Consider the following 40902-nt stretch of genomic DNA (forward strand, 5'->3'; position numbering starts at 1 on the left):
CCTGACCGCTCAGGCTGAGGCGCGAATGGTTCAGCTCGCGACAATGGCCGACCTGTTACTGGCGGTCCTGGCCCCTGTTGGTGGTGGCGTCTGGACCACGCGGCCCATCCAGACACCGCCCGCCCCCTGGCCGAGCACCTGAAGGCCACGTTCGCCTTGCTGGACCGGCTATAGCCGCCCGCATCTTGCTCTTAACCTGGTCATGACAAAGAGGGTTTGCACGATCAGGTGATATCACCCGAACCGATCACACCCTGGGCCACTCGGCGGAACGCGCGTGTGGCTCTGCGCGTTCCGCGCAAGTCCGGCTTAAGCGGCCTTGGCGTAGGTGAAGCCGCTTCGCTGCAGTTCAACTAGGTACGCCACCACGCTGGGGACCAGGACCACCCCCGGAATGAGGTTATTGGTCAGATCAGCGGCGATGGTGTCGGCGTTTGATCCTTGCCTGGCGAGTCCGCGTGCGATCGCATGGATAGAATCGTGACAAGCGATCATGACCACGCCGCGCCTCTGCAGCGAGATGATGCTGTTGTTGCCGGGGCCGTAAAAGCCGTTCACGTTTTGGTGATCATCGGCAGGAGATACGTCCGGTGGTACAATAATAAAATCATTGCGTGCGAACCTGCCGCCAGTGTTCCCGGCAAGACCATACTTGTCCCAGATGCTTTGATTGAAAAGCGCGAGGTGGGCGGTGCCGTGGGTGGCCGAGACCGCGAGAAAGTCGGTATTGCCGTGGGCGAACTGTTGCCCATTGAGCGATTCACGAATGAGGTTGGGCCAGGCGGCGGCAATGTCGCTGCTTTCCCACACCTGTTTAGGACCACCGCGGTAATCGAGCAGAAGAGCTGAAGCTTCGTGGTCCCATAGCTCCATGCGATCCAGCATGAAGGGAACCGTGGTGAAGTCGCGGCGGCGAGGCGCGGCAGCAAGACGCCGCGTCAGGTCGGCGATATGGGTCATTCCCGGCGCTGACGTCGGGGCCGCCGACACAGTGGCCGCGTGCAATGCGGCCACTGCGCCGACACCGGCGCCAAACGTGAGAAACGCGGAACGTCGGTTCACATCCGGCATGATCGACGTTCACTCAATAAGTGTAGACATTGGCGGCCCGGTTCACCAGCGCCTCAAGCGCCTTGCCCATGGCGGTCAGCGTTGCCGGATCCTCAACCCCGTAGCGGGTGACTAGCGCGTCAAGGTCGGGATGCCCGATCCAGGTCCGGCCCATCTCGTCCTGCCAGACGAGGACGCGGAGCGGCAACTCGATGCCAAGTGACTGTTGCTTCTGCATCAACTTGGTGCCCATCTTCGGGTTGCCGAAAACAATCACGGTTGTCGGTCGCAGCTTTTCGCTAACGCCCTCGGCGTTCGCAGCATGGTCAAAGGTGGCGAAAACCGGAACCTTCGCTTCCGCAAGAATGGCCTTGACGCGCTGGATTGTCTCCGCCGGACCGTACTTGCTCTCCTGGGCAACGATGCTTCGGCGATAGATGTCGGGGCCGAGATCATCCTTGTACGCGGTGGCGATATCGCGGGCCAAAACGGTCAAATCAACCCCCTCCTTGTTGGTCAGAAGGGTGACGCACACCAGTTCGGATGATTCCGTGAAGCGGCTGAGGTACGAGCTGAAGCCGGGCGAATTGCCCTTGATTTCCATGAATCCCGGATGATGGGTGAACTCCCATCCCGCCATCGCCGGCACCACGGTGCCGTTGGCGAGCCTGGTGGGTTTATAAATGACGTCGCGGTCGGCCGCGTCCTTGATGAGCGTGGAGCCGGCGAGGCCGATGTCCCACTTGCTGATATCTTCGGCTGACGACCAGAGATCGCCGAACCCGAAGAGATTGGCCGAGGCCTCGGGCTTCAGCGCCACCATTTGCCCGTTGGCGGAACGGTAGCCCGTCGCGGGCTCCACCGGGTTGATATAACGTGCATCGGACTTGAATTTCTGGTGCTGATTGTCGTCGGTCGGAATCGGGTCGGGTCTATCAACCGCAGCTTTGGTCGCGAGGTCGCTCGCGAACATGGTGGCGGGCAGCCCTTCGACCTCGATCTGGAATTTCCACACGAAGTCATGGAACGACATGCCGCTGGCCTTCTCGACTGCCATAGCGAGCAGGGTGGAATCCGTGGCGCTGAGCCGGACTTCCGTACCACTCTTGAACAGCATGGGCTTGCCCGCTGCCAGGGCGAGCAGTTCATCCGGCGTGTAGCTACGGCTGTCGTCCAGCAGGTCACGGTAATCCGGGATGCCGGAACTGTGTTGCATCAGCTCAAGCAGGGTCACCCTGCGCCAATTGCCTGGAAGGTCGTCGATGAACTTGCCAATCGTATCGGTCAGCTGGAGCTTGCCTTGCTCTTTGAGCTGCATGATCGCCACGGCGGTGAAGGCTTGGGTGATGGGCCCGATATTCCACATCGTGCGGGTGGACGCGAGTTCGTCATGGTCAAGGCTGGTCTTGCCATAGCCGGCGGATCGCGGAATGTAGGGCGCCTGGACGATCGCCATAGTCAGGCCGGGGAGCCCATTCCTGGCGATGAAGTCGGCAATCAACTGATCGATATATTCACCACGATCCTGCAGGTTGGCGCTGCCGCGCACGATAGGCAGCTTGGGCGCGGCCTGGGCTGATGCCGAGGTGGCCTGGGCAAGACAGCCGGTGGCGAATGCCAAAGCCGCCGCGGCGCGCGAAAACATCATAGTCAGTCCTCTGATCGGTTGGGGCCCGCACGGGGCAAAAGGTGCGGCTAGGACCCAATTCCTCGCGTATTTCGCGGAATTTTCATAAATCCAAACGCTCGACGATTTTGACTGGGGTATATTTACGCAACAACCCATACATAGAATCTTTATTTATATACTGCGGTATATGATTTGTCTGTGTCGCTCAATTCGCGGCGTTTTTCCGCTTTTTGTTATTTAATCGTTCAAGAAGCCGGGGCCGGCATTTGATCAAAGAAGGCGGCTATGACGGCGCTGAAATGGTAGGCGCATCGGATGTCCTTTTTTGTCGGGTACGTGACATTTAGGACGGATGTCGGTCGGGGTAAAACCATCTCATTCCCCGCCGACGGCGACCGCCATAAGGCAAGGGTCAAGCTAAATGGCCGCCCAGCGGCCGCCTTTTCCTGGAGTAACATCATGCAAATGACCGGAAATACCATCTTTATCACCGGCGCCACCTCCGGCATTGGCCGGGGCCTGGCAGAGGCATTCCACAAGCTCGGTAACCAAGTCATCATCGCCGGCCGCCGCCAGGCGCTGCTGGACGAGGTCACTGCCGCCAATCCCGGCATGGCCGGAATCCGGATGGACATCACCGATCCGGCCAGCATCACGGCGACGGCGGCCACCCTGGTCCGCGACTATCCGGCATTGAATGTTCTGGTGAACAACGCTGGTATCATGCCGTTCGACGATGCCGCCATGGTGGTGGACGATGCGGTCAGTCAGGCCATCCTGACCACCAACCTGCTGGGGCCGATCCGGATGACATCCGCGCTGATCGAGCACCTGAAGCGGCAGGCGCGCGCCACCGTCATCAACAACACGTCGGTCCTGGCCTATGTGCCGCTGGCTTTCACCGCCGTCTATTCCGCCAGTAAGGCGGCGCTGCATTCCTACACGCTGTCGCAGCGGTTCATGTTGCGCGAGACGTCGGTGAGGGTGCAGGAAATCGCTCCGCCTTGGGTCAACACCGACCTGATCAAGAAAAGCGACGATCCCCGCGCCATGCCGCTGGACGCTTTCATCGATCAGACCATGGCTGGTCTGGCGACTGAGGTCGAAGAAGTCGTGGTCGACGCAGCACGCGACTTCCGCAACAATCCCGGCCCGGGCGAGCATGCGCTGGTGAATGGTTTCAACGCCATGCTGGCCGCCAATCCCATACCCGTCTGACCTTCATAAACTCCGCAGCATGGACATCAGGATGCCGACCTTGGCCCGATGGGGCGCCGGGTCGGCATCCAGATTGACATCCATGCAGGTGCCTATGAAGAAAGCGGCGATCATGTCCGCCGTCACCCGGGCATCCAGCGCCGGTTGGGCTGCGGCCACGTTGCGGGCGATGGCGTCCGCCCGGCGCCGGTTGTAGGCACGGATGATGTCGGCCGCGCGGCTGGGCAGACAGTCAACCTCGCCTGTGACGTTGACGGCGAAGCAGCCGGGCTGGGCGGCCATGACGAACGGCGCTTCAGCCAGGAAGCGTTCGATGTTGGCCCATCCCAGCGGCTGCTGGTCCAGCAGGCGTAGGGCAGGGCCGGTATCGAGATAGCGCTGCAAGGCGGCGAGGAACAGGTCTTCCTTGCCCTCGAATTCCGTATACAGCCCTGATTTGTTGACGCCGGTGGCGCGTTCCAATTCCTGCACGTTGGTGCCGGCATAGCCCCGGCGCCAGAAGACGGGAACAGCCCGATCCAGGACGGCGTCGCGGGTGAATTTTCTCGGTCTAGCCATGGCGAAAACATAGGGTTTTGCACCGGGTGGTTCAATATGTATGCACCTGAGGGAATAGAACCGATCAGTTCAAAATCCCATTGACTCGTTGATGCTCCAGGAATATGAACCAAATGGTTCTAAATTGATGGCTCTTGACATAAAGGCAACGCCATGCATTTCGCGCTTTCAAGCAAGGCTGGTTTCCGTGTCGCGGCGGGTGTGGTGGCTCACACCCTGTGGACCAGCGCGGCACCGGCCATGGTTTATCCGCTGTATGCCGGGCGCTGGCATCTGACACCGAGCGTGACGACCGGCATCTTCGCCGTCTATCCGGTTACCGTGGTCGCGGTTTTGGTTCTGTTCGGCAACCTGTCGGACCAGGTAGGCCGTCGGCTGGCCATGCTGTACGGCGTGGCCGCTTCGGCCGCTGGGGTGCTGTTATTCGCGCTGGCCAACAACGTGGTGATGCTTCTTGCCGGACGCGCATTGATGGGCATCGGGGTCGGCCTGTCGGCTGGACCGTCGGCCGCCGCGCTGGTGGATTTCGCCGAGGACGGAGCAGGTGTGGTCAAGGCCGGGGCCGCCACCTTGGCCTCCCAGGCTGCGGGCCTCGCCGCCGCGCTGCTGGTGGGCGGCGCCTTGGTGCAGTATGCGCCAGCCCCGATGCGTCTGAGCTTTTGGTTGCTGTTCGCTCTGCTGCTGATGTTGTTGGCCGGTATATTTCTGCTGCCCCGTCAAGCCTCCAATCCCGGAAGCGTTTCCGGATGGCGTCCGGCCTTGCCGCGGGTGCCGCCCGGCCTTAGGAAACCTTTCGGTTTCGCCGCGTTCACGGTGATGACGGCCTATTTCCACGGTGTCCTGATCGCTTCGCTTGGCTCGCAGGTAGCAAGGGATTTGGTCCGGTCCGATAACGCTCTGGTCAATGGGGCCGCTCTGGCGTTATTCGCCATCACCTTGGGGGTGGTTGGCTTACTCGCCCGGCGCTTGCGTCCGGATATTGCCATTGCGATGGGGGCCGTCGCGTCCCTGGCGGGCATGGCGTTCCTGGCCTTCGCGGTTTTGGCGCACAGCCTGACCAGCTTTCTGGCGGCAACCGTAGCCTCAGGCATGGGGTACGCCTGGATGGTCTATGGCGGCTTGGCGATGATTAACGCCGTGGCGTCACAGGCCGTGCGCGGCGGGATGACGTCCGCCGTCTTTCTGCTGGCGTATCTGTTCACTGGCCTGGCAGCCCTGGGCCTTGGCCATCTCGCTACCATCGCGACCCTGGGTCTCGCCATCTTGACCGGTGCGGGGCTCATGGCGGGGCTCTGCGTCGTGGTTGTGGTCCTGACGGTCTTGCCTCGGCGCATGTCACCTGGCCGCCCCAATATCCCACTATCGTGAGTATTTTGAACTAAATAGTTCAAATCTTGTGAAATCCTTCAAAAAATTGGAGACGCGACATGACTCTCAAGATCCATCCCATCAACCTGGGCGACCTGACGATGGACGCCTCCGGCTTGGTGCTCTTCCGCTCGCCCGGTGTGAAAACGACCATTCCCTTCCTGGGCTTCCTGATCACCGGCGGGCAAGAACCTATCTTGGTGGACAGCGGCCCCCGTGATCCCCAAGCGTTCGCGGCGTTCGGCGTGGACTGCGTGCGCACGCCGGAGATGACCATTGATCATCATCTGGCGCAGCACGGCCTGCGCCGTAAGGACATTCGGCACATCGTTCATACCCATGCCCACCTGGACCATGTGGGGGCCGACGACCAGTTCCCTATGACCACCACCGTGGCCTTGGCACGGCGGGAGCTCGAGTTTGCGGCCTCCGGCGTCATGGGGCCGGGCATGTACACCGCTGAGGACACCAAACACCTGATCGACCGGTTGCACACGCGGGGGGCGCTGCGCCTGTTCGACGTGGACGGTTCGTTTGAAGAGGAAATTATCCCCGGAGTAGCCGTCCGGCTGTCCGGTGGCCACACGCCGGGTTCCATTTCAGTTCTGGTGGAAACGGATGAGGGCATGGTCAACATCGCCGGGGATATCGCTTACAATATCGATGACCAGTTGGTGAATCCCCTGCTGGACCAGGCATCGCACGAGCCGACCATCACGGCCAACCGGGCCATGTCCAGCCTGGAGGAAAAGCGTGCTTTGAAGCGCGCGCTATCCGATTGCCGTTTTCTGTTGGTAGGGCATGACCATCCGGCGCTGGTGTCCGGCGGCCGTATCGTTGGCCGCTATACCGGCGCGATCAGTAACCCCCAGGCCGATGTGACCAAAGCCGTCAACTACCGTGCAATTGATGCCGGAGGCGCGACGGCCGCCTGAAGCGGCGGGCGGGGGGCCATCCACCACCGGCGGCGTGGCCCTCCCGTTTGTAAATCGGCGAACCTATTCCCGGGGCCGTAAGGACGGTGCGGGCCGTATATACCAATCGACGCGTTGAAACCTACTGGAATCTTGATGCACGTATACTCGAGTATGAGGGTGAATCTCTAACCGCCTGGGGCATGTTGTCCGCTGCCGTGTTGAACACTGAGCAGGGGCTCTTCTCTGGGGTAGAGGCAAGCTGGAAGGGGACGTCTCATGGTCGGGGGGCGAGGGCCCTTGCCCACCAGCATTGAGGCTTGGGCTCCGGCTATGGCACCTTGCGGTAAGATTCTGGGGGTATTTTGACATGTTGTGTCCGGCACCGAATGAGGCGTCCCATATGAAGCCGCTGGTCGTGGTGGTCGATGACGATGAGGGCTTGCGCGGCGCCGTGGTCGACTTGTTCCAGTCGGTTGGCCTGGACGTGGCGAGTTACAGCTCCGCCGCCGCCTTCCTGGCCGCCGGCGTCCCTGATAGGCCCAGCTGCCTGGTGCTGGATGTCCGCATGCCCGAGGAAAGCGGGCTGGAGCTGCAGGCGCGTTTGAAGTCGGCAAACAAGTGCCTGCCCATTGTTTTCATCACCGCTCATGCCGATGTGTCCATGTCCGTTCGTGCGATGAGGCAGGGGGCGATCAACTTCCTACCCAAGCCTTTCCGGGACCAGGATCTAATAGACGCGGTTTGGGAAGCGTTGAGGGTTGATCGGGACCGCTGGACGCGCGACCATCGCCTGATGGAGCTGCGACGCTTGGCCAACGACCTGACGCCGCGCGAAGTGGAAATCCTGAAAGCCGTCGATCGGGGCTTGCTGAATAAGCAAATCGCGCATGAGTTGGGCATCGCTGAGATTACGGTGAAAATGCATCGCAGCAGCGCCTTCCGAAAGCTGCGCGCCACGAATTCGTCCGACTTCATTCAGAAAGTGAAAGCGCTGGAACTGGGTTGAGCGTGTTTCCGGCATGAACAGAGGTGTTGGAAACATGCTAACGGTCTATCTCGGTGTGTAATTCTAGGCTCAGCCGACATCACCTGAGCCGATCAGGCTCTGGCGGGGCGTCGCTTCCTGGTCGTGGGGCAGGGTGAAACGGAAGACGGTGCCAAGATTGTCGACGCTCACCACCGTCAGGTCTCCGCCGTGACTGTTGACGATGGATTTGCAGATGACCAGGCCCAAGCCCATGCCATCAGCCTTGGTGGAAAAGAAGGGCTCGAATATGCGTCCGATGATGTCTTGAGCGATACCCGGACCGTTGTCGCGGACTTGGACCTCGACGGCCCTATCATGCGGCTTGTCGGTTACGGTCACGGTCAGGAGACGGTCCTTGGTCCCGGCGTTGACCATGGCCTGCATGGCGTTGAGCGCCAAGTTTATGACCACCTGCTTCACTTCCACCTCATCCACTCGAATGGGGGGCAGGCTTGGTTCCAGCGCGGTGCATACCTTGACGTTGAACCGGTGAGCCTCGCTCTGGATCAGTTCCAATGCGTCGCGAATTAGGGCGTCTATACTGGCTGTATTGCGCTTTGGCGCCTTGCGCAAAAATGTCTTGATGCGGCCGACGACATCGTTGGCCCGCTGGGCATTCTGGCGGATCTGATATAGGCCATTAAGGGCTCTGTCCACGCTGGGCTCCTCTCGGACCAGCCAGCGTTCCGCCGCCGACGCCGACGCGGAGATGGCCGCCAGCGGCTGGGCAACATCATGTGCGATGGAGGCGCTCAACTCACCGACGGTCGAGACGCGCGCCGCGTGCGCCAGATCAACGCGGGCGTCCATCAACGCTTCCTGAGCCCGCTTCTGATCGGTGACGTCGAAGGCGTAGAATAGAATGCGGCTGGCGTCGCCGGACGGGGGCAAGGTGGCGCGCCAGATTATTGGCACCACCCGCCCATCCAGGGTGTGCAGCACGCGCTCACCTTGGGCCGTTAGGTTGCCTTCCATTAGCGTCTGATAGACGCGAACGTTGCTTTCCAGGCTGGCGGGCAGCAGCTGGGGGGCGATTTCCATGAACTGCGCCTTGCTGCTGGCGCCGAATAGGCGCAGCACCGCTTCGTTCGCATCCACGAAGCGGTGGCTTTTCCTGTACTCCAGCACCAACTCCGGGTTAGCCGCGAGGTAAGCGCCGACATCGGTTACCCCTTGCGCCTTTAAGATTGCCAGGGTGGACTGAACGCCGGACCAGTCCTCAATTAGGATGGGCAAGGGGGAGGCATCGAAATAGATGCGCTTGAACGTCTGGCTTCGCCAATGGGTTTTAAGCCACAGCCCGATCAGGAGGCAGAGTATCGCGGCGTTTGCCAGGGTGATGAGTAAATCGTAAGTCATCGTGGGGTCGAAGATCGAAGCAAGGCCTTACGACGTCACCGGGCTTAAATCCGCTGGTGCGTGAGAGCGGGTCTCGGGCAGGGCAGCCATGGCGATCAGCCCGATCAGGCTGGTGATGATGAGGTAATAGGCCGGCGACAGGGGGTCGCCGGTTCGTTGCATTAGCCATGTTATGATGAACTGCGTCGTTCCGCCGAACAAGGAAATGGTAAGGCTATAGACCATGGCCAAGCCGCCCGCGCGTACCCGGTGGGGTAGAAGTTCGGTTATGGCGGTCAAGCTGGCAGCACCGCTGATGGCGCCAAGCGCCGCCAGCAGGCCCGACGCCAGCAGTGTCGTAGTGGCACCAGGCTGCCGGACCATCAAGGCGAAGCAGGGATAGGCCAACAGGGCCAGGGCCAGCCGGGGCAGGAGCATGACCGGACGCCTTCCCATCCGGTCTGCCAGCCAGCCACCAATGAGCGCGAAGACCAGAACGCATCCACCCACCATGGCTGTGACGGCGATTGATGCCGCCGGCGGCATCCCAAGAATGGTAAGCGCATATGTCGTCATATAGTTGCTGGTGAAGGTGGTGACCGTGCCGCACAACAGCACCGGGATGGCGATCAGCAGGATGTGGCGGTGGCGGGCCAGATCCCGTGCCAAGGCGATCGTGCTGGCGGGCTCCGGGGCGGCCATGGGCAGGCACCGGCGCAAAAACAGCCCCGCAGGTAGGATGGCCAAGCCCGGCAATAGAAGCAGGCGCCAGCCCCATTCGTCCATGGCGGCCGGTGGCAGGCATAGGATGAGCTCCAGGCCCAGGAGGCCGGCAACCAACGTGGCTCCGCCCTGGCTGGCCAGTTGCCAAGCTGTGTAGAGGCCGCGACGTCGCGCCGGCGCCAATTCCAGCAGGAGGGCGGTGGATGCCCCCACCTCTCCGCCCAGGGCGAATCCCTGAAGCAGACGCGCCAAGACGATCAGTACGGGACCGGCCATGCCGATGCGGTCGTATCCTGGCGTCAGGCCGAGAATCAACAAGCCTGCGGCCATCAGGCAGATGGTCAGGATCAGTGCCGGTCCGCGTCCCCGGCTGTCGGCATAAATCCCAATGATGATGCCGCCGATGGGGCGCGCCAGGAATCCAACGCCGAAAACAGCCGTGGAAAGCAGCAGCGCCGCCCAAGCCTCATCGGCTGGGAAGAAGGCCCGGCCGATGCTGACGGCGACGAAGGCATAGGTAGTGAAGTCATAGAATTCCAGGGCATTGCCCAGGACTAGGCCGATGACGAGCTTCAGTCGTAAAGGGGGGAGGTTCTCATGCCTTTTCGCAGCCGTTTGCACCCTGCATCGTCCTTCCGCCGTTTACCGGACCAGGAGCCGGAGTTCGCACAATCTATCGGCTCCGGCGGTATTGGACCTTAGCCTTCCAGAGGGGGGAGGCATGCCAAACCCAGACCTTGGTATAAGGTATGATCGACCTGGTATGGGACGACATGAGCGAGGGTACGATTCCATAAATCGCCCTGTAACCCCACGATGGCGTCCGTCTTCTGCGACGGGAGCTGAGCTATGAACCGTTACTCGCCGACCACCAGGGAAATTCAGGCAGAGAAACTTGTGGCTTTGGCGATCAACGCCAAGGAGGCTCTGGATTTCGATCTGTGTGCCGTCCGCGAATATCTTGAGGAAATGGCGAACGTACTTGGTGTCCGCGACCTTGCCAAGGAAGGCGCGCAACTCATATCCGTTACGCTCGATCCGAAAGCGTCCGCGCATAAGGGAGGTTTGACGCCCTGGCAGCTGCGGCAGGTGATGGATCACATCGAGAGGAACTTGGGGGGAAGCATCACCTTAAAAGAGCTCTCCGAGGTTAGCCGTCTCAGCTATTCCTACTTCGCCCGCGCATTCAAGGCGACAACGGGTGAAACACCCCGGGATTTTGTTGTGAGAAAACGGGTGCATCGCGCGCAAGTACTGATGTTGTCCACCGACGATCCACTCAGTTCCGTCGCTTGCTCCTGTGGCTTCAGTGATCAGGCTCATTTCTCCCGGCTTTTTCGCCGGACTGTGGGTGAAACACCGTTACGTTGGCGGCGAATTTGGAAAATTGACCGGAACATGGCGGCGATGGCGCGCTGATGGAGAGCCAAGGTTGTTCCGCCTGGAGCGAGACGCCGCGAGAATAAGTGGGTAAGGGAAAAATCTTGGTGTCCCCGAGGCTCGCCGCCGGGGGGACATGGTGTTAAAACCTGCATTCAGCTTGGGATGGAAAGGGAGGTCAACGCCGCGCCGTCGGCGGCCTCCGCGGATCAGGCCAGGTTTAGGATTTTAAATGGCGGCCGGGATGACCTCTGAGAGAGTAGTGGCGGTGGTGGACGACGACGCGTCCGTTCGCGCGAGCCTGGAGGATTTGTTGCAATCCTTCGGCTTCGGCACCCAGGTGTTTTCCTCTGCCGAAGATCTGTTCCAATCCGATCTGGGACGGTTCGACTGCGTCGTCTCTGATATTCAGATGCCGGGCATGTCCGGGCTGGAGATCCAGCCCCTCATGCGCAATCGACACTGCACCTGCCCGGTGATCCTGCTGACAGCCTTTCCCAGCGAACAGGTGCGCGCGCGCGCGCGCGACGCCGGCGTCCATGATTTTTTTGAAAAGCCGTGCAATCCTGACGTACTCATCGCGAGTGTTGAACGGGCTGTCGCGCGGCAGCGTTGATCGGGCACTTCCAAGCGTCGTTCCCGTTTAGGCGACGGGCAGCGTGAACTCGAAGACTGCGCCGCCGTGCTCTCCGTTACGGGCCCTCAAGGTACCGCCCAAGGCCTCAATGGCGGATCGGCAGATCTGCAGGCCTATGCCCATGCCGCCTGGCTTGGTGGTGAAAAAGGGCTGAAATAGTTTTGCCAGGTTCTCCTCCGCGATGCCGGGCCCCTTATCGGCCACGGCCACCTGGATGAACCCCTCGCCAACGGACTGTGCCGTCACCGTGATCGATCGATCCCCCCGCGGCAGGTCGACCATGGCCTCCATCCCGTTCAGCACCAAGTTCACCAGCACCTGCTGTAATTCCACCCGGTCGGCGGCGACAGGCTGCAATCCGGGGGCACAGGTGATGGTCATGGTGGTGCCGCGCGCGGCCAAGTCGCCTTCAAGCAGGCTTTGGGTCTCAAATGCGAGCTTGATCAGGTCCAGCGGCCCGATATCGCGCTTCCCTTTCACCAGCTGGTCGCGGGTCCGCTGCACGATATCGGCCAGCCGTTGGCCGTTGACCTCCAGACGCCGCAGCACCCGCAGCAGACCTTCAGTGTTGGGCGGGTCAGCCTGTAGCCATCGCACGCCCGTGCCCACGTCGGTCATGATGGCGGCGATGGGTTGGTTCAACTCATGCGCCAACGAGGTGGATAGCGCGTCCACCGTGGCGATGCGGTTGGACTGTGCCCGTTCCGATTGTGCTGCCATGCGCTGCGCTTCGATCCGTTCCCGTTCTGTAAGGTCGATATGGCTTGAAACCTGAATCGTCTCCGAAATGAGGCGGACTGTATAGAATACGGGGACGCGGCGATCATCCTTCCCAATCAGGATGGTACGGCCCTCGATGTTGGACCAGCCATGGAAGGCGGCCTCCAACTGATTGGTCAGCACCTGCATCGCGTTTTCGGCGTTTTGCCGCGGCGGCTTGGCGGCTAGTTCCGCCCTGTCCCCATAGCCCAGCAGCCGGGCCAGTGCCTCATTCACCTCGATCGTCCTAACGGCGTTGACGCAGCGGTCCAGAAATTCCGGATGGGCCGTCACGTAACCGCGGAAGTCGGTGACGCCCTTGCTCTTAAGCCCGTCCAGCAGCGCCTTGGCCTCGCCGATGTCCTGTTCGCAGAAGCTGATGTTGCTGACCTCGAACAGGCGACGATAGCGCGCCTCGCTGCGCGCCAGATCATGACTGCGCTCTTCCACCCGCTGCTGCAAGGTGACGTTTAGCTGGCGAAGGGCTTCCACCGCCGCGTATTCGCAATCGATGTCGATGATGCCGCCATACCAGCGCCGCACCTCTCCTGAGTCGGAAAGGCTGGGGCGGCCGGTGGATGACATCCAGCGGTAATTGCCATCGGCGTGGCGCAAACGGAACCGCACCAGGAAGGGCTGGCGGGTGGCGCGGGCTTGCGCCCATGTCGCTTGTACGGCGGGCAAATCTTCAGGGTGCACAAAGCGGGTGAAATCGACAGCGCGCGGATCGTCAACGTTCGCGCCGGTGAGGGCGGAGAAGCGCTTATTCACCAGGTCGGGCAGGCCGGTCGGACCAGTGCGCCAGATGATCTTAGGCACGGCCAGCAACAGCTGCTCCAACTCCTGCCGGCTATCCGTCAAGGCCAGGCGGGTGGCATGCAGCTTTCGGCGAGCAGCCAGCAAAGAGAGACCGACGGCAGCCGCCAACAGCCAAGTCGTCACAAGCACGAAAAGGCCGCCGCCGCTCAAACCGTCCATACCGCCTGCTGGCTCCATGTTAACGCTACCTTCCGTATTCTTTTTGCATGACGGCAGGTTCCGTGGGAAGCGGCGCCAGCCATTTTGTGGGAAATCCGTTGTTGACGGGGATGTGGGCGCCAGTGATAGCGCCGGAGTCATTGTTGATCGGAACCGTCCAGCCCGAGGGCTGAGGCCTCGGCCGGGGTCGACGTCGCCGTTCTGCTAGCATGGGGGAGGTATCCACCGGGACATGCATAGACGTTGACACCGTGCCGCCTATCAGGGGCCTGCTATTGCCGGCTGAATGGCCGAACGCTTCCACCATATCCCTGCACCTGCCGTCCGCCTTCACAGCGAAGTGGGCGTGCAAACGTCAGGGCGGATCGGCGGCCCCGGATAATCAGTGATCAGCCGGCGGCCCCGGTCAACCCCATGATATTTTTCCCTTCCATAATCATTCCGACGTTGAACGGGCGTCCGGCTTTGCGCAAGCAGCCACTCCACCGGCCGACGATATGTCGGTCGTTTCATGCAAATCATAGCGTTCTGGACAAGCCCGGCGGCGCCCGTGGGGACAGTGTCGGCCATTCGCAAGGCACCCCTTTATTCCGGAGTCAACGACATGTCCGACGCAGCCCAAGCTGAATTGAATCCGCTGTATGCCGATCCGGAAAACCCGGCCCTTCCCCCAACTCCCGTCACCCTTGATCTGCGCCGGGCGGCGCTGGTGATCACCGATCCGCAGGTCGATTTCCTGAGCCCGCACGGCACCGCTTGGGGCGCTTTCGGCGCGAACATCACCGAACTCGGTACCGTACCCAACCTGGGCCGGCTGATGGTGGCGGCCAAGGCCGTGAATTTGCCGGTGGTGATCTCCCCGCATTATTATTATCCGCACGACCACAAGTGGGACTTTGCCGCTCCGGGCGAGGCGCTGATGCACAAGCTGCGCATGTTCGACCGGCGCGATCCCCTGTCCCTGGAAGGGTTTGTCGGTTCCGGCGCCGATTGGATGCCGGAATACAAGGGCCTGATTGAGGACGGGCACACGGTTGTATGCTCCCCCCACAAGATAGCGGGTCCGCAGACCAACGATGTGCTGTTCCAGCTGCGCAAGCGGCGGGTGGATCAGGTCATTCTGGCGGGTATGGCCGCCAATTTCTGCGTGGAATCCCATTTGCGTGATTTCGTTGAACATGGCTTCGAAGTGGTGGTCGTGCGCGACGCCACTGCCGCCAGCAAGGTGCCGGAGGGTGACGGGTATCTGGCCGCGCTGACCAACTTCCGCTGGTTGGCCAGCGGTCTTTGGACGACCGATGAGACGATTGCCCGTCTGAACGCGGCCGCGACGACGGCATGAGCCACCGAGCCAGCCCGTTGCTGGCTCGGGTGCCGCTGGCCTATGGTTCGGCGGCATTAGTGACGATGGCGGCCCCACACGTGACATCCGGCAAGACCCCTTTGGAGACATCCACCCTGGAATGGGACGATTTGCGGCTGTTCCTGGCCATCGCCCGCGCTGGGACCTTGAGTGCCGCAGCCCCCCGCCTGAATCTGACCCAGCCCACGGCGGGGCGGCGGCTGAAGGCCCTGGAAGGGCGGTTGGGCGTGACCCTGTTCCAGCGCACCCCGGGCGGCTTCCGACTGACCGACGATGGCGAGGTCATGTTGCAGTACGCCGACCGTGTTGAGGCTGAAGTGCTGGCCCTGGAACGGCGCCTGGTGGGCGAAGGCCGCACGCTGGAAGGGCTGTTGCGGTTGTCGTCATCGGAATGGTTCGGGCGGCGCATCCTGGCGCCGGCCTTGGCCGGCTTTTCCCTCCAGCATCCCAAGGTGACAGTGGAGTTGGTGGTGGATTCCCGCCTGTTCGACCTGAACCGCCGCGATGCCGACCTGCTGTTCCGCTTCCTGCCGTTCGATGGGCCGGACATCGTGCAGCGGCGTTTCATGACCGTGCCCTATGCCCTCTATGCCGCCCCCGTTTACCTGGAACGACGAGGGATGCCGACGGCATCGGGCGGCGGTGCCGACCACTGCTTAATCGCCATGGACAGCCAGTTGAGCACTCAAGCCGACGTCGCCTGGTTGCGCCGCCATTTCCCCGAGGCGGGCTTCACCTTGCGCAGCAACAGCCGCGATGTCCAGGTGGCCGCATGCGAGGGGGGCGCCGGTTTGGCCGTGCTGCCTCGCGCGGTGGCCGACGGCCGTGGATTGGTGGAAGTCGACATTGGCGAGGAACCGCCCGCGCGTGAGGTCTGGCTGGGTTACCACCGTGACCTGCGCCGGCTCGCCCGTCTCCGGGCTCTGCTGGACCATCTGGACCGCGCCGTCGCCATAGCCGGCGGTTAACGACACGGTCCAGCCGTCTAGCCGTCCTGCCTCAGGCGACGCGTCGCAGCAGTTCCAGCCGCAGTGGCGCGCCCAGCAATTCATCAAAGCGCGCCGCGAGGGAGGTGAAGGCTGAGGCCTTGGCATGGATGTCCAAGGCGGTCTGGTTGGCCCAGACCTCATACATCACCACGGTACGGGGATCGTCGCGGCTGATGTGGGCGGCGTAGGTGATGCAGCCCGGCTCCGATAGCACATGGGGCACGATGGCGGTGATGGCGTCGGTCAAGGCCTGTTCCTGCCCGGGTTTGGCCGTGAGATAGGCCACAAGCTGGATCTGATCAGGGGGAATGGAGGGTGTCGTGGACATGGCTTATCTCACTTCAGCAGGACGGGGCCGGCATCGATGCGGATGCGCAGCAGTTCATAAGGCTGACGGCGTTTGTCCACGCCCTCATTGAATCCGGCTTGGCGATACAATTGATTAGCCGTGAAGTAGAGGTAGCCGTCTGTTCCCACGGACAGGGTGTCCGGCCATAGGATGGCGGGATCCTTCGCTATGGTCTGCCAATGGGCGCCAGCTTTACCCTTACCGCCGCTTGGGACGACATCCTCGAAGCGCCGGATCGTCCCGTGTTCGTAATCGCCGGCGTACAGGCGGCCCTTGTCATCCTCGGCCAGGCCGTCGGACGGGGCCTTGGGGCCCAGGTCGCGGATGGCGGCGGCGATGGTGGCGTCGGTCACCGACGGGTCCCGCAGCAGCGCGGTGGGCACGGCGTAGAAGTGACGGCTGGACAGGGCGCAGTAATATAGCGTCGCCCCGTCGGCGGAAATGGCGATGCCATCCGTCGCTACCAGCCAGGGGCTGGGCGTCTGCCCCTTGGGACGGCTCATGAGCACCTTGCCCTCAACGGTAGGCTTGAACCCTGGGTCCGGCATGGTGGTCGGGTGGCCGGACAGGCGGCGCAACGCCTTGCCGGTGGCCAAATCCACCACGATCAGCCCGCCTGGCCCCTTTACCGAGCTGTCGGTGATGTAGGCGACGCCGGCTGAGCCTTGGCGCAGATCGAAACGGACGTCGTTCAGGTACGTTGTCGGCAACACCGTCTCGTCGCCCAGCACAATGGTGCGGACCACTTGGTCGGTCGCCAGATCCACGGCCACCAGCTTCGCGCCGCCAGGAATGGGGGCGGCGAAGCCGGGGGCGCCCGTGTCCAGGATCCACAGGCGATTGGCGCCGTCGGCCACCACGCTCTGCACGCTGATCAGGTGCTGATCAGCGTGCGCCGTGTCGGCTTGGTTGAAAGCGGTGTCCGGATAGGGGCTGACCTTGCCATCCTTCAGTTCCGCCACGGCAAACGGGCTTTTGTCGCCCCATTGAGGATAGTTCAGGAAGATGCGGCCACTGGGGGCGACGGTGACGCCCGTGGGCATGGCGCCCGTCAACGCGGCCACATGCTCCACCGGCAGCAGGGCGGGCGCATCCTTAGGCGGCGTTGCCAGGGCCGGCAGGGCCGCGCTCAGCATCGTCGTGGCCAGTGTCAGCGCCGTGATTGTCGATCTCATCGTGGGTTTTCCCTTCCGTCAGTCGCTCAGAAGCCGGACAGCACCGTCTTGCCGATGGCGGTGCCGCTTTCCACGATGGCGTGGACCGCCTTCAGGTTGGTGGCGTTGATGGGGCTGAGTTCCTCGGCCAGCGTGGTCTTCAGCACGCCCACGTCCACCAGGTGGGCCACCTCCTGCAGCAGCTTGTGCTGCTCGATCATGTCGGCGGTCCGATATAGCGACCGGGTAAACATCAGTTCCCAGGCGACGGTGATGGACTTGCGCTTCAGCGGTACGATGTCGAAGGACTTCGGGTCGTCGATCAAGGCCAGATGGCCCTGGGCGGCGATGATCTTGGGCAGGACGGGCAACTGCTTGTCCGTGGCGGTTAGGCCGGCGACATATTCCACTTCCGGAATGCCGATGCGGGCCAATTCCTCGTCCAGCGGCTTGTGGTGGTCGATAACGTAATGGGCGCCCATGTCCTTCACCCAGGTGATGGTCTCAGGGCGCGAGGCGGTGGCTATGACGGTCAGTCCGGTCAAGCGGCGCGCCAACTGGATCAGGATGGACCCGACGCCGCCGGCCCCATTGATGACCAAAAGGGAACCGGTGCCCCCCTTTTTGCCGTAAGGGACGCGCAGGCGGTCGAACAAGAGTTCCCATGCGGTCAGCGAGGTCAGAGGCAGCGCCGCAGCCTGGGCCCAGGACAGGGAACGGGGCTTGTGCGCCACGATGCGCTCATCCACCGCGTGGAGTTCAGCGTTGGTGCCGGGGCGGCTGAGGTCGCCGGCGTAGTACACCTCGTCCCCCACCTGGAACAGCGTGACTTCCGCGCCAATCGCCTCGACGATGCCGGCGGCGTCCCATCCCAGGATACGGGCTTGGCCTTCCGCGGGCGTGGCGCCGGTGCGAACCTTGGTGTCCACCGGATTGACGGAAACCGCCTTGACGCGAACCAGCACGTCGCGCGGCCCCGGCGTGGGCTCGGGCAAATCCAGATCGACCAGGGCGTCGTGGCGGCCGATGACGCCGGGGGTGAAGTAGCCGATGGCTTTCATGAAGTGCATCCTTGATTGGGGACCTGTCCCCGATGGGTTGGCATGGACGCAGCATGATTTATGCGTTGGTGCGCTGGCCATGGTGTCTGGAGCACGATCATCATGCGTAAATGCATAATGTGTCAGACGTTGCCCGGGTTACGTAGCGCATCATCCAGGGCGCTGACCCTGGCATTGCCCAGGTATAGAGACGACAGTTCCGCCAGAGCGGCCGTCCCCACCTTAGCCTCAGCATCCTTACGGATGATCAAGGTGGCGGCGTCGCGTCCGCCAAGCAGGCCTTTCGGTTCCACCAGGGCGCGGATGCGATGGCGATGGTGCAGCCACTGCGGGTGCCAAAGCGGGACTACGACCCAGCGTCCCTGCGCCACGGCGCTGCTGTAGCGGCCGAAACACTCTTCCTCGGTCCCTGTTTGAAAGTGATAGCCGGCGGCGGTCAGCCCGTACTCAACCATGATGGCCTGGGAGAAACGGCTGATTCCTGCGCCGGGATTGATGCCTTGGATCAATCGCTCCATGCGGTCCAAGGCTGGTGGGCGCATCAGGTCCTCCACGCTGGCGACTGCGCTTTCCGGGACATAATCGGGTACGCCCCAGATGCAAAACGGTTCGTACAAAATGGCGACCTTGCGCACAGCATTCTCGAATGGGGCCAGGTAGGCGCCATGGCTGGCAGGCAGCCAGGCGGAAACCAGGATATCGATGGCGCCGGCACCTAGGCGCCGGAACATCTCTTCATGCGAGGCGGCGGAGCGTTCGACCGGCAGGCCGTGGTCGTGCAGTATCCGCTCGACCTCCAGGGCGGAAGCATCGTGGAAGCTGAGGTCGATATGACCGACCCGGATGGCAGTTGGCATTGGATGCACGCTTATTTGATGGGCAGGGCGGGCGAGAGCGGGCACGGAAGGCTTCGCCCGACCCTGCCATCGTGTTGACGTTACTGGACCTTAAAGAGGGCCAGTTCGAGCTCAGGTAGGCCTCAGTTGACGTTGAGTTGGGCTTGGGCAAGCGCGCCACTCAGATTGGCGACACACCGGTCGAAAGCTTCAGAACCAGGTTTAAGGCCGGCTTCGCTGCATGCGGTCTGACAGTGTTCGTTATGAACTTTCTTGGTTGCCGTCAGGGTTTCCCGCAAACTGGCCACACACGCGGCATAGACGCTGTCGTTGGGGCCGACGTTCAACGCCTCCCGGCACGCGCGATCAATTGAAGGATGGACCGTTACCTCTTGCGGGGTGTCCGCCGCCATTGCAAATGCGGGCTCGAAGCATAAGGCATTAATAGTTGCGATTGCCGCCAGATAGTTTTTCTTCATTTAATTTATCCATGCTCTTTATCAGTTGAAGTTGTAACCGAACAGCGGCGCCAGCACCATGTCATGGCTTCGTTATCATTGGGCACGAAGACAATTTTATGAAGATTGGGCGGACGGTCGATGCCAGCCGCGATAAGATGCCGTCGCGGCATGCAGATTTATTGCATGGACTTGCCCAATTTTCGAAAATTGGCGACGTAGTACGCGGTCTGTGGCGAGCCTATCCTTGGGGTGTCCGTGAAGCACGGAACCGGGTACCGGGCTATTGCGACGGGCGAGGTCGCGCTTCCCCTTGGCTTCGGGCGTCGCCTTGATCCGGTCGGCCATGGCGTGATGTTAATCGGCGTGCAGCTTGGACGCCGATCGGCGCGGTATCCATTTGATTCTATTGAGGTCGGCGGGGTCAATTGATTGCGCCGATTTACAGTGCTGTCGGCCTGGCTGTGGTCGAGGAAGACGCGGCGGTCCATGTCGGTCTCGACGGACTTGGCCCAGCGCTCGGCGTCCTTCTTTTTCTCGAAGGTCTTGGAGACGGGCTTGTGGCCGACGCGACGGACCTTGGCCTGGTAGCCGATGACCTGGCCTTCGCGATTCTCTCGGGGGGTGATGGTAGCCATGGCGGGCGAGCGTCCTCGCGTTGTTCCGCGAGATGAACTGTCCCGTAACTGTCCCGCAAAGTTCAGCTAAAGCGCCGGAAGTATGGCGTCCCCTAGGGGAGGTTTCGCCGGCCGAGGCCCAAGGTATTGACCGCCTTGGCTATTAGGGCGCCAGATTTTGTGGATCGGCGTGTGTCACGACTGTATGCCACATCAGGCACCCATCGCAAGCGCTGCACCGCCGGGCCGAGGGCTCCGGGCGCTGGCAACTCGCCTCAAGCCAAACCATCTCCAAAAATCCAGGTGCGCTTCACGTCCATTCCCCGGCCACCCTTTCCATTCTGCGCTCGCGGTGGTGGGCATCACTTTCCTGGGCATCGGCCTGGACTGTTCGCTCAAGCTGCGGGCGCAGCTTGAGCCGGTGGAAGCGCTGGATGGGGCGGGGCTGGTGGGTTCGTGCTCAACTGGGCGCTGATCTTCTGGGGCCGCGTGCCCAGCCAGACCCAGGGCTTGGTTCGCCTGTTGCTCAGCGCCATCTTCGCGGTCGAGGTGGTGGCTACAATCGTGGCCTTGGGCCTGCCGTTCACCCAGCCCGGCGGTGGTGGTGGCAGCGTCCTGGTGACCGTCTTCACCCTGGCGACCGCCCTCTGCCAGATTTCCACCATCATCTGGCTACTGCGCCACCGCAAGGAATAGCGCGTCACAGCGGGGCGGTCTCTTGCGCCAGGGGGTAGTACAGGGTCACGCGGTTCACGCCGTCCTCGTTGCGGAAGCGGGCGTCGCTGAAGCAGTGGCGCACCAGGGAAAAGCCGCGGCCGGACAGGGCCATGACGTCGCTCATGTCGCCCGCCCGCTCGAACGCCGACTGGGTGTCGGACGGCATGGGCAGGCCGTTGTCTTCGACCTCCACCACCAGCTGGCCTTCCCGAATGTCCGCCTTCAGGGTGACGTGCCCGTCGGGCAGGCCGCCGGCGGCGTATTTGATGGCGTTGTTCACCACCTCCGCGAGGCCGATTTCCAGCAGGATCCAGTCCGCCTGGATGGCCTGGCCGGCCGCATCGACCAGCAATTGGGTGAGGAAGCCGACATCCTCCAGGCGACTCCGGATCGAGACGTGCAGGATCGATCCGGCGTCCATGGAGGCTGGCTCACTGGGCAGGGGTGGCGAGAGCGGTGGCGACGTCGGGGTATATGGCGAAGACGCGATCCATACGAGTCAGCGAGAACATGGTCTTGACCGATGGCTGCAGGCCGCAGATGCCCGGGCGGCCCGGCAGTTTCAGGTGCTTGACGATGGAAATGAGGGCACCCAGGCCGCTGGAGTCGATGAACGACACGCCCGTCATGTCGATCAGCACCGGCCCCGGCGACAGTTCCTGCGCCAGGAAGGTATCCTTGAACCGAACGGCGATTGCGGCGTCCAGGCGGCCGGCGTCGATGGTCAGGACGTTGGTACCGTTTGCTTGCGTGATGGTAAGCATGCTGCTCCGACCTCAACTATGAATTTCAAATGCCAGTACGCTTACATCATCGTCGAAACCAGTACCGCCACGCCAGGCGTAAAGGGCCTCACGCACTGCGTCGCTGACCTGGTCGATGGGCAGCTCCCGTACTTCATCCAGCAATTTATGCAGGCGCGCCTCGCCGTAGAACTCCCCGTCAGGGGAGGCGCATTCCGTCACGCCGTCGGAATGCAGCACCACTCGAGTGCCGGGTGCCAGCGACACGATGGTGTCATCGTAGTCCATGCCGTCCAGCAGCCCCACGGGGAATCCGCCGGAGCCCACGGCGTGGGGTGCCCCGTTCCGCGGCACCACCACCGGGTGGGGGTGGCCGGCCTGGCAGAAACGCAGCTGACCGGTGTCCTGGTCCAGCACGCCGCAGATCATGGTGAAGTGGTCCACGATCTCGCTGTCGGGCACGAAGCGGCGGTTGAGTTCCGACACGACGGAGTGGGGCGCGTGCGGCCGGCCGTGGTGCTGGCGCCCGTCACCGTTGACGAAGGCGTCGGCGTTCAGCAGGCGGTTCAGCGTCACCGACATCAGGGCGGCGCGGGCGCCGTGGCCCGCGACGTCCACCATGTAAAAGCCGATGGAGCCGTCCGGCAGCTCGAAGAAATTGTACATGTCGCCGGAGATGTCGGCCGATGGCACCAGGCAGGAGGCGAAATGCGCCCGCCCCATGGTCTTCAGCGGTTCCGGCAGCAGGCGGCGCTGGGCGCGGGCGGCGGCGTCCATATCCTCCTGCAGCTTGGTGTAGGTTTCCGTCAGCCGTTCATTAGTCCGCGTCAGCAGCTCATTGTTCTGCATCAGGCGGCTTTGCAGGGCCAGCAGGCGTTTGGTCACCCCCAGCCGGGCCGACAGCATGGCCGGGTTGAAGGGCTTGCTGAGGAAATCGTCCGCCCCTGCCTCCATCGCCGCCAGGAAGTCCGCCTGCCGCTGACGCGCGGTCAGCAGCAGGACGTGGATGTATTTGGGCATATGCAGCGCCCGGATCTGGCGGCAGAACTCGACGCCGTCCATGAACGGCATCTCCCAGTCGCTGATCACCAGGTCGATGCGCGGGGCGTTGCGGATGATGGACAACCCTTCCGCCCCGTCGCTGGCCTGCAGAACCTCGAAGCCCTGGGCCATGGTGATGACGCTGACCAGGTCCCGCATGACCGGATCGTCGTCGACGATAAGCACGCGTGGTGTTTCTGGCATCTCTCAGTCCGATGTGGTCAGAACCCGGTGTGGATGGTCGTGTCGTGGTGGACGGTGGTGTCCACCGTCGATGACCCGCTGAAGGGATCGGCCACGGCGCTGTCCAGCCCCGAAGACGAGGTAGAGCTGTCAAAGGTGGTGTCCAGGCCCGTGCTCAAGGTTGTACTGAGTGCCGTCAACGTGTCTCCCACCGTGCCCACCGTGTGGCTGAGGTCGAAGTGACCCAACGCCATGTGCGCGCCGCCCTGGTCGTACAGGTCGATGCTGATGGCCCGCGTGCCGTTGTCGGCGCCGGCGTTCAGGTTCAAGGCCTGAAGGACGGACTGGTAGGTGCTGGCATCGGCGTCGCCGGCGAGCGTCAGGCTATGGTGCACGCTGTCGAAGCCGCCGCCAACCACCTCGATATTGGTACTGGCGATCATGGTGCGGCCGTCCGCCGTCGTGTCCAGTTGCAGGCCGGCCAGCGACAGGCTGTCGCCCGTGTGGAAGGCCAGCGGGTCCAGTGACACGATGGCGTGCGAGACCGTCTGGCCGCTGACCGCCGACAGGCTGAGGCCGGAGGCGAGCAGCCCGTCGGTCGCCAGGTTATGGCTATCAGCCACCGCCACGTGCAGCAGGCTGGTGGTGCTGGCCGTGTTGCCGTTGGCCTCCTGCGCCGTGGCCGTCACGGTCAGGGCCAGCGTGCCCGTCTCGGTGCCCGAGGGCACCAGCGACACATGCGCCAGGTCGGACGACTGCAGCGTCCAGGTGCCGTCATGGTTGTCCGTCCCCGCCGTCAGCATGGCGCCCACGGGCAGGCCGCCCACGGTGACATGCAGGTTTTCCGACCCGTCCGTATCCACCAGGGCAGACTGGATGTTCAGGGCGATGGGGCCGTTGTTGCTGCCGCTGGTGTCCGTCGTCTGCAGGGTAGGGGCGTCGGCCACCGCCATGACGGCGATGTGGACGTCGCCGCTGGTGGTGGAGATGACGCCGGCCCCGGTGGTGGCGGTGGCCGCGACGTGCGCCGTGATGGCGCTGGCGTCATTGTGACCCGGGGTCAGGGTCAGGCCCGCCAGGTCGTCGGTGGTCAGCGTCCAGCTGCCGTCGGCGTTGTGGGTGCCGTGGTTCAGCACGGCGTCGCTGGCCAGGCCGGTGACCGTCACCGACACATGGCCGTTGGCGTCCAGGTTGTCGGTCGATACGCCCAGGGTCAGGGCCACCGCCGTATCCTCCGTCGTCGCCGTATCCAGGGCCGCCAGATGGACGCCGGCGGCGGCCGGGGTCACATGCAGGGTGACGGTGCTGGTGGTGTCCGCCGCGCTGCCCGTGCTGGTTTCCAGCGCGTGGGCCGTGACCGTCAGGTTCACGTCACTGGTCACGGTGCTGGGCAGGGTGACCTTCAGGCCGGCCAGCTGTGCCGCCGTCAGGATCCAAGTGCCATCGCCGTTGTTCAGGCCCGCCGACAGCACCGCACCCGTGGGCACGTTGCCGATGGTGACGGACAGGCGCTCCGACCCGTCGGTGTCGACCAACGCCCCGGCGATGTTCAGGGCCGTGGCCGCCCCGGCCGTCACCGCCACCGGCGTGGTGGGCAGGGTCAGGGTGGGGGCGTCGGCCACCGCCGTGACCGTCAGGGCCAGGGTGCCGGTGGTGGTAGCCGTGGCCGCCGTGCCGTCCTGCGCCGTGGCGCTGACCGTCAGGTTCAGCGTGCCGCTGTAGCCGGTGGGCGGCGTCACCGTCAGGCCGGTGAGGTCAGCAGTGGTCAGGGAATAGACCCCGCCGCCCAGGCTGGTGCCATGGTTCAGGGTGGCGCCGGCGGGCAGGCCCGATACCAGGATGGTGGTGAAGTGTTCCGACCCGTCGGTATCGCCCAGGGCCGCGCCGACATGCAGGGCGATCGGCGTATGCTCCGCTCCCGTCGACGGCGTGATGGTCAGTATGGGCTGCTGCGTAACCGGGGTGACGGTCACCGACAGGCTCTTCGACGTGCTGGTGTAGTTGCCCTCCAACTCCGAGGAGATGGCCACCACCTGCAGGTTCAGCGTGCCGCTGTAGTTGGTGGGCGGGGTGAGGGTCAGGTTGGCCACTTCCGACGCCTTCAGGTCCCAGTCGCCGGTCAGGGCGTTATAGTGACCTGCGCTGAGGGTGGCGCCGGCCGGCAAGCCCTTGATGGCATAGGACAGGGTTTCCGACCCGTCGGTGTCCGTCAGCGCCCCGGTAATGGTCAGCGGGATGCTATGGTTCTCCGTCACGCTGGCGGAGCCGGTAACGGTGAGGGTGGGGGCGTCGGCCACGGCGTCGACCCGCACGTTCAGCAGGCCGATCTGGGTGGTGATGCCCAGCACCTTGACCGAAAGGCCCAGCTGGAAGTCGCTGGCATCATTGGTGGGCGGGGTGATCTTCAAGGTGCTCAGCAGGCCGCTGGCCACCGTCCAGGTACCGTCGCTGTTCTTCGTGCCGCCCGACAGGGTGGCGCCGGCAGGTACGCCAGCGATGGTGACGCTGGCCGCCCCCAGCAGGTTCAGGCTGACCAGGCTGGTGCCCAGGGTGATGGCCGTGTCCTCCAACCCGTGTACGGGGGTCAGCAGCAGGCCGGTCAGCGCCCCCACCACTTCAGAGGCCACCGTGACCGCCAGCGGCTGGGTGGCGGAGACGGCGACGGAACCGTTCGCGTCGCGCGCCACTTCCGTCACCGTCAGGTTCATGGTGCCGCTGTAGCTGATGGGCGGGGTGACGGTCAGACCGGTGATCTGGCTGGGCAGCACCGTCCAGGTGCCGTCGCCGTTGTTGATGCCGGCGGACAGGTGGGCGCCGTTGGGAACGCCGCCGATGATGTAGGACTGCTGCTGCGTCCCCACCGTGTCCAGCAGCGAGCCCACGACGTTGAGGCCCAGCGCGGTGTGGTACAGCCCACTGACGGCCGAGGTGACGACCGAGCCGACATTGGCCACGGCCGCGACCTGCACGCCCAGGGTGCCGCCCACCGTTTCCGCCTGTGCGCCGACGCCGACACCGTAGGAGACGTTGAGGTTGAAACTGCCGCTGTAGCTGGAGGGCGTGGTGATGGTCAGCCCCGTCAGCTGAGAAGGCGTCAGCAGATAACTGCCGTCCAGCTGCAGGATGCCGTGATTCAGTGAGGCGCCGGCGGGCAGGCCGCTGACAACGACGGAGTTGAGGTCGCTCACCGACGCGGCGGCGGACAGCCCCGTGGTGAGGTCCAGCGCCGTGGCCGTCCCCTGCACCCCCACGGCCGCACCCAAGCTGACCGAGACGTCGCTGTGCAGCAGGTTGGGCACGCCCAAGGACCCAAGAACGGTGACGCCCAGGGTGCCGCTGACGCTGGCCGTGCTGCCGCTACCGGTCTCCGTGGCGATGGCGTTGACGGTCAGGTTCAGCATGCCGCTGTAGTTGTGCGGCGGAGTCAGCGTCAGACCAGACAGGTCGCTGGGTGACAGCGACCATACCGTTGTGCCGTTGGCTAGGACGGCCGTTAATTGGCCGTGGTTCAGCGTGCCGCCGGCCGGGACGCCCGATACGGTGACCGACAGCTGCTCCGACCCGTCGGTGTCGCCCAGGACCGGGGCCACTACCAGGGGAATGGTGGCGTTGGCTACGCCCAGGGCCGGGGTCATTACCAGGGTGGGTGTATCGGCCACGCCGGCCACCGTCACCGGCAGGATCAGGCTGGTGGCGGCGTCGTTCAGGTTGCTGGTCTCGGTCCCGTGCGCCGTGACCGTGAGGTTGAAGGTGCCGCTGTAGTTGGTAGGCGGCGTCACCGTCAGGCCGGACAGCTGGGCCGGGGTGAGGAGGTAGCTGCCGTCCAGTTGCAGTATGCCGTGGTTCAGCGTGGCGCCCAGCGGCAGGCCGCTGACGACGATGCTCATGACCTCTGACCCGTCGGTGTCGGTCAGGCTACCCATGATGGTCAGCGGGACGGCGCGGTCCTCCAGTCCGTTGGCGGGCAGGACGGCCAGGTGGGGCGTGTCGGCCACGGCTGTGACTGTCACCGGCAGGACGGCGCTGGTGGTGCTCTCCACCGAGCCCAGGGCCGCGTGAGCGGTGACGCCCAGGCTGAGCGTGCCGCTGTAGTTGGTTGGCGGGGTCAAGGTCAGGCCGGACAGCTGGGCGCCGGTCAGGGTCCAGCTGCCATCGGCGTTGTGGATGCCGGCGGAAAGGGTGGCGCCCGCCGGCACGCCGGTCAGGGTGACGGACAGCGTCTCACCCGCCACCGACGCCACCAGGGAGGTGGCGATGGTCAGGGCGACGGGACGATCCTCCAGTCCCACGGCGGCGGCGACCGCCAGGGTGGGCGCCTGGGTCGTGGCCAGCACGGTGACCGACAGGCTGCCGGTGGCATCGGCACTGGTGCCATTGACTGAAGTGTGGGCGTCGACCGACAGGGTCAGGGTACCGGTGTAGTTGGCGGGCGGAGTGATGGTCAGCCCCGCCAGCTGCGCCGGGGTCAGCAGGTAGCTGCCGTCCAGTTGCAGGACGCCGTGGTTAAGCGTGGCGCCCAGGGGCAGGCCGCTGATGGTCACTGCCAGGGTCTCGCCCGTGATCGCCTCCGGCAGGCTGGTGGCCAGGTTCAGGCTGATGGGCTGGTTCTCCAGGCCCAGCGACGTGCCCAGGTTCAGATTGGGCACATCGGCCACCGGCAGGACGGTGACGCCCATGCTGGCGCTGGCCGCTGCGTCGGTGCCGTTCAGACCGGCGTGGGCGGTGACGGCCAGGTTCAAGGTGCCGTGGTAGTTGGCGGGCGGGGTCAGGGTCAGGCCGGACAGTTGCGCGCCGGTCAGGGTCCAGCTGCCATCGGCGTTGTGGGTGCCGGCCGACAGGGTGGCGCCGGCGGGCACGCCGGTGACGACCACGGACAGCGTCTCGCCCACCACGGGGGCCAGCAGGCCGGCCCCCAGGGTCAGGGCGATGGCGTGGTTCTCCAGGCCCAGGGCGGGAAGGACGGTCACGGTCGGAATGTCGGCCACCTGCAGGACATTCACCGCCAGGTTGGCGCTGGCCGTGGCGTCGGTGCCGTTCAGGCCGGCATGGGCGGTGACAGTCAGGTTCAGGGTGCCGTGGTAGTTGGCGGGCGGGGTCAGGGTCAGGCCGGATAGTTGGGCGCTGGTCAGGGTCCAGCTGCCATCGGCGTTGTGGGTGCCGGCCGACAGGGTAGCGCCGACGGGCACGCCGGTGACGACCACGGATAGCGTCTCGCCCACCACGGGGGCGGCCAGGCCGGCGGTCAGGCTCAGGGCCACGGGCTGGTTCTCCAGGCCCACGGCCGGCAGGGTGACCAGGGTCGGGATGTCCGCCACCTGCAGCACGGTGACGGCTACGGTGGCGCTGGCTGTGGCGTCGGTGCCGTTGAGGCCGGCATGCGCCGTGACGCCCAGGTTCAGGGTGCCGTGATAATTGGCCGGCGGCGTGATGCTGAGGCCCGTCAGTTGGGCGCCGGTCAAGGTCCAGGTGCCGTCGGCGTTGTGGGTACCGGCGGACAGGGTGGCGCCCACCGGCACGCCGGTGACGACCACGGACAGCGTCTCGCCCACCACGGGGGTGGCGAGGCCGGCGGTCAGGCTGAGGGCCACCGGCTGGTTCTCCAGGCCCACGGCCGGCAAGGTGACCAGGGTCGGGATATCCGCCACCTGCAGGACGTTGACCGACAGGTGCGCGCTGGCCGCGGCGTCGGTGCCGTTCAGGCCGGCGTGGGCGGTGACGGTCAGGTCCAGGGTGCCGTGGTAGTTGGCCGGTGGCGTCAGGGTCAGGCCGGTCAACTGGGCGCCGGTCAGGGTCCAGCTGCCATCGGCGTTATGGGTGCCGGCGGACAGCGTCGCGCCCACGGGCACGCCGGTGACGACCACGGACAGCGTCTCCCCCGCCACGGGCGCGGCCAGGCCGGCGGTCAGGCTGAGGGCCACAGGCTGGTTCTCCAGCCCCACGGCCGGCAGCACCGCCAGGGTGGGAACGTCGGCGATCTGCAGGATGTTGACGGCCACGTTGGCGCTGGCCACCGCGTCGGTGCCGTTCAGGCTGGCATGGGCGGCGACGGTCAGGTTCAAGGTGCCGTGATAGTCGTGCGGCGGGGTGATGCTGAGGCCCGTCAGTTGGGCGGCCGTAAGGGTCCAGGTGCCGTCGCTGTTGTGCGTGCCGGCGGACAGCGTGGCGCCCACGGGCACGCCGCTGATCACCACCGACAGGGCCTCTCCCACCACTGGGGTGGCGAGGCCGGCGGTGATATTGAGGGCCACCGGCTGGTTCTCCAGGCCCACCACGGGCAGGGTCACCAGGTTGGGGACGTCGGCCACGGGCAGGACGGTGACGGCCAGGTTGGCGCTGGCCGTGGCGTCCGTGCCGTTCAGGCCGGCGTGGGCCGTGACGGTCAGGTTCAGGCTGCCGCTGTAGTCGTGCGGCGGGGTCAGGGTCAGGCCGGTCAGCTGGGCCCCGGTCAGGGTCCAGGTGCCGTCGGCGTTGTGGGTGCCGGCGGATAGGGTGGCGCCCAGGGGCAGGCCGCTGACGACCACGGACAGGCTCTCGCCCGCCACCGGGGCGGCAAGGCCGGCGGTGAGGTTCAGCGCCACAGGCTGGTTTTCCAGCCCGACGGCCGGCAGGACGGCCACGGTCGGGATGTCCGCCACCTGCAGCACATTGACCGACAGGTGGGCGCTGGCCACGGCGTCCGTACCGTTCAGGCCGGCGTGGGCGGTGACGGTCAGGTCCAGGGTGCCGTGGTAGTTGGCTGGCGGGGTCAGGGTCAGGCCGGTCAGCTGGGCCCCGGTCACCGTCCAGGTGCCGTCATGGTTGTTGGTGCCGGCCGACAGGGTGGCGCCGGCGGGCACGCCGCTGACCACCACCGACAGCGTCTCTCCCACCACGGGGCTAACCAACCCGGCGGAAATGTTGAGCGACACCGGCTGGCTTTCAAGGCCCGCCACGGGCAGGACCACCAGGGTGGGTATGGTCGCCACCGGCAGCACGGTGACGGCCAGGTTGGCGCTGATCGCCGCGTCCGTGCCGTTGATGTCGGCGTGGGCGGTGATGCCCAGGGTCAGGCTGCCGGTGTAGTCGGCGGGCGGGGTGAGGGTCAGGCCGGTCAGCTGGCCCCCGGTCAGGGTCCAGGTGCCGTCGCTGTTGTGGGTACCGGCGGACAGGGTGGCGCCAACCGGCACGCCGCTGACGACGACGGACAGGGTTTCGCCCAGGGCCGGGGCCACCAAGCCGGCGCCGATGGTCAGGGCGATGGGCTGGTTCTCCAGCCCCACCGTGGGCAGCACCGCCAGGGTGGGGATGTCGGCCACGGGTAGCACCGTGACGGTCAGGTTTGCGCTCGCCGTCGCTTCCGTGCCGTTCAGGTCGGCGTGGGCGGTCACGGTCAGGTTCAGGGTGCCGTTGTAGTCATGCGGCGGAGTGACGGTCAGGCCCGTCAACTGGGCGCTGGTCAGGGTCCAGGTGCCGTCGCCGTTATGCGTGCCGGCGGACAGGGTGGCGCCGGCGGGCAGGCCGCCCACCACCACGGACAGGGTTTCCCCCGCCAGCGGGGTGGGCAGGCCGGCGGCGATGGTGAGGGCGATGGGCTGGTCTTCCAGGCCGACCACCGGCAGGGCCACCAGGTTGGGCACCTCGGCCACCGGCAGCACCGTCACCGCCAGGTTGGCGCTGACCGAGGCCTGGGCCCCCGCCAGGTCGGCATGGGCGGTGACGCCCAGGGTGATGGTGCCGTGGTAGTCGGCGGGTGGGGTCAGGGTCAGGCCGGTCAGTTGGGCGCCGGTCAGCGTCCAGGTGCCGTCGGCGTTATGGGTGCCGGCGGACAGGGTGGCGCCCACGGGCACGCCGGTGACGACGACCGATAGGGTTTCCCCTACCGCCGGCGTGGCGATGCCGGCGGTGATGGTCAGGGCGATGGGGTGATCCTCCAGCCCCACCACCGGCAGGACCGCCAGGTTGGGAATGTCGGCCACCGGCAGCACCGTCACCGACAGGCTGGCGTTGGTGGTGGCCTCGACACCGGCCAGGGTGGCATGGGCGGTGATGCCCAGGCTGAGCGTGCCGTGATAGTCGGCGGGCGGGGTCAGGGTGATGCCGGACAGCTGGGCGCCGGTCAGGGTCCAGGTGCCGTCGTGGTTGTCGGTACCGGCGGACAGGGTGGCGCCCACCGGCACGCCGCTGACGGTGACGGTCAGCGTCTCACCTGGCGCCGGGGCCGCGATGCCGGCGGCGATGTTCAGGGCGATGGGCTGATGCTCCAGCCCTACCACGGGCAGGACGGCCAGGTTGGGCACGTCGGCCACGGGCACGACGGTGACGGCCAGGCTGGCGCCCACCGACGCCTCCGTCCCGTTCAGGTCGGCATGGGCGGTGACGGTCAGGTTCAGGGTGCCGTGATAGTCGTGCGGCGGTGTCAGGGTCAGGCCGGTCAGCTGTGCCCCGGTCAGTGTCCAGGTGCCGTCATGGTTGTCGGTGCCGGCCGACAGCGTGGCGCCGGCCGGCAGGCCGCCAACCACCACGGACAGGGTCTCTCCCACCGCCGGTGTGGCGATGCCGGCGGTGATGGTCAGGGCGATGGGCTGGTCTTCCAGCCCCACCACCGGCAGGACCACCAGGTTGGGCACGTCGGCCACGGGCAGGACGGTGACGGCCACGGTGGCGCTGGCCGTCGCTTCCGTGCCGTTGACATCGGCGTGGGCGGTGACGGCCAGGCTCAGGGTGCCGTGGTAATCGGCGGGCGGTGTGAGGGTCAGGCCGGTCAACTGGGCCGTGGTCAGGGTCCAGGTGCCGTCATGATTGTCTGTGCCGGCGGACAGCGTGGCGCCCGCCGGCATGCCGGCAATGGTGACGCTCAGCGTTTCCCCCGCCACTGGGGCCACCAGGCCGGCGGCGATGGTGAGGGCGACGGGCTGGTCTTCCAGACCCACCACGGGCAGGACCGCCAGGTTGGGGATGTCTGCCACGGGCAGGACGGTGACGGCGACGGTGGCGCTGGCGGTCGCCTCGGTGCCGTTCACGTCGGCGTGGGCGGTGACGGACAGGTTCAGCGTGCCATGGTAATCGGCGGGCGGGGTGAGGGTCAGGCCGGTCAACTGGGCCGTGGTCAGGGTCCAGGTGCCGTCATGATTATCGGTACCGGCCGACAGCGTGGCGCCGGCCGGCAGGCCGCTGATGGTGACACTCAACGTTTCCCCCGCCACCGGGGCGGTCAGGCCGGCGGCAATGGTCAGGGCGATGGGCTGGTCTTCCAGGCCCACCACGGGCAGGGCCACCAGGTTGGGGATATCCGCCACCGGCAGCACCGTGACAGCCAGCCCGATATTGGCCGAGGCTTCCGTGCCGTTGACGTCGGCGTGGGCTGTCACGGCCAGGTTCAGGGTGCCGCTGTAGTCGGCCGGCGGGGTCAGGGTCAGCCCAGTCAGCTGAGCCCCGGTCAACGTCCAGGTGCCGTCGTGGTTATCTGTGCCGGCGGACAGGGTCGCGCCCGCCGGCACGCCGCTGACCACCACAGACAGGGTCTCGCCCGCCGCCGGACTTGCCAATCCGGCGGTGATGTTCAGGGCGATGGGCTGATCCTCCAGGCCCACCACGGGCAAGGTCACCAAGTTCGGAATATCCGCGACAGGCAGCACGGTCACCGCCAGGTTGGCGCTGGCGGTCGCCTCCGTGCCGTTGACGTCGGCGTGGGCGGTGACGGTCAGGTTCAGGGTGCCGTTGTAGTCGGCGGGCGGGGTGACGGTCAGGCCGCTCAACTGCACCCCGGTCAGGGTCCAGGTGCCGTCATGGTTGTCCGTGCCGGCCGACAGGATGGCGCCGGCGGGCAGGCCGGCCACGGTGACCGTCAGGCTTTCACCCACCGACACCGGCGCCGTCAGGCTGGCGGCGATGTTCAGGGCGATGGGCTGGTCCTCCAGCCCCACCGTGGGCAGCACCACCAGGTTGGGGATGTCGGCCACGGGCAGCACCGTGACCGCCAAATTGGCGCTGGCCGTGGCGTCCGTCCCGTTCAGGTCGGCATGGGCGGTGACGGTCAGGTTCAGGCTGCCATGGTAATCGGCGGGTGGTGTCAGGGTGACACCGGTCAGCTGGGCGCTGGTGAGCGTCCAGGTGCCGTCGTGATTGTCGGTGCCGGCGGACAGGCTGGCACCGGCGGGCAGGCCGGCGACGGTGACGCTCAGCGTCTCCCCCGCCGACACCGGGGCCGCCAGGCCGGCGGTGATGGTCAGGGCGATGGGATGGTCTTCCAGCCCCACCACGGGCAGGACCGCCAGGTTGGGGATATCGGCCACCGGCAACACGGTGACGGCGACAGTGGCGCTGATGGCGGCGTCCGTGCCGTTCACGTCGGCATGCGCCGTGACGCCCAGGGTCAGGGTGCCGTGATAGTCGGCAGGCGGAGTCAGGGTTAGGCCCGTCAGTTGGGCACCCGTCAGGGTCCAGGTGCCGTCGTGGTTGTCGGTACCGGCGGACAGGACGGCGCCGGCCGGCAGGCCGCTCACCGTGACGGTCAGCGTCTCACCCGCCGCAGGGGTCGCCAGGCTGGCGCCGATGGTCAGGGCGATGGGCTGGTCTTCCAGGCCGACGGCCGGCAGGACCACCAGGTTGGGGATGTCAGCCACCGGCAGGACGGTGACGGTCAGGCCGGTGCTCACCGAGGCCGCGGTGCCGTTCACGTCGGCATGCGCCGTGACGCCCAGGGTGATGGTGCCATTGTAGTCGGCGGGCGGGGTGATGGTCAGGCCGGTCAGCTGCACGCCGGTCAGGGTCCAGGTGCCGTCATGGTTATCGGTGCCGGCCGAGAGGACGGCGCCGGTGGGCACGCCGCTGACCACCACCGACAGGGCTTCGCCCGCCACCGGCGCGGCCAGGCCGGCACTGATGTTGAGCGCGATGGGCTGGTCTTCCAGGCCCACCACGGGCAAGGCCACCAGGTTGGGCACGTCGGCGACGGGCAGCACGGTGACGGCGATGGCGGCGTTGGCCGTGGCCTCCGTCCCATTGACGTCGGCGTGGGCGGTGACGGTCAGGTTCAGGGTGCCGCTGTAGTCGGCGGGCGGGGTAATGGTCAGGCCCGTCAGCTGCGCGGCTGTCAGGGTCCAGGTTCCATCATGGTTGTCGGTGCCGGCCGACAGGCTGGCGCCCACCGGCACGCCACCCACCACCACCGACAGGGTTTCGCCCGCCACGGGGGTCGCCAGGCTGGCGCCGATGCTCAGGGCGATGGGCTGGTCCTCCAGCCCCACGGCCGGCAGGGCCACCAGGTTGGGGATATCCGCCACAGGCAGGACGGTAACCGACAGGCTGCCGCTGACCGTTGCCTCGGTGCCGTTCACGTCGGCATGGGCGGTGACGGTCAGGTTCAGGGTGCCGTTATAATCGGCCGGTGGGGTGAGGGTCAGGCCGGTGAGCTGGACACCGGTCAGGGTCCAGGTGCCATCATGGTTGTCGGTGCCGGCCGACAGGACGGCGCCGGTGGGCACGCCGCTGACCACCACCGACAGGGTTTCCCCCGCCGCGGGCGTGGTGAGGCCGGCGGCAATGTTCAGGGCGATAGGCTGGTCTTCCAATCCGACCGCCGGCAACACCACCAGGTTGGGGATGTCCGCCACCGGCAGGACGGTGACGGCGACGGCGGCATTGGCCGTGGCCTCCGTCCCGTTCACGTCGGCATGGGCGGTGACGGTCAGGTTCAGGGTGCCGCTATAGTCGGCGGGCGGGGTGATAGTCAGGCCGGTCAGCTGGACACCGGTCAGGGTCCAGGTGCCGTCGTGGTTGTCGGTGCCGGCGGACAGGGTGGCGCCCACCGGCACGCCGCCCACCACCACCGACAGGGTTTCCCCCGCAGCCGGCGTCGTCAGCCCGGCGGCGATGGTCAGGGCGATGGGCTGGTCCTCCAGCCCCACGGCCGGCAGGGCCACCACGTTAGGGACATCCGCCACAGGCAGGACGGTGACCGCCAGACCACCGCTGACCGTTGCCTCGGTGCCGTTCACGTCGGCATGGGCGGTGACGGTCAGGTTCAGGGTGCCGCTGTAATCGGCGGGCGGGGTGAGTGTCAGGCCGGACAGCTGTGCCCCGGTCAGTGTCCAGGTGCCGTCATGGTTGTCGGTGCCGGCCGACAGGGTGGCGCCCACAGGTACGCCGCTCACCACGACGGACAGGGTCTCCCCCGTCGCCGGCGTCGCCAGGCCCGCGCCGATGGTGAGGGCGATGGGTTGGTCTTCCAGGCCCACCGCCGGCAGGACCACGAGGTTCGGCACGTCGGCCACGGGCAGGACGGTGATGGCCACGGTGGCGCTGGCCGTGGCCTCCGTGCCGTTGACGTCGGCGTGGGCGGTGACGGTCAGGTTCAGCGCGCCGCTGTAATCGGCGGGTGGGGTGATGGTCAGGCCGGTCAGCTGGACGCCGGTCAGGGTCCAGGTACCGTCATGATTGTCCGTACCGGCGGATAGGGTGGCGCCCACGGGCACGCCGCTGATGACAACGGACAGGGTTTCCCCCGCCGCCGGAGACGCCAGGCCGGCGGCGATGGTCAGGGCGATGGGCTGGTCCTCCAGCCCCACGGTGGGCAGCACCACCAGGTTGGGCACGTCGGCCACCGGCAGCACGCTGACCGACACACTGCCCGTCGTGTCGGCGGTGGTGCCGTTGGCGTCGGCATGCGCCGTCACGGTCAGGGTGACGGTCCCGTTGTAGTCCGCCGGCGGCGTCAGGGTCAGGCCCGTCAGCTGGGCGGTGGTCAAGGTCCAGGTGCCGTCGTGGTTGTCGGTGCCGGTGGATAGGGTGGCGCCGGCGGGCACGCCCGCGATGGTGATGGACAGGGTCTCGCCATCGGCCGGGGTATGCAGCCCGGCGGCGATGGTCAGGGCGATGGGCTGGTCCTCCAGGCCCACCGCCGGCAGCGTCACCAGGCTGGGGGCGTCGGCCACCGGCAGGACGGTGACCGACAGGCTGCCGCTGGCGTCGGCGCTGGTGCCGTTGACCTCGGCATGGGCGGTGACGGTCAGGGTGACGGTGCCGTTGTAATCGGCCGGCGGCGTCAGGGTCAGGCCGGTCAACTGGGCGGTGGTCAGGGTCCAGGTGCCGTCGTGGTTGTCGGTACCGGCGGACAGGGTGGCGCCGACCGGCACACCGGCGATGGTGACGGACAGGGTCTCACCCGCCGCGGGGGCCGCCAAGCCGGCGGCGATGCTCAGGGCGATGGGCTGATCTTCCAGCCCGACGGCAGGCAGGACGGCCAGGCTGGGCATATCGGCCACGGGCGTGACGGTAACGGCCAGGCTGGCACTGGTGGTGGCTTCCAGGCCGCCCACGTCGGCATGGGCGGTGACGTTCAGGGCCAGGGTGCCGTTGTAGTCGGCGGGCGGCGTCAAGGTCAGGCCCGTCAGCTGTGCCGCGGTCAGTGTCCAAGTGCCGTCATGGTTGTCGGTGCCGGCGGACAGGGTGGCGCCGGCCGGCAGGCCGCTGATGGTGACGTGCAGCGTCTCCCCCGCCACCGGGGCGGTCAGGCCGGCCGCCAGCGTCAGGGCGATGGGCTGGTCCTCCAGGCCCACGGCGGGCAGGACCACCAGGCTGGGCGCCTCGATGCTGGCACCGGCACCGATGGAGACATCCACGGGCGCCACGGTGACCGCCAGGCTGGCACTGGTGGTGGCCTCCAGGCCGCCCACCTCGGCGTGGGCGGTGACGGACAGGGTCAGCGTGCCGCTGTAATCGGCGGGCGGGGTGATGGTCAGGCCGGTCAGCTGGACGCCGGTCAGGGTCCAGGTGCCGTCGTGGTTGTCGGTACCAGCGGACAGGGTGGCGCCCACGGGAACGCCGGCGATGGTTACGCTCAGCGTCTCGCCATCGGCTGGCGCCACCAAGCCGGCGGCGATGGTGAGGGCGATGGGCTGGTCCTCCAGCCCGATGGCGGGCAGGACCGCCAGGGTGGGGGCGTCGGCCACCGGCAGGACGGTGACCGTCAGGCTGCCGCTGGTCGTGGTCTCCACCCCCGCCACCTCGGCATGGGCGGTGACGCTCAGGGCCAGGGTGCCATTGAAATCGGCCGGTGGTGTCAGGGTCAGGCCGGTGAGCTGGACGCCGGTCAGTGTCCAGGTGCCGTCGTGGTTGTCGGTGCCGGCGGACAAGATGGCGCCCACAGGAACGCCGGCGATGGTGACGCTCAGCGTCTCACCGGCGGCGGGCGCCACCAGGCCGGCACCGATGGTGAGGGCGATGGGCTGGTCCTCCAGCCCGATGGCGGGCAGGACGGCCAGGGTGGGGGCGTGGGCCACGGGGGTGACGGTGACGGCCAGGTTGGCGCTGGTGGTGGCCTCCACCCCCGCCAGCTCGGCATGCGCGGTGACGCCCAGGGTCAGGGTGCCGCTGTAGTCGGCGGGTGGGGTGATGGTCAGGCCCGTGAGCTGCACGGCCGTCAGGGTCCAGGTGCCGTCACCGTTGTCGGTGCCGGCGGACAGGGTGGCGCCGGCCGGCAGGCCGCTGATGGTGACGCTCAACGTCTCCCCCGCCAGCGGGTTGGGCAGGTTGGTGGCGATGGTGAGGGCGATGGGCTGGTCTTCCAGGCCGATGGCCGGCAGCAGGGTCAGGCCCGGGGCGTCGATGCCCACGCCGACATGCACGGTGTCGGGGTCGACCGTCACCGCCAGGGTGCCGGTGGTATCGGCGCTGGTGCCACCCACCTCGGCATGGGCTGTGACGGACAGGGTCAGCGTGCCGCTGTAATCGGCCGGCGGCGTCAGGGTCAGGCCCGTCAGCTGGCCGGCGCTCAGTGTCCAGGTGCCGTCGTGGTTGTCCACGCCCGCCGACAGGTGGGCGCCCGCCGGTACACCGGCCACTGTCACCGACAGTGTCTCACCCTGTGCCGGATCGACCAGGCTGGCGGAGATGCTCAACGCGATGGGTTGGTCCTCATGCCCCACCGACGCCTGCAGGCTCAACACCGGCGCATCCGCCACGGGCGCCACCGTGATGGACAGGGTGCCCGTGGTGTCGGCAGTGGTGCCATTGACCGCAGCCTCCGCCGTGACGGACAGCGTCAAGGTGCCGCTGTAGTCGGCCGGCGGAGTGATGGTGAGGCCGGTGAGCTGGGCGCCGGTCAGGGTCCAGGTGCCGTCGCCGTTGTCGGTGCCGGCGGACAGGGTGGCGCCGGCGGGGACACCGGCGATGGTGACGGACAAAGTCTCGCCATCGGCCGGAGCGTGCAAGCCGGCAGCGATGGTAAGGGCGATGGGCTGATCCTCCAGGCCCACGGCGGGCAGGATCGCCAGGGTGGGGGCATCGGCCACCGGGGCGACGGTGACGGCCAGGCTGCCGGTGGTGTCGGCGCTGGTGCCGCCCACTTCGGCATGGGCGGTGACGGACAGGTTCAGCGTGCCGCTGTAGTCGGCCGGCGGAGTGATGGTGAGGCCGGTGAGCTGGGCGCCGGTCAGGGTCCAGGTGCCGTCGCCGTTGTCAGTGCCGGCAGACAGGGTGGCGCCGGCGGGGACACCGGCGATGGTGACGGACAGGGTCTCGCCATCCGCCGGGGCATGCAGGCCGGCGGCGATGGTCAGGGCGATGGGCTGATCCTCCAAGCCCACGGAGGGCAGGATCGTCAGGGTGGGGGCATCGGCCATCGGGGCGACGGTGACGGCCAGGCTGCCGGTGGTGTCGGCGCTGGTGCCGCCCACTTCGGCATGGGCGGTGACGGACAGGGTCAGCGTGCCGCTGTAGTCGGTCGGCGGAGTGATGGTGAGGCCGGTGAGCTGGGCGCCTGTCAAGGTCCAGGAGCCGTCGCCATTGTCGGTGCCGGCGGACAGGGTGGCGCCGACGGGGACACCGGCGATGGTGACGCTCAGGGTCTCGCCATCGGCCGGAGCGTGCAGCCCGGCAGCGATGGTCAGGGCGATGGGCTGATCCTCCAGGCCCACGGCGGGCAGGATCGTCAGGGTGGGGGCATCGGCCACCGGGGCGACGGTGACGGCCAGGCTGCCGGTGGCACTGATGTCCGTGCCGTCCAGCGCGGCATGAGCCGTCACACCCAAATTCAGGGTGCCGCTGTAGTCCGTCGGGGGGGTGAGGGTCAGTCCCACCAATTGATCGCCGGTCAGCGTCCAGGTGCCGTCATGGTTATCAATGCCGGCGGATAGGGTAGCGCCGGCCGGAACACCATCGATGGTGACGCTAACGGTTCCGGAAGCACCTGAGGTGGGCAAGCCGACGGAGATGGAAACGCCGATGGAATGATCTTCCAGGCCAAGCGCAGGTGACAGCGTCAGGCTGATGGAGGCACCTGTACCTGGATCGGTGTGTCCACCGGTGCCAGGATCGGTCGTTCCACCGGAACCCGTGCCGGTGCCGGGATCAGTGCCGCCGGTCCCGGTTGAGGGATCGGTGGGGGTGGAGCCGGAGCCCGTGCCACCGCCGACGGTGGTGGGGTCGGTCGCGCCGGAGCCGGTGTTGCCACCGCCAGCCTCGACGCCGCCGGAGCCCGTTCCAGTGGTCGGATCAGTGCCGTGGTCGGTACCGCCGGTCCCGGTTGAGGGATCGGTGGGGGTGGAGCCGGAGCCACCGCTGCCGGTGGTGGGGTCGGTTGAGCCGGTACCGGGGTTGCCGCCGCCGGCCTCGACCCCGCCGGAGCCCGTGCCGGTGGTCGGGTCAGTGCCGTGGCCGGTGCCGCCAGTCCCGGTTGAGGGATCTGTGGGCGTGGTGCCGGTGCCACCGCTGCCGGTGGTGGGGTCAGTCGCGCCGGAGCCGGTGTTGCCACCGCCCGCCTCGACCCCGCCGGAGCCCGTGCCGGTGGTCGGGTCAGTGCCGTGGTCGGTGCCGCCGGTTCCGGTCGAGGGATCGGTGGGGGAGGTGTCCGTGCCGCCGCTGCCGGTGGTGGGGTCTGTCGTACCGGTGCCGGTGTTGCCACCGCCGGCCTCGACCCCGCCGGAGCCTGTGCTGGTGGTCGGGTCAGTGCCGTGGCCGGTGCCGCCGGTTCCGGTCCCGGTTGACGGATCGGTGGGCGTGGCGCCCGTGCCACCGCTGCCGGTGGTGGGGTCTGTCGTGCCGGAGCCGGTGTTGCCGCCGCCGGCCTCGACCCTGCCGGAACCTGTGCCGGTGGTTGGGTCAGTGCCGTGGTCGGTGCCGCCGGTTCCGGTCCCAGTCGAGGGATCGATGGGGGTGGAGCCGGAGCCCGTGCCGCCGCTGCCGGTGGTGGGGTCGGTCGTACCGGTACCGGTGTTGCCACCGCCAGCCTCGACCCCGCCGGAGCCCGTGCCGGTGGTTGGATCGGTGCCGTGGTCGGTGCCGCCGGTTCCGGTCCCGGTGGAGGGATCGGTGGGGGTGGTGCCGGTGCCACCGCTGCCGGTGGTGGGGTCGGTTGAGCCGGTACCGGTGTTGCCGCCGCCGGCCTCGACCCCGCCGGAGCCCGTGCCGGTGGTTGGATCGGTGCCGTGGTCGGTGCCGCCGGTTTCGGTCCCGGTGGAGGGATCGGTGGGGGTGGAGCCGGAGCCCGTGCCACCGCCGCCGGTGGTGGGGTTGGTCGAGCCGGAGCCGGTGTTGCCGCCGCCGGCCTCGACGCTGCCGGAACCTGTGGTCGGATCGGCGCCGTGGTCGGTGCCGCCGGTTCCGGTCCCGGTTGAGGGATCGGTGGGCGTGGTGCCGGTGCCACCGCCGCCGGTGGTGGGGTTGGTCGTTCCAGTGCCGGTGTTGCCACCGCCGGCCTCGACGCTGCCGGAACCTGTGCCGGTGGTCGGGCCAGTGCCGTGGTCGGTGCCGCCGGTTCCGGTCCCGGTTGAGGGATCGGTGGGCGTGGTGCCGGTGCCACCGCCGCCGGTGGTGGGGTTGGTCGTTCCAGTG

Annotated in this window: 25 protein-coding genes; 9 read left to right on the top strand and 16 right to left on the bottom strand. The window is 66.3% G+C overall.

The genetic code is table 11. The features are described 5' to 3' along the window. Window positions 1–309: 309 nt before the first annotated feature. Window positions 310–1071: a thiosulfate dehydrogenase gene (gene tetH, locus FBZ87_RS27400; protein WP_145613751.1), complete on the bottom strand. Its 762-nt coding sequence runs from the start codon at window positions 1069–1071 to the stop codon at window positions 310–312. A 13-nt stretch (window positions 1072–1084) separates the two neighbouring features. After that, window positions 1085–2698, bottom strand: a complete 1614-nt coding sequence (locus tag FBZ87_RS27405) for a serine hydrolase (protein WP_186455022.1) — start codon at window positions 2696–2698, stop codon at window positions 1085–1087. Window positions 2699–2995: 297 nt separating this feature from the next. Here FBZ87_RS27405 and FBZ87_RS27410 point away from each other — a divergent pair, with 297 nt between their 5' ends. After that, the gene (locus FBZ87_RS27410) at window positions 2996–3898 is read left to right on the top strand and encodes an SDR family oxidoreductase (RefSeq protein ID WP_246134631.1); all 903 of its coding nucleotides are present in this window, start codon (window positions 2996–2998) and stop codon (window positions 3896–3898) included. Between the two features lie 3 nt (window positions 3899–3901). Here FBZ87_RS27410 and FBZ87_RS27415 read toward each other — a convergent pair whose 3' ends face one another. After that, window positions 3902–4456: a TetR/AcrR family transcriptional regulator gene (locus FBZ87_RS27415; RefSeq protein ID WP_145613753.1), complete on the bottom strand. Its 555-nt coding sequence runs from the start codon at window positions 4454–4456 to the stop codon at window positions 3902–3904. A gap of 153 nt (window positions 4457–4609) precedes the next feature. Here FBZ87_RS27415 and FBZ87_RS27420 point away from each other — a divergent pair, with 153 nt between their 5' ends. From FBZ87_RS27420 to FBZ87_RS27430, 3 genes are all read left to right on the top strand, one after another. Beyond that, window positions 4610–5824: an MFS transporter gene (locus tag FBZ87_RS27420; protein ID WP_145613754.1), complete on the top strand. Its 1215-nt coding sequence runs from the start codon at window positions 4610–4612 to the stop codon at window positions 5822–5824. Window positions 5825–5883: 59 nt separating this feature from the next. Further along, entirely contained in the window at window positions 5884–6759 is an 876-nt protein-coding gene (locus FBZ87_RS27425) for an N-acyl homoserine lactonase family protein (RefSeq protein ID WP_145613755.1), read from the top strand. A gap of 382 nt (window positions 6760–7141) precedes the next feature. Continuing rightward, window positions 7142–7747 (top strand): response regulator transcription factor, encoded by a 606-nt coding sequence (locus FBZ87_RS27430; RefSeq protein WP_246134632.1) that lies wholly within the window; start codon window positions 7142–7144, stop codon window positions 7745–7747. Window positions 7748–7816: 69 nt separating this feature from the next. Here FBZ87_RS27430 and FBZ87_RS27435 read toward each other — a convergent pair whose 3' ends face one another. Next, complete coding sequence (locus FBZ87_RS27435) at window positions 7817–9127, bottom strand: two-component system sensor histidine kinase NtrB (RefSeq protein WP_145613757.1); 1311 nt, start codon at window positions 9125–9127, stop codon at window positions 7817–7819. 27 nt (window positions 9128–9154) lie between these two features. After that, window positions 9155–10450, bottom strand: coding sequence for an MFS transporter (locus FBZ87_RS27440; RefSeq protein WP_145613758.1), 1296 nt, complete (start codon window positions 10448–10450; stop codon window positions 9155–9157). Window positions 10451–10678: 228 nt separating this feature from the next. Here FBZ87_RS27440 and FBZ87_RS27445 point away from each other — a divergent pair, with 228 nt between their 5' ends. Together FBZ87_RS27445 and FBZ87_RS27450 are read left to right on the top strand one after the other, a co-directional pair. After that, entirely contained in the window at window positions 10679–11248 is a 570-nt protein-coding gene (locus FBZ87_RS27445) for a helix-turn-helix domain-containing protein (protein WP_145613759.1), read from the top strand. 193 nt (window positions 11249–11441) lie between these two features. Then, window positions 11442–11825, top strand: coding sequence for a response regulator transcription factor (locus FBZ87_RS27450; RefSeq protein ID WP_145613760.1), 384 nt, complete (start codon window positions 11442–11444; stop codon window positions 11823–11825). Between the two features lie 27 nt (window positions 11826–11852). Here FBZ87_RS27450 and FBZ87_RS27455 read toward each other — a convergent pair whose 3' ends face one another. Continuing rightward, window positions 11853–13583, bottom strand: coding sequence for a PAS domain-containing sensor histidine kinase (locus FBZ87_RS27455; protein WP_186455023.1), 1731 nt, complete (start codon window positions 13581–13583; stop codon window positions 11853–11855). A gap of 604 nt (window positions 13584–14187) precedes the next feature. Between FBZ87_RS27455 and FBZ87_RS27460 the strand changes: the two genes are divergently transcribed. After that, the gene (locus FBZ87_RS27460) at window positions 14188–14925 is read left to right on the top strand and encodes a cysteine hydrolase family protein (RefSeq protein WP_145613762.1); all 738 of its coding nucleotides are present in this window, start codon (window positions 14188–14190) and stop codon (window positions 14923–14925) included. Continuing rightward, the gene (locus FBZ87_RS27465) at window positions 14922–15914 is read left to right on the top strand and encodes a LysR family transcriptional regulator (protein WP_211107245.1); all 993 of its coding nucleotides are present in this window, start codon (window positions 14922–14924) and stop codon (window positions 15912–15914) included. Before FBZ87_RS27460 ends, FBZ87_RS27465 begins: the two co-directional genes overlap by 4 nt. A gap of 31 nt (window positions 15915–15945) precedes the next feature. Here FBZ87_RS27465 and FBZ87_RS27470 read toward each other — a convergent pair whose 3' ends face one another. The 6 genes from FBZ87_RS27470 to FBZ87_RS29400 all read right to left on the bottom strand — a co-directional run bounded on the left by FBZ87_RS27470 (window position 15946) and on the right by FBZ87_RS29400 (window position 20431). Beyond that, window positions 15946–16263 carry a putative quinol monooxygenase gene (locus tag FBZ87_RS27470; protein WP_145613763.1) on the bottom strand — a complete coding sequence of 106 codons (318 nt, stop codon included), beginning with the start codon at window positions 16261–16263 and terminating at the stop codon, window positions 15946–15948. A gap of 8 nt (window positions 16264–16271) precedes the next feature. Further along, on the bottom strand, window positions 16272–17459 hold the full coding sequence (locus FBZ87_RS27475) for an L-dopachrome tautomerase-related protein (protein WP_211107246.1): 1188 nt from the start codon (window positions 17457–17459) through the stop codon (window positions 16272–16274). A gap of 26 nt (window positions 17460–17485) precedes the next feature. Then, window positions 17486–18499 (bottom strand): zinc-binding alcohol dehydrogenase family protein, encoded by a 1014-nt coding sequence (locus tag FBZ87_RS27480; RefSeq protein ID WP_145613764.1) that lies wholly within the window; start codon window positions 18497–18499, stop codon window positions 17486–17488. 122 nt (window positions 18500–18621) lie between these two features. Next, entirely contained in the window at window positions 18622–19356 is a 735-nt protein-coding gene (locus FBZ87_RS27485) for a glycine betaine ABC transporter substrate-binding protein (RefSeq protein ID WP_145613765.1), read from the bottom strand. Window positions 19357–19478: 122 nt separating this feature from the next. Next, entirely contained in the window at window positions 19479–19814 is a 336-nt protein-coding gene (locus tag FBZ87_RS27490; protein WP_145613766.1) for a hypothetical protein, read from the bottom strand. Between the two features lie 158 nt (window positions 19815–19972). Beyond that, a complete protein-coding gene (locus FBZ87_RS29400) occupies window positions 19973–20431 on the bottom strand; it encodes a hypothetical protein (protein ID WP_186455024.1) in 459 nt (152 codons plus the stop codon). Window positions 20432–20866: 435 nt separating this feature from the next. On the opposite strand from FBZ87_RS29400, the gene FBZ87_RS27500 reads away from it, so the two are divergent. Next, window positions 20867–21106, top strand: coding sequence for a hypothetical protein (locus tag FBZ87_RS27500; RefSeq protein WP_145613767.1), 240 nt, complete (start codon window positions 20867–20869; stop codon window positions 21104–21106). A 4-nt stretch (window positions 21107–21110) separates the two neighbouring features. On the opposite strand, the gene FBZ87_RS27505 is transcribed toward FBZ87_RS27500, so the two are convergent. The 4 genes from FBZ87_RS27505 to FBZ87_RS29405 form a co-directional block, all read right to left on the bottom strand. Beyond that, a complete protein-coding gene (locus FBZ87_RS27505; RefSeq protein ID WP_145613768.1) occupies window positions 21111–21548 on the bottom strand; it encodes an ATP-binding protein in 438 nt (145 codons plus the stop codon). Window positions 21549–21558: 10 nt separating this feature from the next. After that, window positions 21559–21891: an STAS domain-containing protein gene (locus tag FBZ87_RS27510; RefSeq protein WP_145613769.1), complete on the bottom strand. Its 333-nt coding sequence runs from the start codon at window positions 21889–21891 to the stop codon at window positions 21559–21561. 12 nt (window positions 21892–21903) lie between these two features. Beyond that, the gene (locus tag FBZ87_RS27515) at window positions 21904–23097 is read right to left on the bottom strand and encodes a PP2C family protein-serine/threonine phosphatase (RefSeq protein WP_186455025.1); all 1194 of its coding nucleotides are present in this window, start codon (window positions 23095–23097) and stop codon (window positions 21904–21906) included. Window positions 23098–23132: 35 nt separating this feature from the next. Continuing rightward, window positions 23133–40902 (bottom strand): Ig-like domain-containing protein (locus FBZ87_RS29405; RefSeq protein ID WP_186455026.1); only part of this gene is annotated, 17770 nt, incomplete at its 5' end.

Source organism: Nitrospirillum amazonense, from assembly GCF_007828035.1.
In the GTDB taxonomy this organism is placed as follows: Bacteria; Pseudomonadota; Alphaproteobacteria; order Azospirillales; family Azospirillaceae; genus Nitrospirillum; species Nitrospirillum amazonense.

What these genes read in the sequence shown, in the direction of transcription:
- tetH (WP_145613751.1), bottom strand. Translation starts at nt 1,071, where the DNA reads ATGCCGGATGTGAACCGACGTTCCGCGTTTCTCACGTTTGGCGCCGGT.
- FBZ87_RS27405 (WP_186455022.1), bottom strand. Translation starts at nt 2,698, where the DNA reads ATGATGTTTTCGCGCGCCGCGGCGGCTTTGGCATTCGCCACCGGCTGT.
- FBZ87_RS27410 (WP_246134631.1), top strand. Translation starts at nt 2,996, where the DNA reads ATGTCCTTTTTTGTCGGGTACGTGACATTTAGGACGGATGTCGGTCGG.
- FBZ87_RS27415 (WP_145613753.1), bottom strand. Translation starts at nt 4,456, where the DNA reads ATGGCTAGACCGAGAAAATTCACCCGCGACGCCGTCCTGGATCGGGCT.
- FBZ87_RS27420 (WP_145613754.1), top strand. Translation starts at nt 4,610, where the DNA reads ATGCATTTCGCGCTTTCAAGCAAGGCTGGTTTCCGTGTCGCGGCGGGT.
- FBZ87_RS27425 (WP_145613755.1), top strand. Translation starts at nt 5,884, where the DNA reads ATGACTCTCAAGATCCATCCCATCAACCTGGGCGACCTGACGATGGAC.
- FBZ87_RS27430 (WP_246134632.1), top strand. Translation starts at nt 7,142, where the DNA reads ATGAAGCCGCTGGTCGTGGTGGTCGATGACGATGAGGGCTTGCGCGGC.
- FBZ87_RS27435 (WP_145613757.1), bottom strand. Translation starts at nt 9,127, where the DNA reads ATGACTTACGATTTACTCATCACCCTGGCAAACGCCGCGATACTCTGC.
- FBZ87_RS27445 (WP_145613759.1), top strand. Translation starts at nt 10,679, where the DNA reads ATGAACCGTTACTCGCCGACCACCAGGGAAATTCAGGCAGAGAAACTT.
- FBZ87_RS27450 (WP_145613760.1), top strand. Translation starts at nt 11,442, where the DNA reads ATGGCGGCCGGGATGACCTCTGAGAGAGTAGTGGCGGTGGTGGACGAC.
- FBZ87_RS27455 (WP_186455023.1), bottom strand. Translation starts at nt 13,583, where the DNA reads ATGGACGGTTTGAGCGGCGGCGGCCTTTTCGTGCTTGTGACGACTTGG.
- FBZ87_RS27460 (WP_145613762.1), top strand. Translation starts at nt 14,188, where the DNA reads ATGTCCGACGCAGCCCAAGCTGAATTGAATCCGCTGTATGCCGATCCG.
- FBZ87_RS27465 (WP_211107245.1), top strand. Translation starts at nt 14,922, where the DNA reads ATGAGCCACCGAGCCAGCCCGTTGCTGGCTCGGGTGCCGCTGGCCTAT.
- FBZ87_RS27470 (WP_145613763.1), bottom strand. Translation starts at nt 16,263, where the DNA reads ATGTCCACGACACCCTCCATTCCCCCTGATCAGATCCAGCTTGTGGCC.
- FBZ87_RS27475 (WP_211107246.1), bottom strand. Translation starts at nt 17,459, where the DNA reads ATGAGATCGACAATCACGGCGCTGACACTGGCCACGACGATGCTGAGC.
- FBZ87_RS27480 (WP_145613764.1), bottom strand. Translation starts at nt 18,499, where the DNA reads ATGAAAGCCATCGGCTACTTCACCCCCGGCGTCATCGGCCGCCACGAC.
- FBZ87_RS27485 (WP_145613765.1), bottom strand. Translation starts at nt 19,356, where the DNA reads ATGCCAACTGCCATCCGGGTCGGTCATATCGACCTCAGCTTCCACGAT.
- FBZ87_RS27490 (WP_145613766.1), bottom strand. Translation starts at nt 19,814, where the DNA reads ATGAAGAAAAACTATCTGGCGGCAATCGCAACTATTAATGCCTTATGC.
- FBZ87_RS29400 (WP_186455024.1), bottom strand. Translation starts at nt 20,431, where the DNA reads ATGGCTACCATCACCCCCCGAGAGAATCGCGAAGGCCAGGTCATCGGC.
- FBZ87_RS27505 (WP_145613768.1), bottom strand. Translation starts at nt 21,548, where the DNA reads ATGGACGCCGGATCGATCCTGCACGTCTCGATCCGGAGTCGCCTGGAG.
- FBZ87_RS27510 (WP_145613769.1), bottom strand. Translation starts at nt 21,891, where the DNA reads ATGCTTACCATCACGCAAGCAAACGGTACCAACGTCCTGACCATCGAC.